Source organism: Paenibacillus aestuarii (genome assembly GCF_027789125.1).
GTDB classification, from domain to species: Bacteria; Bacillota; Bacilli; order Paenibacillales; family NBRC-103111; genus Paenibacillus_E; species Paenibacillus_E aestuarii.
In genome coordinates, this window is sequence record NZ_JAQFVF010000092.1 from 1 (window position 1) to 54,322 (window position 54,322).

Consider the following 54,322-nt stretch of genomic DNA (forward strand, 5'->3'; position numbering starts at 1 on the left):
GGAAAAGCCGGACTACAGCGCGGATGGGAGTGCCGGCGAGCGCTGTAGTCCGGATAAACACAATTGCCGAGCCCCAAAGGGGACGCCGCTCGCAATTGGGAAAAGCCGGACTACAGCGCAGATGGGAGTGCCGGCGAGCGCTGTAGTCCGGATAAACACAATTGCCGAGCCCCAAAGGGGACGCCGATCGCAAAACCAAGCCTGCAGTCCGGCGAAACCGGACTGCAGCGAGGAAATTGCGCGGCGTGGCTGCTGCAATGGGGAAAAGCCGGACTACAGCGCAGATGGGAGTGCCGGCGAGCGCTGTAGTCCGGATAAACACAATTGCCGAGCCCCAAAGGGGACGCCGCGCGCAAAACCAAGCCTGCAGTCCGGCGAAACCGGACTGCAGCGAGGAAATTGCGCGGCGTGGCTGCTGCAATGGGGAAAAGCCGGACTACAGCGCGGATGGGAGTGCCGGCGAGCGCTGTAGTCCGGATAAACCCAATTGCCGAGCCCCAAAGGGGACGCCGCGCGCACAAAAAAAGCCCCCCACCACAACCATCGGATTCGCCAAGCGAATATTCCGATCCGGATGCATGGGGGGGCTTCTCATCACTGTGCAATCTGATCTTTGATCGATTGCAAAATCTTCTTCTCCAATCGGGAAACTTGGACCTGGGAGATGCCTAAGCGGCTGGCCACCTCGGATTGGGTCTGATCCCGAAAATACCGCAAATACACAATCAATCGTTCTCGCTCCGATAATGCGCCAATGGCTTCGTTCAGCGCCAGCTTCTCGAACCATTTGTCGCCGGACTCATCGGAGATTTGGTCCATCAGGGTGATCGGGTCGCCGTCGTTTTCGAATACAGTCTCGTGGATGGATGACAGCGGTTTGTTCGCTTCCTGGGCAAAGACAACTTCCTCTGCCGTAATCATAAGCTCTTCCGCCACCTCTTTGATCGTTGGCAGGCGGCCTAGACGCTTCGACAGCTCGTCCTTCGTCTTGCGAATTTTATTCGCCAATTCCTTCAGCGATCTGCTCACTTTTAACGTGCCGTCGTCGCGTAGGAACCGCTGAATTTCGCCGATAATCATCGGCACGGCATAAGTAGAAAATTTGACATCATAAGAGAGATCAAACTTGTCGACAGACTTGAGCAAACCGATACATCCGATCTGGAACAAGTCTTCGGCTTCATATCCCCTATTCAGGAAACGCTGTACAACCGACCATACCAGCCGAATGTTGCAGCTGACCAGCGTTTCTCTGGCCAGACCGTCACCGGACTGGCTCAGAGCGATTAAGCGTTTGACTTCCGCATCATCCAAGTAACTGTGAGAGGCATGCTTCAAATCGACATCCATAGATCAAACCCCTAATTGTATAAAGCTTTTTTAGATTCAATTCGCTTCAACATTTTTATTTTGGTTCCGATTCCAACGGCCGTCACAACTTCAACTTCATCCATGAAATTTTCCATAATCGTAAAGCCCATACCTGATCGCTCAAGCTCCGGCTTCGAGGTATAGAGCGGCTGCTTCGCTTGCTCCAAATCCTCGATACCTTGACCATTATCCTCTACGGTGATGTGAATGATATCATCATCAATCTGCGTAGATATCGTGATCACACCATCTGTGCGATTGTTGTAGCCATGGATGATGGAGTTCGTCACCGCTTCAGACACAACCGTTTTAATGTCCGTGAGCTCGTTCATCGTCGGATCCAGCTGCGCGACGAAAGCAGCTACGGCCACACGCGCAAAGGCTTCATTCTCGGAACGGCTGGCAAACTGGAGCGTCATAAAATTTTTATCACTCATAGCGCAACCTCCAAACTGGAGATCGCAGATCTTTCGTTATCTTGGATCGAAACGATTTTGAATAAACCGGAAAGCTCGAACAAACGATGTACGGCAGGCGATACGTCACATACGACCATCTTGCCGCCTTTGCTTGTAATTTGCTTATAGCGACCGAGAATGACGCCTAAACCGGAGCTGTCCATGAAGGAAAGATCTTTCAAACTTAGAATGAGATGGCGAATGTCCTCTTTGGCAATCGCTTCCTCCATTCTTGCTTTCACAATGTCCGCCGTATGATGGTCCAGTTCACCTTTCAACCTCACGATCAGCGCTCTTCGTCCTTGCTCGAATTCAATTTGCAGGCTCACCATGTTCACTCCTTCCCAGTCATGAATGCTACTTTCTACAGGGAAGATGGGATTTCCTGCCACCCGACAAAACTAGAAGAATTGCGCTAAAAGTAGAAGAAAAACGGGATTTTTCGTTACGGTTCTTACCTCATCTATACATCCGTACGGAATAAATTCGCAGTCGTGCGTTTAAAAAGTTTCCACCAGGACGCCTTATTCACGGCTATCGGGGATTCCAAAGGATACTCCGCCATCACGGTATCGCCATTGTACACGACGATTTTTCCAATCGGCTGACCTAAAGCAATCGGCGCTTTCAAGTTTGGATCGATTTGCAGCTCATGTCGAATGTTTTGCGTGGCTTCGCCTTTTTTCATCAAAATGCTGTAATTTTGCTTCGCAACGAGCGGAACAGACGATACTTCGCCTTTGTTCACGGTAAAGTTGCCAAGGCTATCGCCGGATTTGAACAGTGGATAGTTGGAATATTGAGCAAACGCATAATCGAACAGCTTCGTCACTTCAGCGTTGCGCGTTTTCGTATTGGGCTCACCCAGTACGACGGCGATGACACGGAAATTGTCCCGCTTCGCAGTCGCAGACAGACAAAATTTCGCTTCACTGGTGTATCCGGTTTTCAGACCGTCGGCACCGCTGTAGAAGCGCACCAGTTTATTGGTATTCACAAGCCAGAACGGCTTCGGTGAATCTTTACGCAAATAGTCCTGATAAACACCTGTAAATTTCGTAATTCCCTCGTGTTTGAGCAGCTCGCGCGACATGATGGCGATATCGTTGGCGGTCGTATAATGGTTTGCTACAGGCAACCCGTTGCAGTTGGAAAAATGTGTATTTTTCATCCCCAGTTGCTGTGCCCGTTCGTTCATCATTTGAACGAAGTTCTCTTCGGAACCGGCGATCTTTTCCGCCATGGCGACGGAAGCGTCATTGCCGGATGCCATCGCAATCCCTTTGATCATCTCTTGAACGCTCATCTCTTCCCCAGGCTCAAGGAAAATTTGCGATCCGCCCATGGATGCCGCATACTCGCTCGTACGCACTTTCTCATCCATTTTGATTTTACCTTGATCGACAGCTTCCATGATAAGCAGCATCGTCATAATTTTCGTAATGCTGGCTGGCGGTAGCTTGGTATCTTTATTTTTCTCGGAAATGACGGTTCCCGTGTCCGCATCCATAAGTACCGCGGATTGCGCGTTCGGTGTTAAATCGACTGACGCTGGCTGTTTTTCCGCTGCAAATGCGCCTTGTACCACCAATAGCAGCGCGATCTGCAGACAGATGAAGCTGATAAACCCTTTTTTTAGCATATCCATTCTACCCCTCCTGAGAGTTTTCACCAGAAAACTGCCATCGTAAGCGTGATGTGTTAAGCTCTACGCTCGCAGCATGAATTACTGCTACTCAGTGTTGACGGAAAGCCTTCAAAATATTCCAGTCATGGAAAAATAAAAAGAGCACCTCCCCAGGCATATTTGCAAGGGAAAGTGCTCGTTCCAGCGTCGTACCCATCAATTCGCCTGCCGTGACGGTATCGCCGATTTTTTATTCGTGTCAGACCAGCGGCGTGATTCGCCGATCAAAAATCAAAAAAGGGAGCTTCTTGGCTCCCTTTACAGTTTACTGATTCATATCTTATTGTACGACCAATTTCGCTTTCATCTTAGCATGGCCTTCACCACAAGGAAGTACGCATTCAAGATCGTAAGTTCCCGGTTTGTCAAAGGTTACTTGTTTGGATGGGTTCTCTTTGTCCAATTTGATATCCAGACCTTTGATTTCTACGGCGTGTACGCCTTCTTTCAAAGATAAGGAAACTTTCGTCGGCTCTCCGGCTTTTACTGTGTAGTTCGTATTGTCGAACTGCCAGTTGGACGCGACGATTTTCAATTGTTGGCCTTTATTAGCAGCAGCTTCTGCTTCTCTAGCCTGTTGGCGACCGGAAATATCTTGAAAGAGGACTCCCAACCCTAATGCGCCCGCAAGTATAAATAACACAAAGAAAATCCACTTTTGCATGCATATCCCCCTCGAAATGTGTTCACTTCATCTATTTTACCTAACAAGTCCAAACAATCCCATATATGATTGATGGCAAATCATTGAATATTCTGTGACAAAAGCGTGAACGAGCTTCGCACAAAAATATCCTCCGTTCGGAGGATATAACTATACTATTGCCCAATCTGCGGCAATTTACACGCCTTGGCTGCCGCTCAGTCTGTCGCGGATTTGAAACCCTCCGGAGACCCCAGCCAGCACTTCTCTTGGAATAGGAGCAGGATTCTTCTGCTCTTTCTCTTTCAACTGAACAATATCTTGTTGAATGCGGATCGAACAATCGGTGCAAAGCTTATGTATACGAATCGGTGCTTTACAACTGGAGCACAAATAATGCAGATTCGGGTAATCGGCAACCAGTAGTTTGCTCTCTCTCATCCAAGACATCAACTGCTCCGCGCCAACACCTGTCGCTTCTGCAACCTGCTCATTCGTAGAGCGGTAGTTTTTGCGCATAAAGTCCAGCACACGATTCAGCTTGTGATCCATCTCGCGGCTGCAATCATTGCACTGATTCCGAACATTTTTTTGAAAAACTTTGCCGCAGCGCGGGCAATTGTCAACGTTCAATTGAAGGAGGCTCATGCTGCCATCACGTCCTTGTACCGGAGTTATAGTTCCATTTAACTATATTGTAGCATGATAACTTTTCCATTAATAGGTCTTTAGACGCTAAAATTTTGATAAAGAAAAAACTGCCCCCTCCCGATTACCCAATCGGCAGGAAGCAGTCTCATTCGCTCTATGTACAGGCTTCTTTTACAGCGCGGCAATAATGCCTAAAACGAGCTTAAGGAACTTCGGCTTCACTTGTTCTGTTGTTTCCATCACTTCATCATGTGACAGCGGCTGATCCAAAATACCGGCTGCCATATTGGAAATACAGGAGAAGCCAAGCACTTCGATGCCGGCATGACGGGCCACGATCACCTCTGGCACCGTGGACATGCCGACAGAATCGCCGCCAAGCGTGCGGAGCATGCGAATTTCCGCAGGCGTTTCATAGTTAGGACCGAGCAGTCCTACATAGACACCCTCCTGCAGTTGAAAATCTTGCGAAGCCGCCACTTCATGAGCCAGCTTGCGCAAACGCTTGCTGTACGCTTCCGACATATCCGGGAAGCGTACGCCGAGCGCGCTGTCGTTCGGTCCGATCAGCGGGTTGCGGAAGGTCAGATTCAAGTGGTCGCTGATGACCATCAGGTCGCCAACCTTGAACGAAGTGTTGATCCCGCCGGCTGCGTTCGTGACGATCAGCGTTTGCACGCCAAGCTCCTTCATCACACGCACGGGGAAGGATACCGTCTCTGCGCCGTATCCTTCATACGCATGGAAGCGCCCTTTCATGACCAGCACTTGCTTGCCTTGAATCGTGCCGACCACAAGCTCACCGGCATGTCCTTCTACAGTGGACACTGGGAAATGTGGAATGTGGGCATAATCCACAACCACCGGATTCTCAATGAGATCGGCAAGCACGCCTAGACCGGAGCCTAGAATCAGCCCGATTTGCGGCTGGGTTCCTGTCTCTTTGCGAATATAAGCGGCGGCCTCTTGAATCTTTTGAATCATCGATGTTTCGGACATCTATCATTTCCTCCTTCGCGTTCTGCACGTGCAAAACGGATTAAAATATTACGTTTGACTGACAATCATTGCCTCAATTCTGCAAAAGCTCTCCTGCTTCCTTACTTCAGCAGATGCAGGAAGCTCTCGCCGTTCCCTGTCGAAGCAACACCGAAATTCTCGGCAATTGTAGCGCCCAAATCTGCGAACGTCTTGCGGATGCCGATGGAGGCTGGCGCCTGCAAGCTTGGGCTGTAGAGCAGAATTGGCACGTATTCGCGCGTATGATCCGTGCCCGCATGAATCGGGTCGTTCCCGTGGTCAGCGGTCAGAATCAGCAAATCATTCGGTCCGATTCCTGCCTTCAGCTGCGGCACATGCGCGTCGAATTCCTCCAATGCGCGGCCGTAGCCTTCAGGATCGCGGCGATGGCCGTACAAGGAATCGAAATCGACCAGATTCGTGAACGCCAAACCTTTGAAGGAAGAACCCAACGTTTCAATCGTCTTCTGAATGCCGTCCAGGTTGCTCTTGGTCGAAGTCGCTTTGGTCACGCCTTCACCATCAAAAATATCATTGATCTTACCGATGGCGATCACATCAAGCCCGGCGTCCTTCAGGTGATTCATCACTGTAGGTGAAGGCGGCTTCACCGCATAATCATGGCGGTTGGACGTCCGCTTGAACGCGCCTGGCTCGCCCACGTAAGGTCTGGCGATTACGCGACCTACCGCGTATTCATCGGAAAGCGTCAGCTTTCTGGCGATTTCACAAGCGCGGTACAGCTCTTCCAGCGGAATGATCTCTTCATGCGCAGCTAATTGAAACACGCTGTCAGCGGACGTATAGACGATCCAGGCGCCGGTTTTCATTTGCTCTTCGCCCAGCTCATCCAAAATTTCCGTGCCTGACGCCGGTTTATTGCCAATAACTTTGCGTCCTGTCGCTTGTTCAAATTGACTTATGAGCTCCTCAGGGAAGCCCCCTGGGTACACATTGAATGGGATGGACACGTTGAGTCCCATCAACTCCCAATGTCCTGTCATCGTATCTTTGCCGACAGATACTTCGGCCATTTTGCCAAAATAAGCTTCCGGCGCTTCTGCAGCCGGGATGCCTTTCAGTTCAGCAATACTGCCTAAGCCTAAACGCTGCATATGTGGCAGCGCAAAACCGCTTACTTTTTCCGCGATGTGACCAAGTGTATGAGATCCAGTGTCACCGAATCGCTCCGCATCCGGCAGTTCGCCGATACCTACGCTATCCAGTACGATTACACAAATTCGTTCGAAACGCACAATTAGTCCCTCCAAAAATAAGGCTAGTTTAACCACCCGTTATTATCTCATTTCCACTGCTGGAATGCAAAAATAGGGCGGCAAAAAAGCCTGATCGCTCAGGCTTCTCTCCTTTTACATATGCGCCCGTGGATGCGAGCTGTTGTATACTTCCTTCATTTTGTGCTTCGTCGACTGGACATAGACGAGTGTCGCTGAGATATCGGCGTGTCCGAGCATTTCCTGAACGGAGCGGAGATCGGCGCCGTTCTCGAGCAGATGGGCAGCGAAGGAATGCCGCAGCGTATGCGGCGTAATGTCTTGCTCCAGGCTCGTTTCTTCCGCGTAACGCTTCAGGATTTTCCAGAAGCCTTGCCGGGTCATCCGAGTGCCCAAATGGCCGACGAACAGCGCTTCCTCTTCAGGCGACTTCTTGAGCAGTTTGGTCCTGTGTTCGTTCATATAGATAGCCAGACATCTTGCGCTAATCTTGCTGATCGGAATCAGCCGTTCCTTATCCGCCTTGCCTGTACAACGGATATAGCCCAGATCCAGATGGACGTCCTGAACATTCAGCGCAACCAGCTCGGATACCCGGATGCCGGTGGCATAGATCAACTCCAACATTGCCTTGTCTCTGGCGCCTGGCGAAGAATCGGTCTGCGGGGCTTCCAGCAGCTTCCCCGTCTCGGAGACGGAAAGCACCTTCGGCGATTTCTTCTCCAGTTTCGGAGGATCGACCAGCAGCGTCGGGTCTGTCTCCATCTTGCGCTCGCGAATCAAAAATTGCATCATCGCCCGGATCGATACCAAACAGCGCGAGACCGTCGCCGAAGCCCTTCCAAGCTGCTTGAGGCTGGACAGGTAGCCTGCGACATGGGTTTTACCGACGTCCTTCCACGCTGTGATTCCGTGCTGTTCCAAATAAATCATAAACTGCTGGATATCCCGGTTATACGATTCCAGCGTATTCTTCGATCGGCCGCGCTCCACGGCAAGAAAACGTATGAAGGCTTGCAGGTCTGTATTCATTAGGGGAAAAAGCTCCTTCGTAAAAATTGCCGTGACGTTTTCCAGTACCCTTTCCACGCTCGTGCCAGGAACTCCTCTTTTTTACGCTTTATTCATGGTATTCCCTTTATTCTCCGTACCAGTAAAATAGCCGCAACCGATCCCCCATCGATGTGCCGGAGTCGGATAAAGTCGGGTGCGAATGCTGCCCGAATACTTTCACCGACTTGCCCGTCGGCGTCTTGTATTTATTCATCGGCTGGATCCAGCCTGCCAGGAAGACCATCACTTGATACAGCACGATTGTCAGTGTCATAAACATGAAGATAAACCGCAGGCGGCTTATCCATTTACGCGTGGAGAACACCATAGCCAGTCCCCTCTTCCTAGGTTCTTTAAGGACAGGATATGTGTCAAAACCGGCGTTTATGACAGCTCGGACAATGCGACGTACGGCATATTCAGCGCTTCGGCGACGGCCGGATGCGTAATGTGCCCTTTGTACGTATTGACGCCGAGCTGCAGCGGCTGATTGCCGGCGACGGCCGCTTGCACCCCCTTGCCGGCCAATTCTAGAGCATAAGGCATCGTCACGTTCGTCAGCGCCAGCGTCGACGTGCGCGGGACGGCCCCCGGCATATTGGCAACGGCGTAGTGCAGCACGCCATGCTTCTCGTAGACGGGATCGCTATGCGTCGTGACCCGATCGATCGTCTCGATCGAGCCGCCCTGGTCGACGGCGACATCGACGATGACCGAGCCCGGCTTCATCGTCTCAACCATCGTGCTGGTCACCAGGCGAGGCGCTCGTGCGCCCGGGATCAGCACAGCGCCGATCAAGAGATCCGCCTTCTGCACCGCATGGGCGATGTTATGCGGGGTCGACATCAGCGTGCGCAGCCGACCGCCAAAAATATCGTCCAGCGCCCGCATGCGGTCTGCGCTGCGCTCGATCACGACCACATTGGCGCCTAGCCCTAGCGCCATTTTGGCAGCGTTCGTGCCGACAATGCCCCCGCCGAGAATGATCACATCAGCCGGCGGAACACCCGGCACGCCGCCGAGCAGAATGCCGCGCCCGCCGTAGTACTTCTCGAGGAAATGCGCCCCGATCTGCACGGACATGCGGCCGGCCACTTCGCTCATCGGCGTCAGCAGCGGCAGACTTCCATTCGCCAATTGAATCGTCTCATAGGCGATGCCGGTGACGCCGCTGCTCATGAGCTGCGCCGCCAAATCGCCGGCGGCCGCTAAATGAAGGTACGTGAAGAGCACCAGCCCTTCCCGAAAGTAGCCGAACTCGCTCGGCAAAGGCTCCTTGACTTTCATGATCATGCTGCTTTGCGCCCATACATCAGCAGCGCTACCCAGAATGACCGCCCCTTCTTTGCTATAATCGTCATCGCTGAACCCGCTGCCGACGCCAGCGCCGGCCTCGATTAGCACCTGATGGCCTGCCATGCGCAGCATGCCCGCACCGCCAGGTGTTAGGGCCACGCGGTTTTCGTTATTTTTGATTTCCTTCGGTACGCCAATCACACTTTGTTGAGACATATCGATTCCCTTCTTCCACATCAAGAATGATAGTCATAAGGTGCCATGCTTTGAGTCAGATTATGTGCGTGCACACAGCTCTGTCCTCCTCTTACATCTTATGGGGAAATAACAAAAATGCCTGTATGCGCACCAGCGTATACAGGCATTTTTCTTGTATGAACAGCTTCTTATTCAGACGCTGTTGTTTTGGATTTATCCAATGATTCCGGCTTCCCTCTATCGTTACAGCGATGGCAGATGCCTTGAAAATCAAGCCGATGATCCAACACTTGAAAATGAAAATCCCGCTCCAGCCTTTCTTCGAGCGGACCAAGCCAATCTTCCATAATTTCATCTACGGCTCCGCATTGCACGCAAATTAAATGATGGTGATGATGGCGCGTGTTGTCGCCACGCAGATCGTAGCGGGCCACGCCGTCGCCAAAGTTCATCTTCTCCAGAACATGCAGCTCGCTTAAAAGCTCCAGCGTCCGATACACGGTAGCCAAACCAATCTCAGGCGCCTTATCCTTCACGAGCATAAACACATCTTCAGCACTCAAGTGATCTTCTTCATTTTCAAGTAATACTCGCACTGTCGCTTCCCGTTGAGGGGTTAGCTTGTACCCTTGGGATTGCAGCTGCTGCTTAATCTTCTCGATTCTTGCTTCCATACTCCTCCCCCTCAAACCGGCGGGCATTAGAGCCCAAATGTAGCACTTTATTCATTATAGGGGGAGTTTGCCGACAAAGTCAACAGAACCTGCATGGAACGTTAGCCGTAGAACGCCATCAACATCGGGGTGACCCACTTCATCATCAGCTGGGAAATATAGCCTTCCCAGAACGCGGCGCCGAGCAGAAAGGCGCCCATCAACAGCGTAATCGTCGTATAACGCATAAACGGTTGATACATCGACCCATTGCGGCTCATGAAACGGTGTTTAATGACAAATATGGAAAAAGCCATAGCGGCGACACTGCAAAATAAGATGGCCGGAATCACGATCAGATTCTGCGGCGCCACGGAAACAAGCGCAAACAGCATGCCTTTCCATGACATCTGGCCGACCAGGTAGCCTACCGTAAAGCCGATCAAAACGCCCTTGAGGAAATCCAAAACGAGGATCAGCGGAAGACCGATGATGGACAGCCCGAACAGCCAAATGAGCAGAATCCATTTCATATGCATGCCGAAAGATTGTAAAAACGACTGCCTGCTGTCAAAATCCCCGCCATCATTGATTTCATGAAAGAAGCTGCCCAAATAACGCGACATCTCCTGCTTCTGCTCCAAAGAGAGCGCGTTCACCATGACCGCACCGAACACGACCCCGATCACAAAGAGCACAGCAACGAAAATAAATAGCGGCAGATTTTCCTTCATATATTGCTTCATCGTCAGATTTCGGTTCATCCCGCTGCTCCTTCCCTTTGTATAACCTATACAAAGACAAGCTTATGAAGGAACCAGCGAATCTATGATTGATTTTTCACTTTGCCGTAACGGCCGCCGCCGCCAACTTCCAGCGCCAGCTCCCCGGAACGAGCCTTGACGATATAGCCGGCAAGCTCTTCGCCGATCACGTCGGCCAGCTCCTCAGCGGACGCGCGGTGCAGGACGTTCATCTCCGTGCTGAACCGTGCGAGCAACTGAGCGCGCTTCTTCGGCCCCAAGCCGGGGATGAACTCGAGCGGCACTTGGTAGCGATACGGCGGGCGATGCTCGGGGACAGCGGGCTCCGCCCTGTCGGCGATAGCCAGTATCCGATCCATAACGCCGCGTACGATCTTGGTGCTGCCGCAATACAGGCAACGCTCGACCGTCGTGACGCTTTCATCGAGGATCGATTCACAATCGCCGCAGTAGGTCCGATGATATTTGCCCAGCCGTGGATTCAAGCCGTAATTGGCCAACACTTTGCGGCCATCTTCGCGTCGTAAGGCTTTCATGAATTCAGTATATGATGGCGCAGCTAACTGAATTTGGTTGTACTCCCTGCCAATTTTGGCCAGCGAATGCGCGTCTGAATTGGTCAAAATGGTGTAGCGGTCCAGCTCCGAGATGAGACCCGCCATCTCGGCATCGGCGCTGAGCCCGAGCTCCACAGCCGCAATGCCATCCAAGTCAAGCAAATGCGCCATCCGGTTTGATGCGCTGCCATAGACGCTCTTATGCGGAGTGAAAATATGCGCGGGGATGAGAATACCACCGCGGCCGAGAACTTCTTGCTGCAGCGTTCGAGCCGGCACATAAATGCGCTGGGAGCTGAGCTCCACATTTTTCATATGCCCCTTCATCCAGCCCGTAAAATCCTGCATAGTGGCAAGATCCGGCATATACGCCAGCAAGTGCGCCGCCCCCATGCCAGGATCCCGCACTTCAATCTCGCTGCCCAGCAGAATGACAGTGTCCCGGTAACGAATGCCGCCGCCTTCCTGCTCGGTCATCTCGCCACGCGCGAGGTACATTTGGATCTCTTCCTGCACCGCCGTGGAATGGCAATCAATAATACCAATAATCTCCATACCCTTGCGTTCGGATGCTTCGCTGGCAATATTGAAGAACGTCAAATCGTTAGCAGCGCTGATCTTTACAGCTTTGCCTGATTCCGTACGTCCGATATGAATGTGCAAATCGGCATAATACGCTTTCATCTTAAATCTGCCCTGTAAGTTTATAGAGCTGCCAAGCATATACGGCGAGAATCGTCTTCGCGTCGCTGATTCGGCCTTCGCGAATATATTGCTGCGCCTGCTCTAACGTAATCGCTTCGCATTCCAGAAATTCATCCTCATCCGGACGCGCCTCTCCTTTGACCAGCTGCTCGGCCACATAGAGATGAATGATTTCATCCGCAAAGCCCGGCGACGTATAGAACGAGCTGACATGTTTCACATGCTCGGATCGGTAGCCGGTCTCCTCTTCCAGCTCGCGAAGGGCCGCTTGCAAAGGCTCTTCCCCCGGATCCAGTTTGCCTGCTGGAATCTCAACTTGACTTTTTTCCAGCGGTTTGCGATATTGCTCCACCACGATCATCCTATCCTCCAGCAGCGGAATGACCGCTACGGCGCCAGGATGCCTAATGATTTCCCGTGAAGCTGTCCCCCCGTTCGGCAGCTGCACCTGATCCACCTGCAGCGAAATAATTCTGCCCTTAAAAACAGATTCCGAACTTAACGTAATTTCCTCAAATTTGCGATTGGCTGTCATCGTAAATCCTCCTTCTCTAGCATAACTTGTCCAAATATTGCATATCCATCATTATATCAAACTTCTAATAGGAAAAGAGGAACCCACTATGAAATGCTATGTATCCGAGAATCAAATCCGTCTGGTAGGGAAAGCGTGGGAAATCAAACGCTATTTGCAGCAGCTGCTGACACAAGTCGGCCATGACATCAAGCTCAGCGAATATGCGCATTCCATGCAAACTCCGCAGCCGCACAGATCGCTTTCATAAATGCCGGGTCTTCCTCCATCCCTCTTCCCATCGAGGTAATCTTTACCGGGTACAGTCGCAAAGCCGCTTGGACCCGCTCCATCGTAATGCCGGATACAGGCACAATCCGGTGCTGCGCATAAAGCCCTTCCTCCGCTACTTGCCGCTCAAGCACCGCCTGCTCCGCTTTTGCGAGGCATGGAAGGGGCAGGATGGCCTGGCAGCGCGCCGCGAGCTTCAGTGCTGTGCGCGTATGATGGCTGATGCCGTAATGACGCGGCCGAATATCGCCAAAGCTGATGCGCGGCATCACGATCGGCATGCCTTCCAGCGCATGAACGGCATTGACCAGCTCGCCTACTTCCAGGCCGGAGTAGCCGTAGCGCGTGCCCGTCCCTCTGATGCCCGGCCCCATCGTCACGATGCACAGATCGGCTTGCGCCGCATGTTTGGCCGCCAGCAGTGCGCTAAATTTATTGACTGCTTCCAGTTTTCCCCCATAAGCCTGACCGTATGTAATCGTCGTATGCAGCCAGCCAAGCCGCTCGAGCACCGCCACATGTTCACTCCAAACGAGCGGAAGTGCGCCTCCGTCTGTCATGATATAGGCAATCCGCAGTTTATCCGCCTCTTTCCCCATGCGATATCGCAGCCAACAAAGCGCTGCCGGCAGCATGCTGTGCAACTCCCCCAACAAAACCGGCATTCCTTCTAAAGATTGATGTTCCAAAAAAAGCTCGTGATACGGACTCGTCTGCTCTTCCACCGAACAGGCCACTCTTTGCAGCGGGGTGTAGTTCAGCTTCATCATGTGTCCTGCAGGCTTGGCATCCGCTTGTGCCAACGGGCGGTTCAAGACGGCCGCCACAAAATGATAACCGCCTGTCCCTAGACCTAAGCGAACGGCGGATACGTTCAGCAGCACTTCATCGCCGGGAACGAGCTCGCCGCATTCCGTGTAATGCAGCGCTAGAGATGTCCCGCTGCCTGTGCTTGCCTCTTGCACGGATACGATTTGTACCCCAACACGCACCGCTACGACCGCTGTCACGACGCCTTGCTCCCAAATCACCATAGATCAGCTCAGCCCCTTACGTCCGACGATTTAATTGAAACGTATGACGCCAAGCCTGCATTCATGCAAAAAAGCCGATCGTCTCCCACATACTGGAAGTCCGATCAGCTTTAGATCACTCGCTATTAAACTTTTGCCGTTTCTTTCACGATGGCTACAACGAGCTCGGCCGTTTTCACCAGATCGCTGATAGCGATGTGCTCTTTGACCGTGTGGATTTCTTTATAACCTACAGCCAAGTTCACCGTAGGCACGCCCATGCCATTGAAAATGTTCGCATCACTGCCACCGCCGGAGTGGAACGTGCGGGTAGGCAGACCGAGCGATGTCAGTGCTCTGGACGCCAGCTGCACGACAGGCGCATTGTCATCATGCATATAGGAAGCGTACACGATTTCCGAGTTGAACTCGCAAGTCGTTTGTGCTTCGGCGGCAGCCGCTTCACATGCTTCTTTCATCGCCGCAATTTGAGCTTCCAGCTTATGCTGCACAATGCTGCGCGCTTCCGCTTCCATACGCACTTTGTCGCAGACCACATTCAGCGGGCCGACGCCGGAGAAGCTGCCGATGTTCGCTGTTGTCTCGCTATCGATGCGGCCTAGAGACATGCGTGCAACAGCCTTGCTAGCAACTTGGATGGCACTGATGCCATCTTCCGGATTCACACCGGCATGTGCGGATTTACCGTTGAAAATAATTTCGATCTCCGCTCGTCCCGGAGCAGCCGTGGCAATATCGCCGATGCTGCCGTTGGAATCGAGCGCGAAACCGAATTTTGCGCTGATCGCTTTTGGATCCATGGCGCGGGAGCCTTTCAGACCGCTTTCTTCACCGGCAGTAATGACAAATTCAATGCGCCCGTGCGGAATGTTCTGCTCTTTCAATACTTGGATCGCTTCGATCATCGCGGCAATGCCCGCTTTATCGTCACTCCCGAGAATCGTTGTGCCGTCACTACGGATATAGCCGTCTTCGCCGATCTGCGGCTTAATGCCATTGCCTGGAGCTACCGTATCCATATGGGAGGTAAACAAAATAACAGGAATCGCCGGATTCGCATCTGTAGCTTCCAGCGTGCAGATCAGATTGCCGGAACCGTGACCGCTCTTGGCCATAGAATCGTCTTCAACCACTTGTAGACCGAGTTTACTGAACTTTTCTTTCAGCACGACGCTGATTTGCTGCTCAAATCGGGTCTCGCTGTCCACTTTCACGAGCGAAATGAATTCTTCGATAAGACGGTTCTGTTCGATCATATACTTTCCTCCGCGATGTTTAATGAGTTACAATAACTAGTACGAGCTTAAAAAGGAGTGAAACAGCCGTGCAAAATAAACGTATTTTTAAAGTTGTCATCTATATCATGCTCATTGTCATGCTGCTTTCCAGCCTCATGTTTACGGCCGGGTTATTTTTCAACCCGTAAGCTTAGTAAATTTTCGTATCGAGGTTGTAGCTCTCCAGGTTCTCCTTCACGCGCTGCAGGAACCTTCCGCAGATGACGCCGTCAAGAATGCGGTGATCCAGCGACAAGCACAGGTTAACCATGGAACGGACCGCGATCATATCTTGAATCACGACAGGCTTCTTCACAATCGATTCGAAGGTCACGATAGCTGCTTGCGGGTAGTTGATGATCGGATACGATAGAATCGAACCGAAGGAGCCTGTGTTGTTAACCGTAAATGTTCCGCCGACCATATCGTTCAGCGACAGTTTCCCCGCACGCGTCTTCTTCGTCAATTCATCGATTTCTCTCGCCAGACCGGCGATATTTTTCTGATCCGCCTTCTTGATGACCGGGGTCATAACGGAGTCTTCCGTACCAACCGACAACGAAATGTTGATATCCCGCTTGACGATGATTTTGTCCACCGCCCAGACGGAGTTGATGATCGGATAGTCTTTGATCGCGTTGACCACCGCTTTCAGCATGAAAGCGAGGTACGTCAAGTTAATGCCCTCACGACGCATAAACTCATCCTTCACTTTGTTCCGCAGCACGACGAGATTGGTCACGTCGACTTCAATCATCGTCCAGGCGTGCGGAATTTCCGTTACGCTCTGGCGCATGCGCGTCGCGATCGCATTGCGGATCGGCGTCACATCGATGAAGTGCTCATTACGCGCATCCAAGGAATGGCCTTCCGCTTCGATCAGCGGTGTCGGCGGGTTCGCCGACAAATGAATGCCGGAGCTGCGCACCGGAAGCTTCGATGGCTGCACAGTGTCCTGAGCCTGTAACGCTGCAGATGCGGGTTGCGCTGGCTGCACAGGCGCCGCTTTGGCAGCCGCATTCGCTCCGCCGGAAGCGAGGAATTGCTCGACATCTTTGCGTGTAATCCTTCCGCCTAAGCCGGTTCCGGCCACTCGGGATAAGTCCACGTTATTGTCCTGCGCCAGCTTGTGCACAGCAGGAGAGTAACGACCTCTCATGCTCTGGTCCACTTGCACAGCCGCTACACTCTCGCCACTTGCGGCACTATGGCCACTAGAGCCTGAGCCCGCCGCTTCCGCCGCAGCATCCGCAGGCACTTCGATGAGGCAGATCGCTTCGCCTACCGCAGCGGTTTCTCCGTCGCCTACCAAAATTTTAACCAATTTGCCCTCAATCGGCGAAGGCATTTCAGTGTTTACTTTTTCCGTGAATAGCTCACACAGCACGTCATATTGTTCAATATAATCTCCGGGCTGCTTCAGCCATTTCCCGATTGTCGCCGATACGAGGCTTTCCGCCAAATGGGGAACCGTCACCTCTTGGATTCGGTTGTTCGCTTCGTTCATGCGAGCACCTCCTATTCATAAGTGAAACCTCTAACGAAGTCTCCATGGAGAGACTTCGTGTAGAGGCTGCTTAGCGTGTTGTTCTACGCTTGATTTAAAACATGGCGAGCTTGCGCATCGCATCTTTCAATTTATCCGTGCTCAGCAGGAAAAACTTCTCCATCGGCGGGTTGTTGCCGACAGCCGGCACATCCGGTCCGCATAGTCTTGCGATCGGCGCATCCAGCTCGAAGAGCAGCTCTTCGGCGATGATGGCCGATACTTCCGCGCCTACGCCGCCGGTTTTATTGTCTTCGTGCACGATCAGCACCTTGCCGGTCTTGGAAGCCGCTTCCAGAATCGCTTCCTTATCGAGCGGCTGCAGGGTGCGCAGATCCAGTACGTGCGCGGAGATCCCTTCCTTGGCGAGCTCCTCTGCAGCGAGCAGCGCATAATGCACGGCGATACCGTAAGCGATCACCGTGATGTCCGTGCCCTGACGCTTGACGTCGGCTTTGCCGATCGGCACGATGTAATCGTGCTCCGGCACGTCGGCGGACAACGCCAGATAACACTTCTTGTGCTCGAAGTACATCACAGGGTCAGCGTCGCGAATTGCCGCCTTCAGGAGGCCCTTGGCATCGTAAGGATTGGAAGGCGCCACGATTTTCAGGCCCGGCGTGCCGAAGAACACGGATTCCGGACACTGGGAATGGTACAAGGCGCTGGCGCCGGTTGCCCCGTAAGGCGCCCGGATGACAACCGGGCAGGTCCAGTCGTTATTCGAACGATAGCGGATTTTGGCCGCTTCGCTGATGATTTGGTTCGTCGCCGGGAAGATGAAATCGGCGAATTGGATTTCGGCGATCGCTTTCATGCCGTACATCGCTGCACCGATCGCCACCCCCACGATGGCGGATTCCGCCAGCGGCGTATCCAGCACGCGATCTTCACCGAACAGATCGCGCAATCCTTTGGTGGTGTTCAATACACCGCCTTTACCTATGTCCTCACCGAGTACGAAAACGTTGTCGTCACGCTGCATTTCCTCCTGCATCGCGGAGCGAATTGCTTCCAAATACGTAATAACAGCCATTGATTATACGCCATCTCCTTCCGCATAAACGTGGAGAAGCGTGTCTTCCGGTTTCGGGTAAGGCGCCAAATCTGCATACTTGGTTGCTTCATTGACCTCTCGCTTCAGCCGCTCGAGCATCTCAGACTCTTGCTCATCGTTCCACAGTCCGCATTCCATTAAATAATGTTTGAATTTCGAGATGCCGTCCTTATCGCGGTTCGCTTCCACTTCCTCTTTAGTGCGGTACAGCAAATCATCGTCCGAAGTGGAGTGCGGCATAATCCGGTAAGATACCATCTCGATCAATGTCGGGCCTTCGCCACGCAGCGCACGCTCTCTCGCTTCTTTCATGACACGGTACGTTTCGAGCGCATCCGTGCCATCCACTTCAACGCCCGGGAACCCGTAGCCGATCGCACGGTCGGCAATTTTGCCGGAAACTTGCTTATGTAAAGGGACCGAAATGGCATATTGGTTATTTTCACAGACAAAAATGACCGGCAGCTTATGGACGCCTGCAAAGTTACAGCCTTCATGGAAATCACCTTGATTGCTGGATCCTTCCCCGAAAGAAACGAACGTGGCGAAGTTTTGCTTTTTCATTTTAGCGGCAAGAGCGATACCTACGGCATGCGGCACTTGCGTCGTAACTGGCGAAGAGCCGGTAACGATATTGTTTTTCTTATCGCCGAAATGGCCCGGCATTTGACGTCCGCCGCTGTTGACATCCTCCGCTTTGCAGAACAGCGAAAGCATCAGATCTTTGACGGTCATGCCGATAGCAAGAACAAAAGCGAAATCGCGGTAATAGGGCAGAAAATAATCCTTTTGTGGCTGCATGGCGAAAGCCATACCTACCTGACCTGCATATTGACCCATTCCTGAAATGTGAAAAGCAACTTTGCCTGCACGCTGCAGCATGAGAGCTCGCTCGTCATACTTGGCTGTGAGGCACATGATTTCGTACATCCGAAGGACTTCTTCGTCGGAAAGACCCAGACTTCTATGCTTATAAAGCTGGCCGATGGACATGGAGTTGGCCTCCTTCTAATTAATAGGCTTTGCTGAGATTTAGCATTAGGTTCGTTTTTTATTACCTGGTCCTAAGACTTGACTCTATAAGCTTATTATAAACGTAAACGTTTATGAATACAATTTTTATCTGACCTGCGTAAAATTAACCGCTAATCGCAATCCCGTCAACGGCCAGCATCGCTTCACCCAGCGCTTCGGATAGTGTCGGATGCGGATGGATCGTCTGCCCGACTTCCCAAGGCGTCGCGTTCAACACCTGCGCCAGCGCAGCTTCGGTAATGCTATTGGTGACGTGCGGCCCGATCATATGTACGCCGAGAATGTCGTCGGTATCTGCGTCCGCCACCACTTTGACGAACCCGTCGGCTTCGCCGTACACAAGCGCTTTGCCGACAGCTTTGAAGCTGAATCTGCCGGTCTTCACGCGGTGTCCGCGCTCTACGGCTTGCTGTTCCGTGAAGCCTACGCTGGCGATCTCCGGTCTTGTATATGTGCAGCGGGGCACGAGATGCGCCTGCAGCTCATGAGGCGTTTGGCCGGCAATGTGCTCAGCCGCCAGAATCCCTTCATGGCCTGCCATATGCGCCAGCATCAAGCCGCCGATCACATCGCCGACTGCATAAATATGCGATTCCGTCGTCTGCATGAACCGGTTCACGCTGATAACACCTTTATCGACTTTGATGTCGGTATTTTCCAAACCGATCCCTTCCACGTTCGCCACCCGGCCGACAGAGACTAGCACTTTATCCGCTGTCAATTCCACGATTTCGCCCTGCTTGTCCGCTTTCAGCGAGACGCCGCTGTCCGTAATCGCGACCGAATCCGTCAGCACTTTGGCACCTGTCACCAGGTTGATGCCACGCTTCTTGAACAACCGCTCCAGTTCTTTGGAGATATCCGCATCCTCCAGGCTGACCAGGCGCTTATCCAACTCGACGATCGTCACTTCCACGCCAAAGTCATTTAGCATCGATGCCCACTCTACACCGATCACACCGCCGCCGACGATGATGATCGACTTCGGCAGCTCGCTCATGCGCAGCGCGTCTTCACTTGTCAAAATATGCGTGCCGTCAGCCTCCAAGCCAGGCAGCATGCGCGGTCTGGAACCTGTCGCAACGATCAGGTTGCTGGACAGCAGCGTATCGATATCGCCGTCTTCCTTCTCAACCGAAACCGCTCCACTGCGCGGAGAAAAGATCGAAGGGCCGATGATGCGTCCGTTGCCTTGATGGACGGTGATTTTATTTTTTTTCATTAAAAACTGCAGACCTTGATGAAGCTGGTCGACAATCCGCTGCTTGCGGCCTAAAACGCTCTCAAAATTGAGCTCCACATTGCCCGCTGTAATGCCGTATTCCTCACTTTTTTTCATCGTCGCGTAGACTTCGGCGCTGCGCAGCAGCGCTTTGCTCGGAATGCAGCCCTGATGCAGGCACGTGCCCCCGACCTTGTCTTTTTCCACAACGGCTACCGTCTTGCCTAACTGTGCCGCACGAATGGCCGCCGTATAGCCGCCAATGCCGCCGCCCAATACCACGACGTCATATCTATGTTCACTCATCTTACGATTCCTCCTCAGTAAGCTTGCATTACTTCCTTGGTTACGTGCATCTCTATTATATTACCCTTTTTTTGGTTTGAAGTCATAGTCTTAATTTCTAATTAGACACTGATTCCGTTTCAGAGTATGATAGAAAAACCAAGCAAACAGTTAAGGAGTTCGTATGAAAGCACCTTTTTTCCGTTTCATTGCCATCCTTCTTCTTGTCATTCCAGGCCTCATGGCGACCTATGGTTTTCTAGCGATGAAAGACGCTTTATTTGCGCAATTCAATACGGATATCGGTCATGTGCTGTGGGGCAAAATGCTGCTCGGCATACTTTTATTCGCTGCCGGTGTCGCGTTCATTGGCGGCTGGACGTTTTTCCGCGACCGCAAGCGGAATTATGTCGCTCCGCGGTTCAAAGCCAAGCGCCCGAAAAAACCGGACAACGCATGAAAAGCCGAACATTATGTCCGGCCTAAGCGGTCTAGCCAATTTAAAAAGCGATTGCGTTCAATAAGGGCGGAGATCGAACTGATCTCCGCCTGCACATGCATGTAGAGCAGCAGCGCGACGACCAGCAATTTGACCGGGATCGGAGCCGCCATGACGACCCCGTAGCCGAGCGTGAATCCGAGCATGTTCGAGCCGGCGTCGCCGAGCATCCCGCGTGCGCCTGCATCCTGGCGGTACAGCAGCAGCGCGCCCGCCAAGACGGGAAGCAGCGCATACATATAGGGCGCCCCAGCTCCAGCCCCTGCTGCCGAAGCCGGCCCCCCTATCAGCAGCAGACAGCCCGCTCCGGCGATAAATGCCTTTAACGCACGGCCGGGCCGGACGTCCAGCAAGTTCAAGGCATTGGTGAGCAGCAGCAGCAATAATCCGTTTATCCCCATCTCCCAGATGGGGATTTGTGCGTTTGCGGCTATCTGAGCACCGAAGCAGGCTGCGCTGATGAGCAGCGCTTTGACCGCGCCCATCGACAGCGTCCCGGCATCCCGGCAATACCGGAAGTGGCCCTTGAGCCCCTTCACGCTTTTATCGCCGATCAGATCATCCGTCCAACCTGCGACGAATACTACGGTTGCGGCAAAAGCGAACAGCCGGACATCCACCTCAATCTGCCGGGCCGCTATATATGCCCAACTATCCTTTGTGGATAAGTCTACGAACTGCGTTGCATCCGCTGAGCGGAGCAGCAGCAACAGTATTTGCGCAAGCGCTTCCTGCACGCCGATGAGCAGCCACAGCACGATGCCCATTCCCCGCGGAATGGCCGCGCCCCGGTAATTCGGCTCCAAGCGGCCGTGCGCGACAAGGAAGCGCTGAACGTGCGGCAGCAGCCACCAGCCTGCGGCGGCGAGCACGAGCAGATCCAGGTCTAAGATGAGGAGCGGAATCAGCCGAATCGCCCCTCTCGCCAGCGCGTCAGCAGCGCCGCAGCCACCGCGACGAACTGCTTGCCGCGGTGCATGAAGCCGTGCCAATCCCGCCCGGTCTCACGGTGCTTGATGGGCACGTCCAGCTCCACGATGCGCAGGCCGCGCCGTGCCGCATCGATCGTCAGCGCGACCTCGACGCCGAAGCCGCGCGCCAGGCTCCCCAGCTCCCGCACACACTCCGCGCGCATGGCGCGCTGGCCGGATAAGGGAGCTGCGGTGCTGTAGCCGCTGAGGCGGTAGATGCCGCGGCGGGCCAAACCTTTGACCAGGCCGAAGCCAGCCTGGACCGCGGGCGATGGCAGCCTGGCGATCGCCATGTCTGCCTCGTGGCGCAGCAGCGGCTCGGTCAGCGCCAGGGCGTGCCCAGCCGACGCCTCGACATCGGCGTCGACGAACAGCAGCACATCGCCGCGCGCCTTGTCGATGCCGGATTGCATCGCCGCGCCTTTGCCGCGGCGCGTGCGGTGCTTCACGAGCTTGTCGGCCCAGGGCCAAGCGATCTCGTACGTGCGGTCGCGGCTGCCGTCATCGACGACGATGATTTCATAGTGGAGCTCCTCGTCCCAGGCGAGATCCGCGCTTTCCCGCAAGTAGCGCAGCGTGCGGAAGATGACAGCCTCTTCGTTCCAGGCAGGGACAATGATGGACACAGTCGGTTTCATCGCTACCCTCCCCATTGCCATACTGCATGGGAGATTCGTTTGGTAATCCAATGGGTCTGCAGCAGGGCGAGCAAAATGAAAAACAAAGCGAGCGAGACGGTCACCCAAGCATCTTTCTTGCGTGAAGCGGTATGCCGGTAAAAAAGCCCGATACTTTTAATATCCACTAACCGCGCCCCCAATTTCATGCGGACCAGCAGCGTGCTGCCCATGCCTTCCCTCCCTTTTTCCATAAAATCAATCATATGTGTATGCGCTCCTACAGTGACAATCCATTCGCCGCGGTTCTCGTAAGCAAGCAGCAGCGCTGCATCCTCGCTTGTGCCGAAGCAGGGGAACAGCTGTCCACTCACCCCCAGCGCTTCGAGCCTCGCCATCCCGGGAGCCGTTCCGTTCGGATACGCATGGACGATGAGCTCGGCGCCACAGAGCAGCGCGCGATCCGTGACGCTATCCATATCGCCGATGATGATATCCGGCTGATAGCCGCACTCCAGCAAAGCGTCGGCGCCGCCATCGACGCCGATCAGTACGGGACAGACGTCATGAATGAAATCCGCAGCTTCGCTGAGCGCTTGTTTGTAGCCCTTGCCCCGGGCGACAACCAGAACATGCTTGCCCTCCATCCCTGTCTGCAAGTTAAGGAGCGGCAGCGGTTCCATCACCGTCGCCTTTTCCTGCATCGCATGCGATAACGTATTATCGATGAAATCCGAGAGCGCTTGCGTAATATTCGCATTGGCCTGTTGATATCGCTGCAGCCACTCCGCTTTCGTGAAAGCTCTGCAGGGAAGCGGCTGCGTACCGCTGCCGCCGATCAGGAACGTTTCATAGATGGTGACTTCCGTCTGGCCGCTTAATTGTTCGAATGCATCGCAGTCCGCCTCCCAGATCGGGATCTCCTGCTTCAACAGCATGAGCGGTCCTTGCGTGGGATAGGTGCCGCTCATGGTTGGCTGACAGTTGATCACGGCCTTCACCTTGCGGTCGATTAGCTCCTGCGCAATCACCTCATCGAGGTCGCGATGCGCCAGCACCACGATCCGGCCCGGCGGGAGAGCCCGCAGCAATTCTTTCGTGATCGCACCCGCGCTAACTTTCCCTTTGCAGCGAGGCGCAGGCTTCGTAGAGAACAATGATAAAGACGGCCAACTCATGATAGACACCGACTTTCCTTTCATTTCTTGTCTTTACTATTTTGTCCTTCCAGCCTGATTTTATGTATATTTTACCTTTCAGATGGCAAGCCTTGAGTTTATTAACGAGTTGAAAGGAGATGAGAATCTATGGAGCTAAACATGAGCGCAGACGAAGTTCTGAGCCATATTGTGCAGCTTCACAGCAGCGGAGAGTCATTAGCGAAAAAGAATGTGAAGAAACAGCATCCGGATTTAATGAAGAACGCTTTATATTACTATCCGAGCTGGGAGCATGCGATTCAGAAAACAGGCGTCGACACCGTTCAGTAAGTACATAGCGGCAAGTATACAAACAGCTCCGGAAGTATGTTCCGGAGCTGTTTTTTCTTTCGTTCAATCTTCCATAACTTCCCACTCCACTCGAACCATCCGATCGACCCAAGTGCGTATCTTGATTTCGATTGCCTGCTCGATCTCTTCCTCTGACAATTCCCCGAGCTTCTGCTCGGCAATCTCCAAAATCGCATCTTTCACTTTATCCCCGCCGACAGATAATTGAATTTGAATGCGCATGCCATCACCTTCTTTGGTTTTAATCATTTTTTCCATTGCTGTGAATCCTGCGTTTGCATATGATAAGAAGAGCATAATAACGAATAGGAAAAGAGGTAGTCCGATGTCCAAATCAACTGCACAGAAAAAAAGAAACCGTCTGATCCGCGAAGGCCGGCCTGATCCCGCGATGAACCGTCTGGATTGGCATGGCACGAATCCCGTCACGAAAACAACGCCAACGTTTGCCGAGTCCCGCTTCAAACAAGTGAATAAACACAAAACGAGGAATCTGAACCTTCTGCGGGGTGACGATTCCTTTTCTAATTACTCCGCTTGAATCCGGATTCCTTGCTCCGCAGCGTAGGCAATTAGCTGCTCCTTCTCTTCAGGTTTGAATGGATAGCCGCAATCAAACCCGTTATAATAAAGCTTCCAAACACTGACGCGCGCATTCCCGTCCAGTTGCAGCTCTGCGACATAAAGCGAATCAGGCTCGTCTTCGAATTGCAAACCGATATGCAGGAGCGTTTGTCCGTCAGCGATTTCCTGCTCACAGTAATCAAACTTCATCCTCGCAACCCTCCTATTGAATAAAATCTTTTTTATTTATATAATATACTAATGCACGCGAGCTAACAAAAGCGAGAATGTGATCTCTGCTCGACTTAGGAGGAATTATAGATGGCTTACGATCCGCAGGTTGTAGATGCAAAAATAGTAAGTGATAACAAGAAGAACGGTCTTTACGAAATGGTGGTTGTACTGAAAGACCGCACTCAATGCCGCCTTTTTTTTGAAAAAGATCCAGTAACCGGCGTTGGTCAAGTGACAAACCTGAATCGCTTGATGAAAGAGCCTTGCCCGATTTGCCGCAAAGATTACCTTTGCAACTGCCTAGATCGTTACAAACAAACTATCGCAGAACAAGCGCAAGCTTACATAAAATAACCCCGATTACACAAGAACCCCTTAGCCGCAAGGCTAGGGGGTTCTTCCATGTTGCAATCCTGTTATTCGTAAATGGCCTGGTAAAGCCCATCGATTAAACTTGCAAAGCTGGTGGGCTCGTATTGGATTTCCGCAAAGCTGACGTGAATGACTTTATTGGTTGTCTTCACGATAAAGAAGCTGTCTTCCGACCGGTCCGGATCGATGTAGGTATAACACTCCACTTGCGTGCTTCCGGTCTTCTGCCGCAACCGCTCTGTGGCTTCAGCACTGAGATTGGCATACTTCGGCATCACTCTACTCCTTTCAGCGTGTTTGTTTTCTTCGCAAGGCCAAATATCCGCCAAGTAAGGATACCGGAATAATGACAATGAAACCGAGGAGTTCATACCACAAAGGAACTTCGTGACTTGTCAACATGGAATCAAACCCGATTGCCGCTGCAATGACCCCGATAATCGAAGCGTTGAATACCTCCGCCCTTCTCGCTACCTTGGCTGCTACAAAGCCGCCGAGGAACGTCCAGAACAGCCCGACAATGAGCAAGATCCATAACAGACCTGTGTTGGCATACACCGCACTCAAATCGTTCGGATCGATTGAGTTTCCGGCAAAATACGCGCTGCCGATCATGGCAGTTGAAACAAACGTCCCCAAATTATCAATGGATACACCTAACAGCACACCCAAGAAATGAAATCTCCGTACACTTTTTTGTTCTTCCATGTTTTCTGCATACCTCTCCTGACCGCTGCTTACTTTGAACCTATTCATCATACCACGCCAAGGAAACGTGTTCCAGTTTCCATGATGATCGGGGGCCTTTATACATCCTTCCACCATGCCGCTTGCGGAACCGATTTGCCTTCGCCTACGCTTACGGTTTCACCGATTTTCGGCGTCATGATCGCGACACCGTGTTCGTGAGCCGCCTTCACAGCCCGATCCACCGGGTCCGTCCAGGCGTGAAAGGCTAACGTGAAGCCCGCCCAATGGATGGGCATCATCAGCTTGGCGCGCACGTCGAGATGCGCCTGAACGCTTTGCTCCGGCATCATATGGATGTCGGCCCAGCGTTCATCGTATTGCCCGCACTCGACTAGGGACAGGTCGAAGGGGCCGTAGGCGGCGCCAATTTCCTGGAAATGCGGCGCATACCCGCTGTCCCCGCTGAAGAACACACTCGACCGCTCGCCTTTGATCACCCAGGAGCACCACAGGGTTGCGTTGCGGTCCGTTAAGCTTCTGCCGGAAAAATGCTGAGCCGGCGTACAGGCCAGCTGAAGCCCTGCATAGGCGAATTCGTCCCACCAATCGTGCTCCTCAATCCGGGATGGCTCGACACCCCATCTCACCAAATGCCCTTTGACCCCAAGCGGCACGATAAACCGCTTGACCTTGTCCTTGATGACCCGGATCGTGCCATAGTCGAGATGATCATAATGATCATGTGACAGCAGCACTGCATCGATATCCGGTATGTTTTTCAGCTCGAACGGCAAGCCGCCGCTGTACCGCTTGGAGCCGAAAGCCGGAAGCGGCGACGGCGCAGGCCCGAACATCGGATCTAACAGCAGCATTTTGCCTTCGATGTTCAGCATTAAGGCCGAGTGGCCGAACCAGGTCACCTGCAGCGAGGAGGAAGAAGCGACCGCGAAGCGCGGCGTTTCCATCGGTAAGGGCACTGACGGCTTGTGCTGTGGGTGGCCCTTTAGGACATCTTTCAGCATGCTGCCCATCTCGTTGCCGCTTACGCCTGCGCGGGTATGGCTCACATTGTTGAACTTTCCGGCCACGAAATGATCCGATGGCGTATAGTTTATCATTTCCTTTTGCGAGGGTTGCCGTCCGAAGACCGGATTTATTTGCAGGAACAAAATAATGAATACGGCAATACCGACAATGATTCCAATGGTAATGAGGTACCCCACCTTACTGCCTCCCTATGTAGACTTTGGTTGGTTAGAATTACTATTTTAATCCAAAACGGAGAGGACGATCAAGAACAAAAAAACCAGCGCGCAAACGAGCTGGCCCTAATAGCTAATTTAATTCGACGTTTTCCGGTAGCCTTTACGTTTATGAAGCGATATTGAACGGTACGTTTTGGCTAGCTTGGGCGCTAGTAACCGGACCTTCGCTGTGCTCCAGCTCAGGCTCTTATTCTTTGCAGGCCGCAAGATCATCCGCTCTGGCTCGGAGGCATACAAATAATTTCCATAAGTTTCAAATTCAGAAAAAGCGAACTGCTTCCTTTTATTCATACTGCGAATGATGGCCGAGTACCAGTGGCGTTGGTGCCTGGCCTCAATATCCCGTTTGAGCTCGGCAACTTTGTGCTTATTGAACAGCATATAGTGCGTGACGAAAGATACACGTGCTGCTTTTTTCTTGCCCATCAGTTTATGGTACGTTTTGTAATATTCAGGCTGACTCCAGTTCCGGCAGTAAAAGACCGTTTTGGAACCTACTTTGAATATGTGCGGACGGATGAGCATTGTATCTGCGTCAATGACCAAATAATGGCTCGACGTACTGAGCCTATCTCCGCCGAGCTTCAATAATTGCTGGTACAGCCAGCCGGAGCGATCCCAAGTCTTGGACTGGTAATGAATATCTTTTTTCGTAATCGGGAGTACCGTGTCTTCATGAACGAATTTGCAGCCTTTTCTGCGGCATAGTTCTAAAATCCGCTCTTTCCTCGGGGCCACGATCATAAATTCTCCGATCGGATGCTTCACATGTTTCCTCACAGCATCGATAACCAGAGGCAATGTGCCCAAATCTTTCTCAATCGCCGGAATGATTACATCAATCCGGGTTGAACTATGAATCTCCGCCTTCGTGGACATATGCCATCTCCTTTGACAAGATCTGGATTATCATATGTCACGCGGATAAAAAGGAATGGGTAAAGGTCACGAGGTGATGTAAATTCTTGCCCTCTGTGTGATTGCAGGCTGTTGGGTAGCCTCCCTCCAACTCCCATTATGCATAAGCCGCTCTACCCTGTAACATGGGGAGTGGGTGATATTGATGTTCATTTCTCCAATGCTCGTTTCGGGGGCAAAAGACAATAAACCATTCAACAGCAAACATTGTATCGTGGAGCTGCAGCTCGACGGCATCCGCTGCTTGATTGCCAATACCGATCATTTCGCTATGTATACCGGGCAGAAGCAGTCGATTGCGCACAAATTCCCAGAGTTACATATGTGCCCTTTCCCGCAAGGAACGATTGTAGATGGCGAGCTCATTATTGCCGATACGTTGGGCAACCCCGATTATGAAGCCATGGCCGCAAGGCTGTTTTCCGCTCGCAATAAAGCGCCAGTTGTATTTTACGCATTTGATATCGTGCAATACAAGGGAATTGATGTCACGAATCTGCCTCTCGCTAAGCGGAAAGAGCTGCTGGAGGAAGCGTTCGAAGAGACCGATCATTATAAAAAAGTTCGCAGCCACGACGGCAAATCCGCCTCCGCATTGTTTCAGCAAGTCCAGGAGCAAAACTTGGAGGGGATCGTGATCAAGCGGCTGGATTCGAAATATACAAGCGGCAGACGCCTGAAAACGTGGCAGAAGGTCATTAATTGGAAGTCTATCGATGTCATCATTTCCGGTTACCGGAAAAAGGATTTCAGTCTGTTAGCCGCGATTCATAATGCGGATGGATTGCCTATTCCCGTTGGGGTGATTGAGCACAATGTCAGGCCGGAGCATAAGAAACTAATCGAAACCATTAAACACAGGCTTGTGTATAAAGAAGATCAGCACTTTGTATATATGAAGCCGATGCTCATGGCTCGCATCAAAACGAGAAATTGGACGCGCAGCGGCAGGCTGCGCTCGCCGGAATTCATGGAATTCGTGCTGTAAAAAAAATAAAAGACTGCGTCTACCAACGGAGGAGTGATGGTGGCTGCAGTCTTTTTGTCATGCGGTTCGAAACTTGTTTATACAGGTGTTAACGTCTGAATCCTTGCAGCTGTTGTTCAGCCATTTGAACCAGTTTGCGAGTGATATTGCCACCGATAGCCCCAGTGTCGCGGGTAGCCATGAAACCGTAATAGCCATCCTGCGGGATCTGAATGCCAAGCTCTTGCGCCACCTCATATTTCATTTGGTTAAGCGCTGCTTTTGCCTGTTGGACAACGAGTGTACTGTTTCTGCTCATTTGACTCACTCCTTTTCGTGGTGTAAGCCTAGTTTGTGGAGTTACTGGATTATTATTCATTCGATTGCAAAAAATTTTTCAGCCGCCTGCTTGATGTACAAATTTCGCGTAAGCAGGAAGTTGTGCATATATCGCCTCAAAAAAAGCACATCCGCGATTCTCCCCAGCACACCCAGCGGCGCTTCGTAGATGAACGTATCGATCATGCGCGTGCCATCGCCCACCGGTATGAACGAATGGCTGTGCCAGAAGCCCTTAAAAGCCCCTTGAACCTGTTCATCGACAAAGCGATGCGGATATTCCATTTCAGTAATCTTCGCAGTGAGACGCTGTCTGATGCCAAAATGAACGGCTTCCCAGGTCACTGATTGTCCTAGCTCAATGAAGCCCTGGGTAACGCCGCCAACTGCCCTCTCTTTCGTTTGCGAAGTCGACTGGGCGTGAATATCGATACTTCTGGCCAAATCGAAGCAAAGCTCAACGGGAGCTTGAATTTCAAGTTCTATGATAATTGTTGGCAAGGTTAAAACACTCTTTCATTAGGATGTCAATAAAATTCATTACATAGGATTCTCAGAAAACTCTAATAAAGCCGACTGAAGCGTTGCCCCTTCTGCTTTCACTGGCTACGTGGGAATTATTCGGAAAAAAATAGTGTGCTATAGTAGTCCCAGGTCAACCAAACAAGCGGCCATCAGGCCCACAAGGGAGGATACACACATGATGAAAAAAGCCACGAAGACCATTGCGACTTTTACACTTGGTTTATCCATCTTGCTTGGAGGCACGGTGGCGATCTCACCGGCGACTACACACGCAGCTTCCGCTAGCAATGTCGTTTCCATTGGGATGCACTATATGGGGACACCGTATCGTTACGGTTCAACTACAGGAAATGCGCGAACGTTTGACTGTTCGTCTTTCACACAGACGGTGTTCAAGCAAGCCGGCGTCAACCTGCCGCGGTCTTCCAGCGCACAATCGCACGTCGGCAGATTCGTCCCGCGCAGTCAGCTGCAGCCCGGGGATTTGGTCTTCTTTTATTCACCGATTCACCACGTAGGAATTTATATCGGCAACGGCAAAGTACTTCACACCTACGGCAGCCCTGGCGTCACGATCTCCGATATGAACAGCGGCTGGTGGAGCAGAAACTTTGCAACAGCCCGCCGCGTGCTATAAGACGATTATAACATTGACGCCACCTCAAAAGGGTGGCGTTTTTACATCGAGCACACGACGGATACGCGCGGGAGCCTCTGCATCTGCCGAACAACCGGTTACGCTGTAAAATGCACAAGAATGGCTCACCTCATATCCAACATAAAAAATACCACTCCTTTATCGGACTCCTAGAAGCCCAATAAATAAGTGGTATTTGTTTATTACACTCGGTTAGTCCTTATTTCTTTAAGGCTCCTTGCTCTCTCAAGAAACCTTATGTTCAATTCTGAGTTTATCCGCTACCATAGCGATAAATTCCGAGTTTGTCGGCTTGGATTTCGAGATATTAATCGTGTAGCCAAAAATAAAGCTGATGCTGTCGATGTTGCCGCGCGTCCAAGCGACTTCAATCGCGTGGCGGATGGCGCGTTCGACGCGACTAGGCGTTGTTTTATACTTTTCGGCAATAGCCGGGTACAGCGTCTTAGTGATAGCGCCAAGAATTTCGATGTTGTTATACACCATCGTGATCGCTTCGCGCAAATATTGATAACCTTTGATATGTGCAGGTACGCCAATTTCATGAATAATGCTGGTGATATTCGCGTCCAAATTTTTACCCTTCGGCATATGTACGATATTTGCTTTCTGCGACGATGTAACGGTTGCAGATGCGGCCTGGTTCGTTGTCACCAGCTGGCGGATCCGGTTTGTCAATACCTCCATATCAAAAGGCTTTAGAATGTAGTAGGAGGCACCCAATTGCACAGCTTTTTGTGTAATATTTTCTTGGCCGAACGCCGTTAACATAATAATTTTGGGCTGTGGCTGCAGATTCATCTCGCGCAATTTCTCAAGTACACCCAAACCATCGAGGTGAGGCATAATAATATCTAAAATCAGAACATCCGGTACGTCGCGCTGCTGCTCGATGAAGCGAAGTACTTCGTTTTCATTGTAAGCGACACCGACAATTTCCATATCATCTTGCTCACCTATAAATTCCGACAGTAAGTGGGTAAACTCCCGATTATCATCTGCTAATAGGACTTGAATTTTCTGCAACTGTGACATCCTCCTTTTAACTACATGTAACATGTTGGTAAATTTCTCTTAGGTTAACGTATTCGACAGGCACCTAAAAATTCCTTCTGTCGAAAATTATTTTTCTTTCCAATCGTTCCACTTTCCTATATAATAATTTATTTATCTTGTGTTTCCAACATTTTTCGACATAATCATATCAATTTCATGCCATCCTTATAAAAAAGAAAAATCAAAGGCTGTTAGCTCGCCTTTGATTGGGTTGAAGATGGTCTTAAAATAATGCCTGAATCTTGAAGCATCCATTCGATGAAGCAACCGTAACCGCTGGTCGGGTCATTCACAAAAACGTGAGTTACAGCCCCGATCATTTTGCCGTTCTGGATAATCGGACTTCCGCTCATCCCTTGAACGATACCGCCGGTTTTTTCGAGCAGACGAGGATCAGTTATTTTGATAACCATTCCTTTGGTCGCCGGTACGTCTTGCTTGGATACATGGATCACTTGGATATCGAACTTCTCTACTTTCTGTCCCTCAACTACCGTATATATTTGCGCCGGCCCTTCTTTCACTTCTTCGGCAAAAGCAACCGGAATCGCATTTTTGTCGATGCTGTGGTCTGGCGCCGCGTACATTTTACCAAAGATGCCGAACGCCGTGTTCTTTTCGATATTACCGATCACTTTACTGTCCTTGTACAGCGTTGCCCGCTTCTCGCCAGGCTCGCCGTTGTGGCTTTTAGAGATCGACGTCACATTGGAATAGACGATATCGCCGTCGCCAACGATGATTGGCGTTTGCGTATCCATGTCCGTGATGACATGACCGAGCGCGCCATAGACACCTTGATCAGGGGCATAGAACGTTAACGTTCCGACACCCGCGGCAGAATCGCGAATATATAAGCCTAAACGGTAAGACTTGTCCACAATATCGTAGGCTGGCTGCAGTTTCACTTGAATCTCTTCATTATTCCGCAAAATCGTTAAGTCCAGCGGTGTTTTGCTTTCTCCGGCCTTGGAGACAAGATCGGCAACCTTGCTGACGTCCTTCGATTCTTTGCCGTTGATTTTCTTAATCAAATCGCCGACCTGTATCTTTGCTTCTTCCCCAGGTGAAACTTTTTGGTCTTGGGCAATTGTAACTAAGTGATGGCCGACCACCAGGATGCCGGCGGATTTAATTTTCACGCCGATCGTTTGTCCGCCTGGAATTACTTTTAGATCAGGAACGACATTCACTTTTACTGTTTTTAGCGGAATCGCGCCAAACAACTTTAATTTCATTTCCGTTTGACCGGAGCGGTCAGATTGCAGGGAGATCGGTTCGTTTAGATTAACCTGGAATGAGTGCTTGCTGTTGCCGTTTACTTTGACAATGTCCGGATCTTTCACAGTGACTTGCGCGTTAACCGGCATCGTTAATTGGAGCTGTTTCCCTTGGCCGCTAAATAAGCGAAGCTCTTGGGGGAATGAGGCAAAGCTTTGAAAAGGCGGAGAGACTGTAACCATACAAACGAAGAAGACGAGCAGAAGTCCTATCAATCTTTTTCTTTTGCTGGATGGCAAGCTTTTCACGCTCCTTCACACTTCCTTGAGCCCTGACGAACAGCTTCGTCAAATGCGTACCTATAAGTTAACCCCACTCCTCTTGTTTTATAACTGAAAATGATAACTATCTATACTTTCATGCCCTTGCTTTCTTATTTCTTGCCATGGTAAGCATTTCTCCAGCGTGATGCAGCGTCGTTGCGGTCACTTCGACACCGCCGAGCATCCGCGCCAATTCTTCAATTTGCCCATCCTCCGGCAAATCCTTCACGCGTGTGAATGTCCGCTCTTGATCGACTTCTTTGCGGATGTAGAAGTGCACATCGGCAAAGCTGGCGACTTGCGGCAAATGCGTGATGGAGAACACTTGGCAGTTCCGCGATAATGCCGACATCTTCTCCGCGATGGCCTGCGCCGCGCGGCCGCTGACTCCGGTATCGACTTCGTCAAAGACGAGTACCGGAATTTGATCCGTGCGGGCGAAGATCGACTTCATCGCCAGCATGATCCGCGACAGTTCACCGCCGGAAGCGATTTTGCTCAAGCCGCGGAGCGGCTCGCCAGGATTCGGCGCCATCATGAACTCCACCTGATCGATGCCGTCTCTGGTGAAACGCACGCGTCTGCCTTCGACTTCAATGCCGCCGCGTTCATCGGCCGCTTGCTCCACCTGGACGCGGAATTGTGTCCGCTCCATCTGCAGATCGCGCAGCTCGATCTCGATTTGCGCGGCAAGCTGCTGGGCAACACTGCGGCGGATATGCGACAGATCCAGCGCAGCTAGCGCCAGCTTCTGCTCTTCTTGCGCAAGCTGGGACTCCAGCCTGCTCATATGCTCATCTTTATTTTCGATCGTATCGACTTCACGCTTGATCTTCTCTAAATAAACCAACATCTCTTGGATGTTTTCACCGTATTTGCGGCGCAATGAATTGATCATATCCAGTCGCTGCTCGATATAATCCAGCCGCTCCGGATTGAACTCAATGTCATCGCGATAATCCCGCAGTTGAAAAGCCGCATCCTCCAGCTGATAATACGCAGACTGCGCCTGCTCAAGCAGCGGGCCTAACTTGGCCGGGTCCAGCTGCACGATATCCTGCAGCCGCGCTACCGCCTTGCTCGTCGCATCGAGCCCGCGGTTTGTCGCATAGAGCAAATCGTACGCTTCGGACGAGCTTTGGTACAGCTTCTCCGCGTTCGCCAGCTTCCGCTTCTCTTCGATCAGCGCTTCGTCTTCGCCAACTTTCAGCTTGGCCGCCGTAAGCTCGTCGATTTGGAAGCGGTACAAGTCGAGCATCTGCAGCGCCTGCTTGCTCGTTTCCTGCAGCTCGCGCAGTTCCTTTTGCAGGCGTATGTAAGCATCATAAGAGGCTTGATACGTCTGTTTGGCCGCGCGAATTTCCGCCTCAGCGAACTGATCGAGCGAATGAATGTGCTCTTCGACATCCAGCAGCGATTGGTGTTCGTGCTGCCCGTGGATGTTGACCAGCCACTCGCCGGTTTCCTTCAACATCGTCAAATTGACGAGCTGGCCGTTAATCCGGCTGGAGCTTTTGCCCGAAGCGGTAATTTCCCGGCGAATGAGCAAATGCTCGCTCGGATCCGCTTCAATCCCCAGATTTGAAAGCGTATGCCAAACCGGATGCGAGGGCGGCAAGTCGAACATCGCTTCAATCTCCGCTTTGTCCGCTCCATAACGGACCAAATCGGATGAACCCCGTCCGCCGACAATCAGTGTCAAAGCGTCAATAATAATCGATTTCCCAGCGCCCGTTTCCCCAGTCAGCACGTGAAATCCCGATTTAAATCGAATATGTACATGTTCAATAACCGCTAAATTACGAATCGAAAGTTCAGTGAGCATTTGCCTCTCCTTCAGCTGATTAAGATAATAATGACATGATTTGATTCACAAAATTTTGACTGTTCTCCTTACCGCGGCAGATGACCAAGATCGTATCATCACCGCAAATCGTGCCCATGACCTCGGTCCAATCCATATTGTCGATGAGGGCACAGATCGTATTGGCCGTTCCCGGCATACATTTGACGACAACCAAATTATCTGTGAAATCGATACTAACAAAATGGTCGCTCAAAGCTCTGCGCAGCCTCTGCAGCGGGTTAAACCGCTGATCGGCAGGCATCGAATATTTATATCGGCCATCATCCAAAGGCACTTTGATAAGATGGAGTTCCTTAATATCTCTAGATACGGTCGCCTGCGTGACGTGAAAACCAGCAGCCCGAAGCGATTCCACAAGCTCATCTTGCGTTTCAATTTCGTTGTTTGTGATGATTTCTCTGATTTTCACATGTCGTTGACCCTTCATGCTTACACCTCTATATGAAACGTGATTTTTTTGATTTTACTTTGCGCCATGTCGACGTAGAGCATTCCCGCCGCTTCCGGATACAGGAGACTGTAGGCGAGCAGTTGATCCCGGATCCCGCTGCCGGTCATGTCCAACGGTTTGCGTTCTCTGGCGACTTTCACCACGAACAGCTCGTCATCTTTTTGCGCGAAATAATCGATGAACAAACGGCTTTCCAGTTGTTCGTGATCATTGATGGTCATGGTGATGGGAATTTTCGTCTTGCCGGCCAGCACATCAAACCCTGCCCCCTCCAGCAGCTCCACCACTTCATCTTGCGGAACCTCGGACTGGCTCGGGATTTTGACGTTGTGAGTGATTGGCCTACGCAGCCATCTCTGCAACCTGGTGTACAAATAGACCGCGACTACAAGCACAATGAGCAAAATGACTGTGACATCGCCCTTTTCCATGTCCATCACCTCGCCATAGTATTCGCGGATTTTACGCAAAAATCCTTTTTTTTCAAGCAAAAAACCCATCTCAGGGCCCCTACAACGGACGTTAAGATGAGTTTATTTGCCTTGCAATTTCTGCGCTTCCTTCACTGTTGCCGAAATCAGCGAATCCCATGTAGCCTCAGGAATAGATGCTTCCTCATTGCTGCAAGTCCAATAGCCAAGAAACTCAATATTTCCTTCTCCGCCTGTGATTGGCGAGTAGGTTAATCCTTGCAAATGAAAGCCGGTTTCCGCTGCAAAGCGCAGCACATTGTGCAGCACTTCCTCGTGCACATCCGCATCGCGGACTACACCGGATTTACCGACCTTCTCCCGCCCCGCCTCGAATTGCGGTTTAATGAGGGCGACAACGCTGCCATTGTCCTGCAAAATCGCCTTCAGCGGCGGTAAAATGATGCGCAGCGAAATGAAAGACACATCAATCGAGGCAAACGTCGGAAGCGCCCCAGTCAAATCTTCCGCTTTGGTAAAGCGGAAGTTCGTGCGCTCCATCACGTTCACTTTCTCATGATTGCGCAAAGACCAATCCAACTGATTATAGCCGACATCAATTGCATACACATATTCAGCGCCATTTTGCAAGGCGCAATCGGTAAAGCCGCCGGTCGATGCCCCGATATCGAGCATCACCGCGCCCTGCAGATCAATTTCGAATTGCTTGAGCGCTTTCTCCAGCTTGAGTCCGCCTCTGCTGACGTAAGGATGGATAGCGCCTTTGACTTTCAGTGTCGCCTTGCGGCTGATCTTCGTCCCTGCCTTGTCGACAGGTTCTTCATCAGCAAAAACAAGGCCTGCCATAATGGCGGCCTTGGCTTTTTCCCTGCTTTCGAAATATCCTTGCTCCAGGAGCAGAATATCAATCCGTTCTTTATCTGATGACATAGCGTTCGTGACTTCTCCTTCAAAACAATGAATTTAAGCGCGTTGGCGCTTGCGAGGCATCAGCTTCTTCACTTCCGCCACTAAATGGTGAGAAGTCAGGCCTACTTCCTCACGCTGCTGCGGCACCGATCCATGTTCCACGAAGTAATCAGGAACACCTAGCACTTTGATGGTTTGCCCGATAATGCCTTTGAAGGCGTAGAATTCCAGGACCGCGCTGCCGAAGCCGCCCATCATGCAGCCTTCTTCCATCGTAATAATCGGCAAACCTTCGGAGGCCAGCTGCAGCAAGTAAGCTTCATCTAACGGCTTGATAAACCGCGCATTGACAACGCGTACATGGACGCCTTCCTTCGCCAGCTGTTCAGCTGCCTCTTCGGCCACTTGCACCATCGGCCCTACGGCAAGCACCGCTGCGTAATCGCCTTCGCGCACAGTCTCCCACGTTCCGATCGGGATGGCAACAGGCGTCTCCTGCGTGCTCGCACCCGTGCCGCTAATCCGCGGATAGCGGTAAGCGATCGGGCCTTCGTTATATTCATAAGCCGTCTGCATCATATTGCGCAGCTCACGCTCATCCTTCGGCATCATTAAGACCATATTCGGCAAGGAGCGCAAGAAGGCGATATCGTAGACGCCTTGATGCGTCTCACCGTCGGGGCCGACAAAGCCCGCACGGTCGATCGCGAAAGTGACATTCAGCTTCGGCCGGCAAATATCATGCACAACTTGATCGTAAGCTCTTTGCAAGAAGGTGGAATACACCGCAAACACCGGCTTTAATCCTTCGCTGGCCAGGCCTGCGCATAATGTAGCGGCATGCTGCTCAGCAATCCCGACGTCAATCATCCGGTCCGGGAATTGCTTGGCGAACTTCAGCAAGCCCGATCCGCCCGGCATCGCCGGAGTGACGGCAATGATGCGGGGATCTTGCGCACCGAGTTCGATCAGCGTATTGCCGAATACTTCCGTATACATCGGAGGACCCACGGATTTGAGCACCTGTCCGGATTCAATCTTGTACGGCCCCAGACCGTGCCAAGTATGCGAATCCTTCTCCGCATGCGTATATCCTTTGCCTTTGGTTGTAACGACGTGAACCAGCACTGGGCCGTTCACTTTCTCCGCTTGCTTCAACGTATCCATCAGCACAGGCAGATTATGGCCGTCTACAGGACCCATATACGTAAAGCCCAATTCTTCAAACCAGACGCCGTTCAGCACAAAATATTTGAGACTGTCCTTCAGCTTTTCCGCCGTTTTGGCCAGCGTACCACCGATGGCAGGAATTTTCTTTAGTAAATGTTCAACTTCCTCTTTGGCCTTCAAGTAATGACGATCCGAACGAATCTTGCTCAAATAATTATGAATCGCCCCGACATTGGGCGCAATGGACATTTCGTTGTCATTCAGAATGACCATAATGTTCTTCTTCTCATGGCCGATATGGTTCATCGCTTCCAGTGCCATACCGCCTGTAATGGAACCGTCCCCGATAATCGCGATCACCTTATTATGCTCGCCTTTCAAATCGCGGGCCAACGCCATCCCCATCGCTGCCGACAAGGATGTACTGCTGTGTCCGGCTTCCCAGACATCGTGTACGCTTTCGGATCGTTTGACAAACCCGCATAACCCTTTGTATTTTCGCAGGGTGTCGAATTTATCTTTGCGTCCAGTCAAAATCTTGTGGACATATGCCTGATGTCCCACGTCAAAAATCAATTTATCATAAGGGCTGTGGAACAGCGTATGCAAAGCGATAGTAAGCTCAACCACTCCTAAATTGGGCGCAAGATGTCCGCCTGTCACAGACAGCTTCTCAATTAGAAATTGACGGATTTCACCTGCCAAAGTCTCAAGCTCTGTCAAGGACAAACGCTTCAAGTCCTCAGGCTGATTGATATGTTCGAGCAGCACGCTTGTTTCCTCACTTTCAATGTGAAAATGCTAAGTGTTTACATCATTATAACATAAAATGCGGAAATTCATGTAAACCTGCGAAATAGTTTTCGACATGTCCATGAATTTCAAGATCAAAAGCTTTAATGATCTCTACGCATTAAGTAGTCGGCAAGTTGCAGCAGCCGCTCGGGATTATGCAATTTGGCCTGAATCAGCGCATTTTTGCCTTGTTCGGTGAGCTCTTTGATCTTTTGTTCAGACGCTTCCATCCCGATAAAATACGGATACGTCACTTTCATCTGTTTCTCGTCGCTTTTCACTGGCTTGCCCAGCTTCTGCTCGTCACCGATAATGTCCAGGATATCGTCCTGAATTTGGAATGCCAAACCGATCGCATGGCCGAATTCGCTTAAAGCTGCAAACTGCATGTCTGTTGCGCCTGCCAAATGACCGCCGGCCCGCAAGGAGAAGACAATCAAGTCGCTCGTTTTGTGCGTGTGGATATACTCCAGCTCTTCCAACTTCGTTAAGCCTTGCTCACCCAGCATGTCAGCTGCTTGCCCGCCAACCATCCCGCGCGCGCCTGCGTAGGCGGAGAGTTCTTCAGTGATGGCGAGTACCCGCTCAGCCGGCACGCCGTGTACTTTATGCGCCTGCGTAATGCTGTAAAAAGCGTGCGTCAAAAGGGCATCGCCCGCCAATATCGCCATCGCTTCCCCATAAACTTTGTGGTTCGTCAGCTTGCCCCGCCGATAATCGTCATTGTCCATGGCCGGCAAATCATCATGAATTAAAGAATACGTATGCACCATCTCGATGGCGCAAGCGACCGGCAGAGCTGCCTCTGTCGAACCGCCTAGCGCTTCTGCTGCCGCTAAAACAAAAATAGGACGCAAACGTTTGCCCCCAGCCATTAGCGAGTAGTTCATTGACTCCCGCAGCGGGAGTGGAATGTGCCACGCCGCAGGCAAGGAACTCACTAGCGCCGCTTCCACTGTCTCCGCACTGGCTGAAATATATTCACTGATCGAGGACGTCTTATTCAACCGAATTCCCCTTATCTTCCATGGCCGGCTGGAAAGGCTTGCGGCTAACGGCGCCCGTTTCCCCTTCCACCAGCATCTCAATTTTTTTCTCAACCTGCTCCAGCTTCACGCCGCACAGATGCGACAGGCGGACACCTTCCTGGTAAAGCTCTATCGCTTTTTCCAGCGGTACGTCGCCGCTTTCCAACTGCGCTACGATGCGTTCCAGCTGTTCGATGGCGAGCTCAAAGCTAATTTCCGTCTCTTGATTCGACATGCTTGTTCTCCTCCATTCCCCATACATGACAATCCAACCGGCCATCTTTCAGCCGGATCTTGACGACATCCCCGACCTGCACCTGATCCACCGAGCGGATCAGCTTCTGTTCCGCTTCGTCGTACGCCAGGCTGTAGCCGCGCTGCATGACCTTCAGCGGGCTGAGCGCGTCCAAATGGCGGACGCTGGACTGCCACTCCTGCCGCTTGCCGCGCAGGAGCGACTGCATGGCCGTGAGCAGCTGCCGGTTCGACGTATCCAACCGACGCTTTGCAAACACGGCCTGCTCTTTGGGATTGAAGCTGGATAGCTTGCGCTCCAGCTTCATATGCCGTTCCGCCAGCCGCTGCAAGCGCTGGCGCATGCGATAACCGAGCTGCTCCGCCAGCCGGTCGAGCCGTTCCGCAGGCTGCATCAGCAGCTGCCTGCGAGGATTTGTCAGGAACGGCGAGCGATTCGCGCGGGCCAGCCGTTCCTGTTTGCGCCGCAGCTGCTGAAGCAGCCCGTAATGCAGGCGCTGAGCCTGCTGCGCCAGCTGCTGCTTCAGCTCGAGGTGGTGCGGCACCGCGAGCTCGGCCGCCGCCGTCGGCGTCGGCGCGCGCAGATCGGCGACGAAGTCGGCGATCGTGAAGTCCGTCTCGTGGCCGACGGCCGAGATGACGGGAATCGCGGAGCGCGCGATGCTCCGCGCCACCGCTTCCTCGTTGAACGCCCACAGCTCCTCCAGCGAGCCGCCGCCGCGGCCGACGATGAGCACATCGGCTTCACCGAGCCGGTTCATCGCTTCGATCGCCTTGACAATCGAAGGTGCCGCTTGCGCTCCCTGTACCAGCACGGGGTACAGGAGAATCGGGATCGACGGGAAGCGCCGCTGGAGCGTGATGATCACATCACGTACAGCAGCCCCCGTCGGCGACGTAATAACGCCGATTGCGCGTGGAAACCGGGGAATCGGTTTCTTGCGTTCGGCCGCGAACAGCCCTTCGCCTTCGAGCTTCTTTTTCAACTGCTCGTATGCAAGATACAAGCTGCCGATGCCGTCCGGCTGCATCGACGTCACATAGAACTGATAAGCGCCATCCCGCTCATAGACCGAAATATTGCCGCGCGCGATGACACGCGTCCCTTCCTTCGGAATAAAGCCAAGCCGCTGATTATGCGAGGCGAACATGATGCTTTTTAGCCTGCCGTCCGCATCCTTGAGCGTAAAATACATATGTCCGCTGGAGTGATGCGTGAAATTGGATATTTCCCCCCGCACCCATACGTCCTGAAGCCGGTTATCGCCTTCCAGGAGCAATTTGATGTAGCGGTTCAAATCTTTAACGGAAAAAATTTTTGTCTCGTTTCTCGCCATATCCCGATTATGCATGGACGCCGGCATGAGCAGCCCGACGAGCGGCATCGACCGTATTGCGCAGCAGCATCGTAATCGTCATCGGTCCGACACAGCCGGGCACCGGCGTGATCGCACTCGCTACTTCTTTGACCGCTTCAAAATCGACATCGCCAGTCAGCTTGCCGTCCGCAGGCCGGTTCATGCCAACATCGATTACGACCGCGCCAGGCTTTACATGATGCGCCTTAATGAGATGTGCTTTGCCTACGGCTACGACAAGAATATCGGCTTGCTTGGTGATTTCCTCCATATTCTGCGTGCGGGAATGCACGATGGACACCGTTGCGTTCTCCCGCAGAAGCAGCATCGCCATCGGTTTGCCGACAATGTTGCTGCGGCCTACCACGACGGCATGCTTGCCGGCAATTTCTACACCGGTGCGTTTCAGAATCTCAATGACGCCATGCGGTGTGCACGGCTTCATGCCGTCCTTACCGATCATCAGGTTCCCGACATTGACCGGATGGAAGCAGTCAACGTCTTTCGCCGGATCAATCTCATCCACAACCGCCTCTTCGTCAATATGCTTCGGCAGCGGCGATTGAACCAGAATCCCGTTGATACGGCTGTCCTTGTTGAACAGGCGGATAAGTGCAATTAACTCCTGCTGTGTCGTGTTTTCCGGAAGTCTGTGAACCTCTGAATAGATGCCGACATCATCGCATGCTTTGGCTTTGTTGCGAACATAAACCTGTGAAGCTGGATCCTCTCCCACGATGATCACAACCAGACCAGGTTGATGGCCAGCCGCAGTAAGCTCGGCAACTTCCGTTTTGATTTCCTCGCGAATGGAGCTTACCAGCTCTTTACCGTTAATGACTTGTCCCGACATGTTGATTCCCCCCAAAAGATTTCGATGAGACTAAGACTGCACGACTTTACGTTTCAAATTGTCAATTTCTTTCAACATCTTGCCAAGCACACCGTTAACGAACTTGCCAGATTCATCCGAGCCAAAATGCTTCGCCAAATCAATCGCTTCGTTGACGACAACTTTCGGCGGCGTGTCTTCCCGATAGACCATTTCGTATACAGCGAGTCGCAGCACTTCTCTGTCGATTCTGGAGAGCCTGTCGATTTGCCAGCCCTTCAGGTACTCAGCCAGCAGCTCATCGATCTGTACTTTGTTCACGTAGGTCCCTTCGACAAGCTCAAAGATGAAGGCCGGGGCAATTTTCTCGCTAGGCACGTCCAACTGCGCTTCGTTGTCATTCTCCGCTTCATGTACGGCGTATTTGACTGCTTCCTGCGGTGTATCTTCATTCATTTGAATCTGGTACAAACTCTGTAAAGCAATTTCTCGTGCAACTCTTCGTTTCATTAAGTCCTCCTAAAAAGTTTTCCGTCTGGAAAACTTGCTTTCGTTAACTTGGCAAAATGTGAAAGGATCTGCCCAATATTCTTTTTTACTAGTATACGTCATTGTTGAATGTTTCCAAACAAAAAAATCCATGGAAGGCCCAGGGATTTTAGCGAAACATTCTCCATTTTTGCGTGAGATAGCGCCAAATGTCTTCTAACAGCACAAAGCTTTCTTTGCGATCCAGCTTGTTGCCGACATAACACCCTATGAGGACGATGAATGCAAAGATCAGCATGTCCCAAAAACCAAAAAATAAATAGATAAAGCCGAAGAAAACGCCTGCTGCCACTCCAATCACTTTGCCTCTATGCTGCTCCCACAGCTCATTCCACATGTGGGTTCACCTCTATTCGACTCGGCTTTTAAACGTTGGGGCGGATTGCACGATGTTGGCAACAAATACAGTTACCGTCGCGACCGGAATGCCGGTGATGTCTTCGATGTGGTTTTTCACAGAGGTTTGCATCTCTTCCGTTAAATCAGGGATGGAAGTTTCTCCGTCTACCACCGTGCGGATCGTAATCTCAAGTCCGGATTGATTCACTTTGACGCGTGCCTTCAGATCCTTGACACCCTTGGTTCGACCTGCTGCTTTGAGCGACAGATTCTCGACCGTTTCCATAGAAATGCGGATATCCCCAAAATCCGTGCGTTGATCAATGGACGGGGCTTGTGAACGGCTGCGACCGAGCGACAAGATTAAGAATCGGATGCTGATTAACAAGATGATAATACTGGCTGCGATACCGGCATACGCATAATTCTTGTCTACATAGAAGCTGCCTAAAAACTGCTCAGCGTCTGCTCTTGGAATCCAGCTGGAGGCTGTGAACAATACGAAGATTGATGCGACGAAAATGATCAGGCTGTAAATGAGCAGCAAGAGCCTGTCCACAATTTTACCCACTAAGCTTGTCCCCTTCCTATATTGAGAGGAAACCCCCTGCAACCTGTAGGGGGTTTCGAATGAAACTATGGATTCAGTTGGCGGCTTATTTCACACGATGCGGGACCGCTGTTTCTTCTTCGATCGGTTTTTCCAATTGTTTGAAATGCACGTCATGGATATGCACGTTCACTTCAACAACGTTCAAGCCGGTCATCGATTCGATCGCATGCTTCACATTGCGTTGGATGTCGCTTGCGACTTCAGGAATGCGATTCCCGTATTCAACAATAATGGAGACGTCAATGGCAGCCTCACGCTGTCCAACTTCTACTTTCACGCCTTTGGACAAGTTCTTGCGGCCTAGCAACTCGACGATGCCTCCTGCAAATCCGCCGCTCATCCCCGCTACCCCTTGTACTTCAACCGTCGCCAAGCCGGCAATGATCTCAATGACTTCTGGAGCGATTTGGATGCTGCCCATGTCTGTTTTGACGTAGTCCGGAGCGATTGTGCTCATTGTAGCACCTCCTAACAGTTTTGTGCCAGCGAGCTGGCATTGGAAAAGCTATCTAATTCATTAGTATACCATTTCAACAAAAATATGACAAATGGTTGTCTATGAATTCGGATCGTTCACATCATGCTCTTCCAGGAATTTAATATCATGATCGCCTTGGATGAACTTCTTGTGCTCCAAAAGCTTCAAGTGGAACGGAATCGTTGTATTCACGCCTTCAACGGCAAATTCCGTAAGCGCCCGCTTCATCCGGGCAATCGCATCGTCACGCGTTGCGCCCCAGACGATCAGCTTCGCCACCATGGAATCGTAATGCGGCGGAATCGTATAGCCCGGGTAAACGGCGCTATCCACCCGCACGCCAAAGCCGCCCGGAGGCAGGTAGAATTTCACTTGCCCCGCCGAAGGCATGAAGTTGCGATTCGGATCTTCCGCATTGACCCGGCACTCGATCGCCCAGCCGTTAATGCGGACGTCCTCTTGCGCGAACGACAATGGATTGCCTTCCGCCACGCTGATCATCTCTTTGATGATGTCAACGCCAGTGATCATCTCAGTCACGGGATGCTCAACCTGAATTCTCGTATTCATTTCCATGAAATAGAAATTGCCATCAGGACCTAGCAAAAACTCCAAGGTACCCGCGCCAGCGTAGTCCACTGCTTGCGCTGCGCGCACGGCTGCTTCGCCCATCGCTTTGCGGATTTCCGGTGTCAGAATCGGGCATGGCGCTTCTTCCACCAGCTTTTGTCTGCGGCGCTGAACAGAGCAATCGCGCTCACCCAAATGAACAACGTTGCCATGTTTATCAGCGAGAATTTGAATCTCTACGTGTTTCATGCCTGTCAAATATTTTTCCAGATAGACGCCGGAATTGCCGAAAGCGTTCTGCGCTTCGTGCTGCGCCGTCGTAATCTGCGAAACGAGCATTTCTTCATTGTCCGCGATGCGAATGCCTTTGCCACCGCCGCCAGCCGTTGCTTTGATAATAACCGGATACCCGATATCTCTAGCAATGCTCAGCGCGTCTTCAATGTTCTCTACCAATCCGTCCGAACCCGGAATAATAGGCACTTTGGCTTCTTTCATCGTTTGCTTCGCAACGGACTTATCACCCATGCGGCTGATCGCATCTGGGGAAGGTCCGATAAAGGTAATATTGCAGCTTTCGCAAATCTCTGCGAAATCGGCATTCTCAGCCAAGAATCCATAACCCGGGTGAATGGCATCGCATTCTGTCAGCGTGGCGACACTCATCAGGTTCGTGAAGTTCAAATAGCTGTCTTTGGAAGGCGTCGGCCCGATGCAATAAGCTTCATCAGCCAGTCGCACGTGCAGCGCCTCACGGTCTGCTTCGGAATAAACAGCGACGGTTTCGATACCGAGCTCCCGGCAGGCCCGAATGATACGAACGGCAATCTCTCCGCGGTTCGCAATTAGGACTTTATGAAATTTCATCATGTTACCTCCTAAGCTTAAGCGCTTACTCCGGTTTAACCAAGAATAATGGCTGTCCATACTCGACGAGCTGACCGTTCTCCACGAGCACCTCAACGATTTCGCCTTTCACTTCAGCTTCGATTTCATTCATCAATTTCATCGCTTCCACGATGCAGACAACCGTTTTGTCGCCTACGCGGGAGCCAACGCTAACGAAAGAAGCTGCGCCCGGAGAAGAAGCCGAATAGAATGTACCAACCATAGGCGAGACAATCTTATGTAAAGATGGGTCTTCTTGTTTAGCAGTCGCTTGCGGCGCAGCTACTTCCACTGCCGCAACTGGCGCCTGGTTAACCGGGCCGGCCTGTCCGACTGGAGCATATGCGTGTTGTTGTACAGGTGCTGTAGTTACAAGAACGGATTCTGTTTTATTCGGTTTGCGAATCAAAAGTCGAGCACCTTCGTTTTCGATTTCAAGCTCTTGTAGAGAGGATTGATCGACGAGTTTGATCAACTCTTTGATTTCACTCAATTTGAACATTCAAGTCACTCCTTCAATGTTGGTGAACCATAAAGATGCGGATGTTCATAGCCGCACCGTATGTATTATAACCATAAACGCAAGAAATGGAAAGAGCCCAGTTTGCCTGGACCCTTTCCGTACGCATGTGCGTTGCCCACTCGTCTAAAAGACCATTACGGGCGCACGTACTGGATTTTGATATTTTCAGGCGCAGCGCCCAGCTCTTTGATCACCATGTCAACGATCGTCACACCTTGACTTTTCTCAAGCTTATCGCTTTGCACCGTAACTTTCCACTGGTTGCCGTCTTGGTTCACGATCGCTTGCGGGAAGTCCTTCATCAGTTGATCTTGCAGCGCTTCAACTTTGTCCTGCACGTCAGCAAGCTTCTGAAGGTCGTTGTTCGCCTTCGCTACAGCATCCGGCGTTTGCTTGGAGTCGATGATGATATTCATCAGATCGGAAGACTGTTTCGCGAACATATCGTGCTGTTTCATTTGCTCATTGATAAAGTAATCGCTGGCGGAAGTTGTTTTGGTTTGCTCTTCGACTTGCTTCAAGATTTGATCGTCTGTTTTGGCCGTGCTGCTGCTTGCTGTAGATTTATTGGTGTTAGCCGAAGAAGTTGTTTTGGAAGCGTCTGTTTTGGAAGCATCCGTTTTGGAAGCATCCGTTTTGGAGGCGTCCGCTTTCGTGTCTGTTTTTGTCGAAGATTGTGTTGTCGACTGTGTGCCCGATTGTGTTGCTGCGCTGGAGCTGGCTTTGGAATCTGCAGCGGATTTAGCGTCAGTGCCTGTAGTTGCCTTTACATCGGTTTTACCGGATGGACCTGCTTGGCTCATGTCAATTTTGACTTCCTGGGAGTTCGCTTTCGTATCGTTCGCTGCCAAATCAAGCTTGTTGACATCCTCGGTGAACAAGTAGTAAGCCGAAAGCACCACCATTAAGCTAAGCATGGATACGAGCCAAATTGTTTGTCTTTTCGCGTTCATTGATAATTCCTCCTTGAATGATAGGTTTAATTTTTTTTATTAATCACCAGTTTTTCTGGGTAAAACGGAAATTCGGTTGGCCGTCACGTCCAGGCCGCGTTCGACGGCTTCGATGATCATTTTCTTCACCGTCAAGTTTTCGGCGCCTTTGGCGACAACAATGACACCGCGAATTTTCGGTTTAATGTATTTAAGCACGAGCGGCTTCTGGTCGCCTGACACTTGGTAGATCACGACTTCTCCGCTTCGCGTAACCTGGGAGATGTTGCGAGTCGCGCCATTCGTGTCCCGCTCCGTCGTCATCTGCTGATTATCGTTGTAGTTCTTGTCGACGGTAATTTCTTCCGTGGATTCAATGGTGACAAGCACCTCCACCTCGCCGACACCTACAATTTTCTGCAAAATGTCCTTCAGCTGCGACTGATACGCCACTTCGTAATCGTGAAATGCGGAATTTTCCTTTGGTGTATTTCCGATGAACGTTTCTTTGGCAGGCGGCGGAGACGCCCGGCCCTCATTGATGGGATCAACTTCTTTCACTGTTAAAAACGAATTCATGATCATCAGCGCTGCGCCCAATAGTCCAATCAGGATAACCCAAAGCAATGTGTTCTTGCGTTTAGGTCCACTGGGGCCGCCTCCGAATTTCTGCTCCATCCATTGCAGCAATGTTCCCACCCTTTCACCTCGCTATCGCTCCATTCGATTGTTCAAACCGGATGTCAATCTGTGCGGGTTCCACCTGCCAGTCGCGCTCGATCCCTTGCGTGAGCCGCTTGCGTTCCTGTTCTTGCGCTGGGGTTAGCCCGGTCGCAGCTTCACCGCTTGCCTTCGCCGAAAGCCCCGGTTCGATCCGAATCGGATCAACGGGCTTGACCGGTTCCATTGCAGCGATGCTGTGCGAGCCTGAAGCGCCCGATGGTTTCGATTTTGCCTCTATAACATCAAGGGTCACCTTGACCTTGGTAATGTCAGGTTTCCCGTTATTGTCAAATTGGGCCAGCACTTGAACGTCTTGCACCGAATAATCGGTTTGCTTCTGCAAATCTTCTTTCAGCAGTGCCGCCAGCTGGGTTTGTACCATGAGCAGCGACTGTTTTTGGCCTTCAGCCTGCAGTTTTTGCCCTTCTTTGGTTATCGCGTCCAGCGATTTCATGTAGCTGTTCCCTCCAGCTGATGCCAGCATGGTCGTTTCATTCTGCTTTTGTTCAGCCGAGCTGATCAGTTCATCGAGATTCCAGTCTTTCTGAAAGAGCTTCACGACCGGAGAAAGCAGTGTGAGCAGGACGAACAAGCTCATCACCGTCTTGACGTAACGCTGCATCTTATTGCTAGGTAGCAGCAGATCAACGAACGTGGCCAGCAAGATGATCATGATGACAGCTTTCAGCCATCCGCCCAACCATTCCATGTCTTCGCCTCCTTCACCGCATCATCACCGAAACGTTGCTGACGGCAATCATTATTGTGATGGCCAGGAAGAACATGAGCCCCACAGCCGCTAAGGCGGCAAACACATAAACGAGACTTTTGCCAATTGTCTGCAGGCAAGAAATCATGGGATTGTCGCCAAGCGGCTGCATGATCGCTGCGGACAGGTTATAGATAAAGGCGAGCGTCAATATTTTGATGGCGGGAAACGCGCAGAGCAGAATCAAGATGACGACGCCGACAAGGCCGACGGCATTCTTGACTAGCACGGACGCGCCGATCACCGTTTCGGTGGCATCGGAGAACAGCCTTCCGACAACCGGCACGAAGTTGCCGGCGACGTACTTGGCTGTGCGGATCGTCACCCCGTCCCTTACGGCGCCCGCCGACCCCTGGACGGAGATGACAGCCAGGAACACGGTCACGAAGATTCCCATAATGCTAAGGCTGATCGTTCGAAGCAGGTTCGCCAGCTGCGTCACTTTGTACTTGTCGCTGATTGCGCTGACGATGTGCAGCACTGCTGAGAAAAACAGCAGCGGAAAGACGAACACGTAGATCGCGGTCCCCACCGAGTGGATCATGAAGACGATGAGCGGATGCAGGATGGCGACGGAGGTTACATTGCCCATCGAAGCCAGCAAGGTCAGCAGCAGCGGAACGATGGCCACCATGAATTGGATCATGGACGTAATCGCCGACTTGGCGTAGCCGATCGCGACGCTGAAGCTGTTGATGGCGATGATGATCAGCACCATGTAGGCGATAGAGTAGCCCAGCTTGCTCACCGTATTTTTCTCAAACGAGCTTTGCAGCGTTTCCAGCAGCATGCTAAACACGGTTAAGATTACAATCGAGGCCAGCAGCTTGCCGTTGACGATCACTTCGTGAAACACGTAGCTCAACAGCCCTTTAAAAATGCTCTTCATACTGATCGCTTTGGTGCCAAGCAGTAAATCCATGAAGCTCGGCGTCTTGCTTTCCGGGAAATAGCCGCCGTATTCGTTCATCAGCTTATCCCAGTACTGTTCGACCTGCTCGGTCTGCAGGTGGCTCGCCTGCTCTTTGATGATGGCATCCGTCGGCGATTCCGACACCGCTGTGCCCATCCATCCGAGCCATAAGCTCAGCATCAATATCAGAACCAGCATCCAACGGTTGTCCAGCACCTGGCGCGAATAGGGTGTGATCATGGGAGTCAGCTCCTAAGCTAAGATTCCGGCAGTCGAGCTTCAAGCCGGCAGCAGCTTTACGACGGTTTCAATAATGACGGAAATGATGGGAATAGCCATGACCATAATCAGGATTTTGCCGGACAACTCGATCTTAGAGGCTATGGATTCCTGACCGGCATCTCGGACGACTTGCGCCCCGAATTCGGCGATGTACGCAACCCCGATGATTTTGAGAATCGTTTTGAGAAATACCATGTTGATGTTCGACTTTTGTGCCAAGTCTTCCAGCACCTGAATGACCGAAGAAATTTTGCCGATCAGGAACAAGAAGATCATGACGCCGGTAAACGCGGCCAGCAGGAATGCGAACATCGGCTTCTGCTCTTTGATAATCAGCGTCAATATGGTCACAATGAGCCCTAGTCCGACAATCTGGATGATTTCCATCAGGATCACCTCATTGGAAGAGGAAAATCGTTTTGATTTCTTTGAACAAATTGTCCAGCATACTGACGACCATGAAGAGCACGACCACAAAACCGATGACCGTGACCCAATGCGCCATATCCTCTTTACCCATCTGCTTGAGCACCGAATGGATCATCGCGATGATGATGCCAATGCCGGCGATCTGGAAAATGGCGTTCACATCTACGTTCATTCCAGGCACCTCACTTAAGCAACCTAATACATCAATATCACGACTAGTGCGCCGATCAGTACGCCAAGGCTTTTCCACATTTTCTCATACCGTCGCTGCTCGTCCCGGGATTCCGCTTCCTCCGCCTGCAGTTGGCTGACGGCCAGCCGCAGATGCTTGACCTGGTCGCCCCGGTCCGTCAGCCCGAGCACGCTGCCAAGCTGCAGGACCACCTCTTGCTCCGCCTGCTTCATTGAAGACCGCTTCCATACCTCCTGCACCGTCTGCTGCCAAATCTCTCGCAGTGGCGCTCCATGGCTTGCCAGGAGGCGTTCTGACGTGAGCCGAAACAAGGAGGCTAGCGGTTCAGCGAGCTGTTTGCCCAGCAGGGCGAAAGCTTCCGGAAGCGGAGTTAAGGCGTAGATAATCTCCGTTTCCATGCGCTGTAAGGCGCTGATCAGCAGACGAATTTGCTTGGGACGCCTGGCGTAATGGGCAGCCTGGATAAATCCGATCAAAGCGGCGGCTCCGATAATCAGCACAGCTCCGATAAACTTAAGCATGTTTCATCATCCTCTACCCCCATCTCTGCGGTTCAAGCTGCCTGCCTTGGCGGTCCAGTACCCGAAATGGCGCCTGCTTGCCCTTCCTGCGATCCAGTATGACATATCTGGCAAACACCCCTTCATCAAGCAATTCCTTGAGCACCGGCCGCTGGCGCGCGTCTTCATAATCAGCGCCATGAGCAGTGGCGATCACCCGAATTCCAGCATGGAGCGCTTCATGAATGGCCCGGGCATCCTCAGGTCGGCCGATCTCATCGACGACCAGCACCTCCGGCGACAAGGACCGGATCATCATCATCATGCCCTCCGCCTTAGGGCATCCGTCCATGATGTCGGTGCGCGGTCCGAGGTCGAACCGGGGCACACCTTTCACACAGGCGGCCAACTCCGAGCGCTCGTCGACGACGCCCACTTTGCGACCAGCCAACGTTCCGGCTGCGGCGGTTCCCCATTCGCCCCGGCTGACCAGCCTGGCCAAGTCGCGTACGAGCGTTGTTTTTCCTTGCTGCGGAGGCGAGATCACCAAGGTGTGATGGACGCTTCGCGATGCCGGATCATACAGATAGGGTACGATTGTCTTGCCGACCCCTTGCAGATCCCTGGCGACGCGAATGTTAAAGGAGCTGACATCGCGAATCTGCTTGACCTGCCCTTGATCCAGCACGGTGCGCCCGGCTAGTCCGACACGATGGCCGCCTGGAATCGTAATATACCCTCTGCGCAGCTCCTCTTCGTAGGTGTACAGCGAGTGATTCGTCAACTGCTCCAGTACATATTGGAAATCTTTCCCTGTCGGCTTGTACGCTTGCGCTTCATGCTGCACAATCTGCCCGCTTTCGCTTAGGAAGGCGTAGCGATCTTGGTAGCTGATCTCCAGCGGCCGAGATTCCCGCAGCCTGATCTCCTCTACGCTAGCTTTTACGCCTTCTGGCAGGTGCGCGAGTATAAATCTGAGAGAATGGGGGAGCAGGTTCATAATAGAGTCGAGCATGGGCTGACATGCCTCCAGATTGTCCAGTCTTCTATATTCCATTTGTATGCCTATTAGAAAGAAATATGACCGATTACTTTTTTAAGATTCCGATAAAAATACAGCTCACCCCTGCCAAAATCCATATCATTTTGCCAAATGATAGTTTCTCCGCGATGCCTACTAGACCGATCGTAGTCGTCGTTAGAAGTACTAGAGGTCCTACTAGAGCCAGCGTCGTGTTCACCAGCAGCGCCTTCTCTATCGTCGCCAGCCGCAGCATCAGGATAGCCGCAATAATCTCGATGCTTCCGGACAGCATGCGGAGCGAGGCCATGCTCAGCACGATTTTGTTGATCATGTTAACTACTCCCCTCCTTAAAATGGATTGAACTTTTCGAAGCCCGCCAACGCTCCTCCGCGGAGGGAACTGAAATTGAGTGGAGGCGTACTTTTGTAAACCTGTTCTGTCCAACCACAGCTGGTTACCAATAAGGAACAGCTTTACAACGGTAGCCGGAGGTCGATTTCCATTCACAACAGCTCTCAATTGCAGCAGTTAGCGGGCTCAACGCAGGGCAATCCTTCTAACCTACCTTATGCGAGCTCGTCTCCATTTAGGCACGTTATTGCGTTTTTCGCCGCCAAGATGGGCACCTCCCTAATTCCAGGTGCATATGATGACACAGAAATTAAACCTTAGAGGGATAGTGAGGAGATTTACCGATGGAAGTGACCTCTCATCTGAAATGGAACCCGATTCTGGCCGATCCCACGGGGCGAAGGCAGAGCAAACCCAGAACACTTGGAAAAACGATGGTAATCGATAAAGGTTTGGGCTTGCATGCCTTTGAAGATTTGCTAGCGACTTCCGGCGACCATTTGGATATGATCAAAATGGGCTTCGGCACCTCACCGCTGTATCCGCTTGAGCTTCTGCGCACCAAAATCGAGATGGCGAAAGCCAAAGGCATATGCGTTTACCCAGGTGGAACGTTTCTGGAAGTAGCGATTGCCAAGCAGGCGATTCCATCTTTTTTCGAGATGATTTTGGCGCTTGGCTATACAGGGCTTGAAGTATCGGACGGCACAATTGAGGTCAATCGGAAATTGCGGAACGAGCTGATTCTGCGAGGCGTAGAAGAGGGACTGCAAGTCATTACGGAATATGGCAAAAAAGGGTGGGGGTCCTCCATCGAGCTTGAAGAGCTGATCGAGACCGTCACACTCGATGCCCAATTCGGTGCTGAGCTTGTCACGATTGAAGCCCGGGAATCCGGGATGGGCGTCGGCATTTTCGATGCGCTGGGGAATTGTAAGGATGAAGAGCTGCAGCAAGTGTTATGCGCTATACCAAGTCAGCAGCTGCTGCTGTGGGAAGCGCCGCTGAAAAACCAGCAGGTCCATCTGCTTCAAACACTGGGGCCGGATGTTCATCTGGGTAATATTTCCACCCAGGACATCATCTCTTTGGAAGCTTTACGCAGAGGTCTCCGCTCCGACACGCTATTCTTCGGTACCAGAGAGGAATAAAAGTCATGCAAATCGATGTCATTCCCAATATCGGCGAAGCCCGAACGGATGAATTCCTTCACAAAACCGTTATCGTCATCGATGTCTTCCGCGCGACCAGCACGATGATCGCCGCGCTTGGGAACGGCTGCACCTCGGTCGTCCCGGTCGAGACCGTGCTGCAAGCCAAAGACATGCAAAAGCCCGGAGATTTGCTGGGCGGCGAGCGGTTCTGCAAGAAAATCCCCGGCTTTGATCTGGGCAATTCGCCGGTGGAGTACTCGCCAAGCGCCGTGCAAGGCAAGCGTGTGATCCTGACGACGACCAACGGTACGCGCGGGATTCAAAAGGCAGTTAGAGGCGAGAAAGTGTTGGCCGGCGCTTTAATTAACGGCAGCGCCTGTGCGAAGGCAGCCATTGATTTCAAGCGCGATGTCATCATTTTATGTGCGGGCACGCAGGATGTTTTTTCTTTAGAGGATGGGCTCTGTGCGGGGCTCATTACCAGCGAGATTGCTGGCCTCATCGGCAGCAAGCAAATAACGGTCAACGATTTCGGTCTGGCGATGTGGAACTGCTACCTGCATGCGAAAGACAACATGCTGGATGTGCTGCAAGCTTGCGCGAACGGGAAAAGGCTTTGCAAGCTTGGCTTTCAGGAAGACCTCGCCTACTGCGCCAAGGTGAATATCCTCCCGCATGTGCCTGTGCTGGATCGGGAGCAGATGGTGCTGCTT

Annotated in this window: 69 protein-coding genes (1 of these 69 cut by a window edge); 11 read left to right on the forward strand and 58 right to left on the reverse strand. The window is 51.8% G+C overall.

Annotation, left to right across the window (positions count from 1 at the left end):
- Positions 1-472: hypothetical protein (locus O9139_RS31785; RefSeq protein ID WP_270885760.1), on the forward strand; the 472-nt coding region annotated here is incomplete at its 5' end.
- A 122-nt stretch (positions 473-594) separates the two neighbouring features.
- On the opposite strand, the gene sigF is transcribed toward O9139_RS31785, so the two are convergent.
- The 15 genes from sigF to O9139_RS31860 all read right to left on the reverse strand — a co-directional run bounded on the left by sigF (position 595) and on the right by O9139_RS31860 (position 12,826).
- Complete coding sequence (sigF, locus tag O9139_RS31790) at positions 595-1,350, reverse strand: RNA polymerase sporulation sigma factor SigF (protein ID WP_270885761.1); 756 nt, start codon at positions 1,348-1,350, stop codon at positions 595-597.
- Between the two features lie 11 nt (positions 1,351-1,361).
- The gene (gene spoIIAB / locus O9139_RS31795) at positions 1,362-1,808 is read right to left on the reverse strand and encodes an anti-sigma F factor (protein ID WP_270885762.1); all 447 of its coding nucleotides are present in this window, start codon (positions 1,806-1,808) and stop codon (positions 1,362-1,364) included.
- Positions 1,805-2,158, reverse strand: coding sequence for an anti-sigma F factor antagonist (gene spoIIAA / locus O9139_RS31800; protein ID WP_270886013.1), 354 nt, complete (start codon positions 2,156-2,158; stop codon positions 1,805-1,807). The genes spoIIAB and spoIIAA overlap by 4 nt, the downstream gene beginning before the upstream one ends.
- A 134-nt stretch (positions 2,159-2,292) precedes the next feature.
- On the reverse strand, positions 2,293-3,471 hold the full coding sequence (locus O9139_RS31805) for a D-alanyl-D-alanine carboxypeptidase family protein (RefSeq protein ID WP_270886014.1): 1,179 nt from the start codon (positions 3,469-3,471) through the stop codon (positions 2,293-2,295).
- Between the two features lie 325 nt (positions 3,472-3,796).
- Positions 3,797-4,180, reverse strand: coding sequence for a cupredoxin domain-containing protein (locus O9139_RS31810; RefSeq protein WP_270885763.1), 384 nt, complete (start codon positions 4,178-4,180; stop codon positions 3,797-3,799).
- A gap of 177 nt (positions 4,181-4,357) precedes the next feature.
- The gene (locus O9139_RS31815; RefSeq protein WP_270885764.1) at positions 4,358-4,807 is read right to left on the reverse strand and encodes a flagellar protein; all 450 of its coding nucleotides are present in this window, start codon (positions 4,805-4,807) and stop codon (positions 4,358-4,360) included.
- A 174-nt stretch (positions 4,808-4,981) separates the two neighbouring features.
- Positions 4,982-5,809, reverse strand: a complete 828-nt coding sequence (locus tag O9139_RS31820) for a purine-nucleoside phosphorylase (protein ID WP_270885765.1) — start codon at positions 5,807-5,809, stop codon at positions 4,982-4,984.
- Between the two features lie 101 nt (positions 5,810-5,910).
- Positions 5,911-7,086 carry a phosphopentomutase gene (gene deoB / locus O9139_RS31825; protein ID WP_270885766.1) on the reverse strand — a complete coding sequence of 392 codons (1,176 nt, stop codon included), beginning with the start codon at positions 7,084-7,086 and terminating at the stop codon, positions 5,911-5,913.
- 114 nt (positions 7,087-7,200) lie between these two features.
- Entirely contained in the window at positions 7,201-8,097 is an 897-nt protein-coding gene (gene xerD / locus O9139_RS31830) for a site-specific tyrosine recombinase XerD (RefSeq protein ID WP_270885767.1), read from the reverse strand.
- Between the two features lie 106 nt (positions 8,098-8,203).
- On the reverse strand, positions 8,204-8,446 hold the full coding sequence (locus O9139_RS31835) for a DUF4227 family protein (protein WP_270885768.1): 243 nt from the start codon (positions 8,444-8,446) through the stop codon (positions 8,204-8,206).
- Between the two features lie 56 nt (positions 8,447-8,502).
- Positions 8,503-9,630 carry an alanine dehydrogenase gene (gene ald, locus O9139_RS31840; RefSeq protein ID WP_270885769.1) on the reverse strand — a complete coding sequence of 376 codons (1,128 nt, stop codon included), beginning with the start codon at positions 9,628-9,630 and terminating at the stop codon, positions 8,503-8,505.
- A gap of 170 nt (positions 9,631-9,800) precedes the next feature.
- Positions 9,801-10,286, reverse strand: a complete 486-nt coding sequence (fur, locus tag O9139_RS31845) for a ferric iron uptake transcriptional regulator (RefSeq protein ID WP_270885770.1) — start codon at positions 10,284-10,286, stop codon at positions 9,801-9,803.
- 101 nt (positions 10,287-10,387) lie between these two features.
- Complete coding sequence (spoIIM, locus tag O9139_RS31850; protein ID WP_270885771.1) at positions 10,388-11,029, reverse strand: stage II sporulation protein M; 642 nt, start codon at positions 11,027-11,029, stop codon at positions 10,388-10,390.
- Between the two features lie 62 nt (positions 11,030-11,091).
- The gene (locus O9139_RS31855; RefSeq protein WP_333743118.1) at positions 11,092-12,270 is read right to left on the reverse strand and encodes an endonuclease Q family protein; all 1,179 of its coding nucleotides are present in this window, start codon (positions 12,268-12,270) and stop codon (positions 11,092-11,094) included.
- Position 12,271: 1 nt separating this feature from the next.
- Positions 12,272-12,826, reverse strand: a complete 555-nt coding sequence (locus tag O9139_RS31860) for an NUDIX hydrolase (RefSeq protein WP_270885773.1) — start codon at positions 12,824-12,826, stop codon at positions 12,272-12,274.
- An 88-nt stretch (positions 12,827-12,914) separates the two neighbouring features.
- On the opposite strand from O9139_RS31860, the gene mciZ reads away from it, so the two are divergent.
- Entirely contained in the window at positions 12,915-13,076 is a 162-nt protein-coding gene (mciZ, locus tag O9139_RS31865) for a Z-ring formation inhibitor MciZ (RefSeq protein WP_270885774.1), read from the forward strand.
- Here the strand turns inward: mciZ and O9139_RS31870 are convergent.
- Entirely contained in the window at positions 13,021-14,130 is a 1,110-nt protein-coding gene (locus O9139_RS31870; protein ID WP_270885775.1) for a DUF3866 family protein, read from the reverse strand. The genes mciZ and O9139_RS31870 overlap by 56 nt on opposite strands.
- A gap of 125 nt (positions 14,131-14,255) precedes the next feature.
- The gene (locus tag O9139_RS31875) at positions 14,256-15,386 is read right to left on the reverse strand and encodes a M20/M25/M40 family metallo-hydrolase (RefSeq protein ID WP_270885776.1); all 1,131 of its coding nucleotides are present in this window, start codon (positions 15,384-15,386) and stop codon (positions 14,256-14,258) included.
- Positions 15,387-15,454: 68 nt separating this feature from the next.
- Between O9139_RS31875 and prli42 the strand changes: the two genes are divergently transcribed.
- Positions 15,455-15,556 carry a stressosome-associated protein Prli42 gene (gene prli42, locus O9139_RS31880; protein ID WP_270885777.1) on the forward strand — a complete coding sequence of 34 codons (102 nt, stop codon included), beginning with the start codon at positions 15,455-15,457 and terminating at the stop codon, positions 15,554-15,556.
- Positions 15,557-15,558: 2 nt separating this feature from the next.
- Here the strand turns inward: prli42 and O9139_RS31885 are convergent, their stop codons facing one another.
- The 4 genes from O9139_RS31885 to lpdA all read right to left on the reverse strand — a co-directional run bounded on the left by O9139_RS31885 (position 15,559) and on the right by lpdA (position 20,573).
- On the reverse strand, positions 15,559-16,914 hold the full coding sequence (locus O9139_RS31885; RefSeq protein ID WP_270885778.1) for a dihydrolipoamide acetyltransferase family protein: 1,356 nt from the start codon (positions 16,912-16,914) through the stop codon (positions 15,559-15,561).
- 94 nt (positions 16,915-17,008) lie between these two features.
- Positions 17,009-17,989, reverse strand: coding sequence for an alpha-ketoacid dehydrogenase subunit beta (locus tag O9139_RS31890; RefSeq protein WP_270885779.1), 981 nt, complete (start codon positions 17,987-17,989; stop codon positions 17,009-17,011).
- 3 nt (positions 17,990-17,992) lie between these two features.
- Positions 17,993-19,003 (reverse strand): thiamine pyrophosphate-dependent dehydrogenase E1 component subunit alpha, encoded by a 1,011-nt coding sequence (locus O9139_RS31895; protein ID WP_270885780.1) that lies wholly within the window; start codon positions 19,001-19,003, stop codon positions 17,993-17,995.
- A 145-nt stretch (positions 19,004-19,148) separates the two neighbouring features.
- Positions 19,149-20,573 carry a dihydrolipoyl dehydrogenase gene (gene lpdA / locus O9139_RS31900; RefSeq protein ID WP_270885781.1) on the reverse strand — a complete coding sequence of 475 codons (1,425 nt, stop codon included), beginning with the start codon at positions 20,571-20,573 and terminating at the stop codon, positions 19,149-19,151.
- Between the two features lie 163 nt (positions 20,574-20,736).
- On the opposite strand from lpdA, the gene O9139_RS31905 reads away from it, so the two are divergent.
- On the forward strand, positions 20,737-21,012 hold the full coding sequence (locus tag O9139_RS31905; RefSeq protein WP_270885782.1) for a DUF2627 domain-containing protein: 276 nt from the start codon (positions 20,737-20,739) through the stop codon (positions 21,010-21,012).
- An 11-nt stretch (positions 21,013-21,023) separates the two neighbouring features.
- Here the strand turns inward: O9139_RS31905 and O9139_RS31910 are convergent, their stop codons facing one another.
- From O9139_RS31910 to steA, 3 genes are read right to left on the reverse strand one after another with little or no spacing between them, the layout of a single operon-like run.
- Positions 21,024-22,043 (reverse strand): hypothetical protein, encoded by a 1,020-nt coding sequence (locus O9139_RS31910; protein WP_270885783.1) that lies wholly within the window; start codon positions 22,041-22,043, stop codon positions 21,024-21,026.
- The gene (locus O9139_RS31915) at positions 21,956-22,660 is read right to left on the reverse strand and encodes a glycosyltransferase family 2 protein (RefSeq protein WP_270885784.1); all 705 of its coding nucleotides are present in this window, start codon (positions 22,658-22,660) and stop codon (positions 21,956-21,958) included. Before O9139_RS31915 ends, O9139_RS31910 begins: the two co-directional genes overlap by 88 nt.
- 2 nt (positions 22,661-22,662) lie before the next feature.
- Positions 22,663-23,817 carry a putative cytokinetic ring protein SteA gene (steA, locus tag O9139_RS31920; RefSeq protein WP_270885785.1) on the reverse strand — a complete coding sequence of 385 codons (1,155 nt, stop codon included), beginning with the start codon at positions 23,815-23,817 and terminating at the stop codon, positions 22,663-22,665.
- A 129-nt stretch (positions 23,818-23,946) separates the two neighbouring features.
- Between steA and O9139_RS31925 the strand changes: the two genes are divergently transcribed.
- The gene (locus O9139_RS31925; RefSeq protein WP_270885786.1) at positions 23,947-24,129 is read left to right on the forward strand and encodes a hypothetical protein; all 183 of its coding nucleotides are present in this window, start codon (positions 23,947-23,949) and stop codon (positions 24,127-24,129) included.
- Positions 24,130-24,192: 63 nt separating this feature from the next.
- Here O9139_RS31925 and O9139_RS31930 read toward each other — a convergent pair whose 3' ends face one another.
- Complete coding sequence (locus O9139_RS31930; protein ID WP_270885787.1) at positions 24,193-24,408, reverse strand: hypothetical protein; 216 nt, start codon at positions 24,406-24,408, stop codon at positions 24,193-24,195.
- A gap of 67 nt (positions 24,409-24,475) precedes the next feature.
- Here O9139_RS31930 and O9139_RS31935 point away from each other — a divergent pair, with 67 nt between their 5' ends.
- Complete coding sequence (locus tag O9139_RS31935; RefSeq protein WP_270885788.1) at positions 24,476-24,691, forward strand: uracil phosphoribosyltransferase; 216 nt, start codon at positions 24,476-24,478, stop codon at positions 24,689-24,691.
- Here O9139_RS31935 and O9139_RS31940 read toward each other — a convergent pair.
- Positions 24,679-24,924 carry a hypothetical protein gene (locus O9139_RS31940; protein ID WP_270885789.1) on the reverse strand — a complete coding sequence of 82 codons (246 nt, stop codon included), beginning with the start codon at positions 24,922-24,924 and terminating at the stop codon, positions 24,679-24,681. The genes O9139_RS31935 and O9139_RS31940 overlap by 13 nt on opposite strands.
- A 111-nt stretch (positions 24,925-25,035) precedes the next feature.
- On the opposite strand from O9139_RS31940, the gene O9139_RS31945 reads away from it, so the two are divergent.
- On the forward strand, positions 25,036-25,302 hold the full coding sequence (locus O9139_RS31945; RefSeq protein ID WP_270885790.1) for a hypothetical protein: 267 nt from the start codon (positions 25,036-25,038) through the stop codon (positions 25,300-25,302).
- A gap of 62 nt (positions 25,303-25,364) precedes the next feature.
- Here the strand turns inward: O9139_RS31945 and O9139_RS31950 are convergent, their stop codons facing one another.
- The 4 genes from O9139_RS31950 to O9139_RS31965 form a co-directional block, all read right to left on the reverse strand.
- Positions 25,365-25,595, reverse strand: a complete 231-nt coding sequence (locus O9139_RS31950) for a hypothetical protein (RefSeq protein ID WP_270885791.1) — start codon at positions 25,593-25,595, stop codon at positions 25,365-25,367.
- Positions 25,596-25,608: 13 nt separating this feature from the next.
- Positions 25,609-26,028: a hypothetical protein gene (locus tag O9139_RS31955; RefSeq protein ID WP_270885792.1), complete on the reverse strand. Its 420-nt coding sequence runs from the start codon at positions 26,026-26,028 to the stop codon at positions 25,609-25,611.
- 98 nt (positions 26,029-26,126) lie between these two features.
- Positions 26,127-27,233, reverse strand: coding sequence for an MBL fold metallo-hydrolase (locus O9139_RS31960; protein WP_270885793.1), 1,107 nt, complete (start codon positions 27,231-27,233; stop codon positions 26,127-26,129).
- A 117-nt stretch (positions 27,234-27,350) separates the two neighbouring features.
- The gene (locus O9139_RS31965; protein WP_270885794.1) at positions 27,351-28,154 is read right to left on the reverse strand and encodes a DUF6492 family protein; all 804 of its coding nucleotides are present in this window, start codon (positions 28,152-28,154) and stop codon (positions 27,351-27,353) included.
- Between the two features lie 184 nt (positions 28,155-28,338).
- Here O9139_RS31965 and O9139_RS31970 point away from each other — a divergent pair, with 184 nt between their 5' ends.
- Entirely contained in the window at positions 28,339-29,181 is an 843-nt protein-coding gene (locus O9139_RS31970; protein WP_270885795.1) for an ATP-dependent DNA ligase, read from the forward strand.
- A gap of 88 nt (positions 29,182-29,269) precedes the next feature.
- On the opposite strand, the gene O9139_RS31975 is transcribed toward O9139_RS31970, so the two are convergent.
- Positions 29,270-29,479, reverse strand: a complete 210-nt coding sequence (locus O9139_RS31975; protein WP_270885796.1) for an alpha/beta-type small acid-soluble spore protein — start codon at positions 29,477-29,479, stop codon at positions 29,270-29,272.
- 56 nt (positions 29,480-29,535) lie between these two features.
- Positions 29,536-30,000, reverse strand: coding sequence for an SRPBCC family protein (locus tag O9139_RS31980; protein ID WP_270885797.1), 465 nt, complete (start codon positions 29,998-30,000; stop codon positions 29,536-29,538).
- A 202-nt stretch (positions 30,001-30,202) separates the two neighbouring features.
- Here O9139_RS31980 and O9139_RS31985 point away from each other — a divergent pair, with 202 nt between their 5' ends.
- Entirely contained in the window at positions 30,203-30,661 is a 459-nt protein-coding gene (locus O9139_RS31985) for a C40 family peptidase (protein WP_270886015.1), read from the forward strand.
- A 246-nt stretch (positions 30,662-30,907) separates the two neighbouring features.
- Here O9139_RS31985 and spo0A read toward each other — a convergent pair whose 3' ends face one another.
- The 26 genes from spo0A to O9139_RS32115 form a co-directional block, all read right to left on the reverse strand.
- Positions 30,908-31,708 (reverse strand): sporulation transcription factor Spo0A, encoded by an 801-nt coding sequence (gene spo0A / locus O9139_RS31990; protein ID WP_270885798.1) that lies wholly within the window; start codon positions 31,706-31,708, stop codon positions 30,908-30,910.
- Between the two features lie 221 nt (positions 31,709-31,929).
- Positions 31,930-33,258 carry a SpoIVB peptidase gene (gene spoIVB / locus O9139_RS31995; protein WP_270886016.1) on the reverse strand — a complete coding sequence of 443 codons (1,329 nt, stop codon included), beginning with the start codon at positions 33,256-33,258 and terminating at the stop codon, positions 31,930-31,932.
- A 118-nt stretch (positions 33,259-33,376) separates the two neighbouring features.
- A complete protein-coding gene (gene recN / locus O9139_RS32000; RefSeq protein ID WP_270885799.1) occupies positions 33,377-35,107 on the reverse strand; it encodes a DNA repair protein RecN in 1,731 nt (576 codons plus the stop codon).
- A 19-nt stretch (positions 35,108-35,126) separates the two neighbouring features.
- Complete coding sequence (gene ahrC, locus O9139_RS32005; protein ID WP_270885800.1) at positions 35,127-35,576, reverse strand: transcriptional regulator AhrC/ArgR; 450 nt, start codon at positions 35,574-35,576, stop codon at positions 35,127-35,129.
- Positions 35,577-35,578: 2 nt separating this feature from the next.
- Positions 35,579-36,100: a hypothetical protein gene (locus O9139_RS32010; RefSeq protein WP_270885801.1), complete on the reverse strand. Its 522-nt coding sequence runs from the start codon at positions 36,098-36,100 to the stop codon at positions 35,579-35,581.
- Between the two features lie 33 nt (positions 36,101-36,133).
- On the reverse strand, positions 36,134-36,961 hold the full coding sequence (locus O9139_RS32015; protein WP_270885802.1) for a TlyA family RNA methyltransferase: 828 nt from the start codon (positions 36,959-36,961) through the stop codon (positions 36,134-36,136).
- 33 nt (positions 36,962-36,994) lie between these two features.
- Positions 36,995-38,881 carry a 1-deoxy-D-xylulose-5-phosphate synthase gene (gene dxs / locus O9139_RS32020; RefSeq protein WP_270885803.1) on the reverse strand — a complete coding sequence of 629 codons (1,887 nt, stop codon included), beginning with the start codon at positions 38,879-38,881 and terminating at the stop codon, positions 36,995-36,997.
- Positions 38,882-39,006: 125 nt separating this feature from the next.
- A complete protein-coding gene (locus O9139_RS32025; RefSeq protein WP_270885804.1) occupies positions 39,007-39,912 on the reverse strand; it encodes a polyprenyl synthetase family protein in 906 nt (301 codons plus the stop codon).
- Entirely contained in the window at positions 39,905-40,168 is a 264-nt protein-coding gene (gene xseB / locus O9139_RS32030) for an exodeoxyribonuclease VII small subunit (RefSeq protein WP_270885805.1), read from the reverse strand. The genes O9139_RS32025 and xseB overlap by 8 nt, the downstream gene beginning before the upstream one ends.
- Positions 40,143-41,525, reverse strand: a complete 1,383-nt coding sequence (gene xseA / locus O9139_RS32035) for an exodeoxyribonuclease VII large subunit (protein ID WP_270885806.1) — start codon at positions 41,523-41,525, stop codon at positions 40,143-40,145. Before xseA ends, xseB begins: the two co-directional genes overlap by 26 nt.
- A gap of 7 nt (positions 41,526-41,532) precedes the next feature.
- The gene (gene folD / locus O9139_RS32040; RefSeq protein WP_270885807.1) at positions 41,533-42,399 is read right to left on the reverse strand and encodes a bifunctional methylenetetrahydrofolate dehydrogenase/methenyltetrahydrofolate cyclohydrolase FolD; all 867 of its coding nucleotides are present in this window, start codon (positions 42,397-42,399) and stop codon (positions 41,533-41,535) included.
- Between the two features lie 30 nt (positions 42,400-42,429).
- Positions 42,430-42,888 (reverse strand): transcription antitermination factor NusB, encoded by a 459-nt coding sequence (gene nusB / locus O9139_RS32045; protein WP_270885808.1) that lies wholly within the window; start codon positions 42,886-42,888, stop codon positions 42,430-42,432.
- Between the two features lie 148 nt (positions 42,889-43,036).
- The gene (locus O9139_RS32050) at positions 43,037-43,264 is read right to left on the reverse strand and encodes a DUF2273 domain-containing protein (RefSeq protein WP_270885809.1); all 228 of its coding nucleotides are present in this window, start codon (positions 43,262-43,264) and stop codon (positions 43,037-43,039) included.
- A gap of 12 nt (positions 43,265-43,276) precedes the next feature.
- Positions 43,277-43,837, reverse strand: coding sequence for an alkaline shock response membrane anchor protein AmaP (gene amaP, locus O9139_RS32055; protein ID WP_270885810.1), 561 nt, complete (start codon positions 43,835-43,837; stop codon positions 43,277-43,279).
- A gap of 85 nt (positions 43,838-43,922) precedes the next feature.
- Positions 43,923-44,336 carry an Asp23/Gls24 family envelope stress response protein gene (locus O9139_RS32060; RefSeq protein ID WP_270885811.1) on the reverse strand — a complete coding sequence of 138 codons (414 nt, stop codon included), beginning with the start codon at positions 44,334-44,336 and terminating at the stop codon, positions 43,923-43,925.
- Between the two features lie 99 nt (positions 44,337-44,435).
- A complete protein-coding gene (accC, locus tag O9139_RS32065) occupies positions 44,436-45,794 on the reverse strand; it encodes an acetyl-CoA carboxylase biotin carboxylase subunit (RefSeq protein WP_270886017.1) in 1,359 nt (452 codons plus the stop codon).
- Positions 45,795-45,819: 25 nt separating this feature from the next.
- Positions 45,820-46,317 carry an acetyl-CoA carboxylase biotin carboxyl carrier protein gene (accB, locus tag O9139_RS32070; RefSeq protein WP_270885812.1) on the reverse strand — a complete coding sequence of 166 codons (498 nt, stop codon included), beginning with the start codon at positions 46,315-46,317 and terminating at the stop codon, positions 45,820-45,822.
- A gap of 155 nt (positions 46,318-46,472) precedes the next feature.
- Positions 46,473-47,291 (reverse strand): SpoIIIAH-like family protein, encoded by an 819-nt coding sequence (locus O9139_RS32075; RefSeq protein ID WP_270885813.1) that lies wholly within the window; start codon positions 47,289-47,291, stop codon positions 46,473-46,475.
- A 39-nt stretch (positions 47,292-47,330) separates the two neighbouring features.
- Positions 47,331-47,969 (reverse strand): stage III sporulation protein AG, encoded by a 639-nt coding sequence (gene spoIIIAG, locus O9139_RS32080; RefSeq protein ID WP_270885814.1) that lies wholly within the window; start codon positions 47,967-47,969, stop codon positions 47,331-47,333.
- A gap of 4 nt (positions 47,970-47,973) precedes the next feature.
- Positions 47,974-48,702: a stage III sporulation protein AF gene (gene spoIIIAF, locus O9139_RS32085; protein WP_270885815.1), complete on the reverse strand. Its 729-nt coding sequence runs from the start codon at positions 48,700-48,702 to the stop codon at positions 47,974-47,976.
- A gap of 13 nt (positions 48,703-48,715) precedes the next feature.
- Entirely contained in the window at positions 48,716-49,915 is a 1,200-nt protein-coding gene (gene spoIIIAE, locus O9139_RS32090; protein WP_270885816.1) for a stage III sporulation protein AE, read from the reverse strand.
- Positions 49,916-49,954: 39 nt separating this feature from the next.
- Positions 49,955-50,344 (reverse strand): stage III sporulation protein AD, encoded by a 390-nt coding sequence (gene spoIIIAD / locus O9139_RS32095; RefSeq protein WP_270885817.1) that lies wholly within the window; start codon positions 50,342-50,344, stop codon positions 49,955-49,957.
- Positions 50,345-50,354: 10 nt separating this feature from the next.
- Positions 50,355-50,558, reverse strand: coding sequence for a stage III sporulation protein AC (gene spoIIIAC / locus O9139_RS32100; protein WP_056614718.1), 204 nt, complete (start codon positions 50,556-50,558; stop codon positions 50,355-50,357).
- A gap of 23 nt (positions 50,559-50,581) precedes the next feature.
- The gene (spoIIIAB, locus tag O9139_RS32105) at positions 50,582-51,100 is read right to left on the reverse strand and encodes a stage III sporulation protein SpoIIIAB (RefSeq protein WP_270885818.1); all 519 of its coding nucleotides are present in this window, start codon (positions 51,098-51,100) and stop codon (positions 50,582-50,584) included.
- 13 nt (positions 51,101-51,113) lie between these two features.
- Positions 51,114-52,094: a stage III sporulation protein AA gene (gene spoIIIAA / locus O9139_RS32110; RefSeq protein WP_270885819.1), complete on the reverse strand. Its 981-nt coding sequence runs from the start codon at positions 52,092-52,094 to the stop codon at positions 51,114-51,116.
- Between the two features lie 73 nt (positions 52,095-52,167).
- Positions 52,168-52,434 (reverse strand): YqhV family protein, encoded by a 267-nt coding sequence (locus O9139_RS32115; protein WP_270885820.1) that lies wholly within the window; start codon positions 52,432-52,434, stop codon positions 52,168-52,170.
- A gap of 365 nt (positions 52,435-52,799) precedes the next feature.
- On the opposite strand from O9139_RS32115, the gene comA reads away from it, so the two are divergent.
- Both comA and O9139_RS32125 read left to right on the forward strand, forming a co-directional pair.
- A complete protein-coding gene (comA, locus tag O9139_RS32120; RefSeq protein ID WP_270885821.1) occupies positions 52,800-53,606 on the forward strand; it encodes a phosphosulfolactate synthase in 807 nt (268 codons plus the stop codon).
- Positions 53,607-53,611: 5 nt separating this feature from the next.
- Positions 53,612-54,322, forward strand: partial view of a 2-phosphosulfolactate phosphatase gene (locus O9139_RS32125; RefSeq protein WP_270885822.1) — the 5' portion only. Its footprint extends 9 nt past the window's final position; 711 of the gene's 720 nt are visible here — the first part of the coding sequence; its start codon is at positions 53,612-53,614; the stop codon falls past the right edge of the window.

What these genes read in the sequence shown, in the direction of transcription:
- O9139_RS31975 (WP_270885796.1), bottom strand. Translation starts at nt 29,479, where the DNA reads ATGAGCAGAAACAGTACACTCGTTGTCCAACAGGCAAAAGCAGCGCTT.
- O9139_RS31835 (WP_270885768.1), bottom strand. Translation starts at nt 8,446, where the DNA reads ATGGTGTTCTCCACGCGTAAATGGATAAGCCGCCTGCGGTTTATCTTC.
- lpdA (WP_270885781.1), bottom strand. Translation starts at nt 20,573, where the DNA reads ATGAGTGAACATAGATATGACGTCGTGGTATTGGGCGGCGGCATTGGC.
- O9139_RS31935 (WP_270885788.1), top strand. Translation starts at nt 24,476, where the DNA reads ATGTCCAAATCAACTGCACAGAAAAAAAGAAACCGTCTGATCCGCGAA.
- O9139_RS31925 (WP_270885786.1), top strand. Translation starts at nt 23,947, where the DNA reads ATGGAGCTAAACATGAGCGCAGACGAAGTTCTGAGCCATATTGTGCAG.
- ahrC (WP_270885800.1), bottom strand. Translation starts at nt 35,576, where the DNA reads ATGAAGGGTCAACGACATGTGAAAATCAGAGAAATCATCACAAACAAC.
- sigF (WP_270885761.1), bottom strand. Translation starts at nt 1,350, where the DNA reads ATGGATGTCGATTTGAAGCATGCCTCTCACAGTTACTTGGATGATGCG.
- folD (WP_270885807.1), bottom strand. Translation starts at nt 42,399, where the DNA reads ATGTCGGGACAAGTCATTAACGGTAAAGAGCTGGTAAGCTCCATTCGC.
- O9139_RS32050 (WP_270885809.1), bottom strand. Translation starts at nt 43,264, where the DNA reads ATGTGGAATGAGCTGTGGGAGCAGCATAGAGGCAAAGTGATTGGAGTG.
- O9139_RS31820 (WP_270885765.1), bottom strand. Translation starts at nt 5,809, where the DNA reads ATGTCCGAAACATCGATGATTCAAAAGATTCAAGAGGCCGCCGCTTAT.
- spoIIIAB (WP_270885818.1), bottom strand. Translation starts at nt 51,100, where the DNA reads ATGCTTAAGTTTATCGGAGCTGTGCTGATTATCGGAGCCGCCGCTTTG.
- O9139_RS31950 (WP_270885791.1), bottom strand. Translation starts at nt 25,595, where the DNA reads ATGCCGAAGTATGCCAATCTCAGTGCTGAAGCCACAGAGCGGTTGCGG.
- O9139_RS31855 (WP_333743118.1), bottom strand. Translation starts at nt 12,270, where the DNA reads ATGAAAGCGTATTATGCCGATTTGCACATTCATATCGGACGTACGGAA.
- O9139_RS31915 (WP_270885784.1), bottom strand. Translation starts at nt 22,660, where the DNA reads ATGAAACCGACTGTGTCCATCATTGTCCCTGCCTGGAACGAAGAGGCT.
- O9139_RS31860 (WP_270885773.1), bottom strand. Translation starts at nt 12,826, where the DNA reads ATGACAGCCAATCGCAAATTTGAGGAAATTACGTTAAGTTCGGAATCT.
- O9139_RS32060 (WP_270885811.1), bottom strand. Translation starts at nt 44,336, where the DNA reads ATGAGCACAATCGCTCCGGACTACGTCAAAACAGACATGGGCAGCATC.
- comA (WP_270885821.1), top strand. Translation starts at nt 52,800, where the DNA reads ATGGAAGTGACCTCTCATCTGAAATGGAACCCGATTCTGGCCGATCCC.
- O9139_RS31970 (WP_270885795.1), top strand. Translation starts at nt 28,339, where the DNA reads ATGTTCATTTCTCCAATGCTCGTTTCGGGGGCAAAAGACAATAAACCA.
- O9139_RS31810 (WP_270885763.1), bottom strand. Translation starts at nt 4,180, where the DNA reads ATGCAAAAGTGGATTTTCTTTGTGTTATTTATACTTGCGGGCGCATTA.
- O9139_RS31870 (WP_270885775.1), bottom strand. Translation starts at nt 14,130, where the DNA reads ATGGTGATTTGGGAGCAAGGCGTCGTGACAGCGGTCGTAGCGGTGCGT.
- spoIIIAE (WP_270885816.1), bottom strand. Translation starts at nt 49,915, where the DNA reads ATGATCACACCCTATTCGCGCCAGGTGCTGGACAACCGTTGGATGCTG.
- O9139_RS31940 (WP_270885789.1), bottom strand. Translation starts at nt 24,924, where the DNA reads ATGAAGTTTGATTACTGTGAGCAGGAAATCGCTGACGGACAAACGCTC.
- O9139_RS31945 (WP_270885790.1), top strand. Translation starts at nt 25,036, where the DNA reads ATGGCTTACGATCCGCAGGTTGTAGATGCAAAAATAGTAAGTGATAAC.
- steA (WP_270885785.1), bottom strand. Translation starts at nt 23,817, where the DNA reads ATGAGTTGGCCGTCTTTATCATTGTTCTCTACGAAGCCTGCGCCTCGC.
- O9139_RS31930 (WP_270885787.1), bottom strand. Translation starts at nt 24,408, where the DNA reads ATGGAAAAAATGATTAAAACCAAAGAAGGTGATGGCATGCGCATTCAA.
- accB (WP_270885812.1), bottom strand. Translation starts at nt 46,317, where the DNA reads ATGTTCAAATTGAGTGAAATCAAAGAGTTGATCAAACTCGTCGATCAA.
- O9139_RS31955 (WP_270885792.1), bottom strand. Translation starts at nt 26,028, where the DNA reads ATGGAAGAACAAAAAAGTGTACGGAGATTTCATTTCTTGGGTGTGCTG.
- O9139_RS31985 (WP_270886015.1), top strand. Translation starts at nt 30,203, where the DNA reads ATGAAAAAAGCCACGAAGACCATTGCGACTTTTACACTTGGTTTATCC.
- accC (WP_270886017.1), bottom strand. Translation starts at nt 45,794, where the DNA reads ATGAAATTTCATAAAGTCCTAATTGCGAACCGCGGAGAGATTGCCGTT.
- xseA (WP_270885806.1), bottom strand. Translation starts at nt 41,525, where the DNA reads ATGGCGAGAAACGAGACAAAAATTTTTTCCGTTAAAGATTTGAACCGC.
- spoIIIAA (WP_270885819.1), bottom strand. Translation starts at nt 52,094, where the DNA reads ATGCTCGACTCTATTATGAACCTGCTCCCCCATTCTCTCAGATTTATA.
- spoIIM (WP_270885771.1), bottom strand. Translation starts at nt 11,029, where the DNA reads ATGAACCGAAATCTGACGATGAAGCAATATATGAAGGAAAATCTGCCG.
- O9139_RS31805 (WP_270886014.1), bottom strand. Translation starts at nt 3,471, where the DNA reads ATGCTAAAAAAAGGGTTTATCAGCTTCATCTGTCTGCAGATCGCGCTG.
- O9139_RS31885 (WP_270885778.1), bottom strand. Translation starts at nt 16,914, where the DNA reads ATGAACGAAGCGAACAACCGAATCCAAGAGGTGACGGTTCCCCATTTG.
- O9139_RS32010 (WP_270885801.1), bottom strand. Translation starts at nt 36,100, where the DNA reads ATGGGTTTTTTGCTTGAAAAAAAAGGATTTTTGCGTAAAATCCGCGAA.
- spoIIAB (WP_270885762.1), bottom strand. Translation starts at nt 1,808, where the DNA reads ATGAGTGATAAAAATTTTATGACGCTCCAGTTTGCCAGCCGTTCCGAG.
- nusB (WP_270885808.1), bottom strand. Translation starts at nt 42,888, where the DNA reads ATGAAACGAAGAGTTGCACGAGAAATTGCTTTACAGAGTTTGTACCAG.
- O9139_RS31875 (WP_270885776.1), bottom strand. Translation starts at nt 15,386, where the DNA reads ATGATCGAACAGAACCGTCTTATCGAAGAATTCATTTCGCTCGTGAAA.
- fur (WP_270885770.1), bottom strand. Translation starts at nt 10,286, where the DNA reads ATGGAAGCAAGAATCGAGAAGATTAAGCAGCAGCTGCAATCCCAAGGG.
- spoIIIAF (WP_270885815.1), bottom strand. Translation starts at nt 48,702, where the DNA reads ATGGAATGGTTGGGCGGATGGCTGAAAGCTGTCATCATGATCATCTTG.
- spoIIIAD (WP_270885817.1), bottom strand. Translation starts at nt 50,344, where the DNA reads ATGGAAATCATCCAGATTGTCGGACTAGGGCTCATTGTGACCATATTG.
- xerD (WP_270885767.1), bottom strand. Translation starts at nt 8,097, where the DNA reads ATGAATACAGACCTGCAAGCCTTCATACGTTTTCTTGCCGTGGAGCGC.
- O9139_RS31965 (WP_270885794.1), bottom strand. Translation starts at nt 28,154, where the DNA reads ATGTCCACGAAGGCGGAGATTCATAGTTCAACCCGGATTGATGTAATC.
- mciZ (WP_270885774.1), top strand. Translation starts at nt 12,915, where the DNA reads ATGAAATGCTATGTATCCGAGAATCAAATCCGTCTGGTAGGGAAAGCG.
- O9139_RS32015 (WP_270885802.1), bottom strand. Translation starts at nt 36,961, where the DNA reads ATGTCATCAGATAAAGAACGGATTGATATTCTGCTCCTGGAGCAAGGA.
- spoIIIAC (WP_056614718.1), bottom strand. Translation starts at nt 50,558, where the DNA reads ATGAACGTAGATGTGAACGCCATTTTCCAGATCGCCGGCATTGGCATC.
- O9139_RS31890 (WP_270885779.1), bottom strand. Translation starts at nt 17,989, where the DNA reads ATGGCTGTTATTACGTATTTGGAAGCAATTCGCTCCGCGATGCAGGAG.
- O9139_RS31895 (WP_270885780.1), bottom strand. Translation starts at nt 19,003, where the DNA reads ATGTCCATCGGCCAGCTTTATAAGCATAGAAGTCTGGGTCTTTCCGAC.
- O9139_RS31905 (WP_270885782.1), top strand. Translation starts at nt 20,737, where the DNA reads ATGAAAGCACCTTTTTTCCGTTTCATTGCCATCCTTCTTCTTGTCATT.
- xseB (WP_270885805.1), bottom strand. Translation starts at nt 40,168, where the DNA reads ATGTCGAATCAAGAGACGGAAATTAGCTTTGAGCTCGCCATCGAACAG.
- O9139_RS32075 (WP_270885813.1), bottom strand. Translation starts at nt 47,291, where the DNA reads ATGAACGCGAAAAGACAAACAATTTGGCTCGTATCCATGCTTAGCTTA.
- recN (WP_270885799.1), bottom strand. Translation starts at nt 35,107, where the DNA reads ATGCTCACTGAACTTTCGATTCGTAATTTAGCGGTTATTGAACATGTA.
- O9139_RS31815 (WP_270885764.1), bottom strand. Translation starts at nt 4,807, where the DNA reads ATGAGCCTCCTTCAATTGAACGTTGACAATTGCCCGCGCTGCGGCAAA.
- ald (WP_270885769.1), bottom strand. Translation starts at nt 9,630, where the DNA reads ATGTCTCAACAAAGTGTGATTGGCGTACCGAAGGAAATCAAAAATAAC.
- O9139_RS32115 (WP_270885820.1), bottom strand. Translation starts at nt 52,434, where the DNA reads ATGATCAACAAAATCGTGCTGAGCATGGCCTCGCTCCGCATGCTGTCC.